Source organism: Aeromonas sp. FDAARGOS 1408, from assembly GCF_019048665.1.
GTDB lineage: Bacteria > Pseudomonadota > Gammaproteobacteria > Enterobacterales > Aeromonadaceae > Aeromonas > Aeromonas dhakensis.
In genome coordinates this window covers 3313200-3369350 of record NZ_CP077394.1, presented here as the reverse complement: position 1 = coordinate 3369350, position 56151 = coordinate 3313200, and the positions used below count along the sequence as shown (strand labels likewise).

General features: G+C 63.4%; 52 protein-coding genes (2 of these 52 running past the window's edge). 31 read left to right on the top strand and 21 right to left on the bottom strand.

Annotated elements, in window-relative coordinates; all coding sequences use genetic code 11:
• A protein-coding gene (locus I6L38_RS15435; protein WP_201885365.1) for an NUDIX domain-containing protein crosses the window boundary here: on the top strand, positions 1-253 show its 3' portion. It extends 248 nt beyond the left edge of the window; only the last 253 of its 501 coding nucleotides appear in the window; its start codon lies beyond the left edge, outside the window; its stop codon occupies positions 251-253.
• A gap of 29 nt (positions 254-282) precedes the next feature.
• On the opposite strand, the gene I6L38_RS15430 is transcribed toward I6L38_RS15435, so the two are convergent.
• Together I6L38_RS15430 and I6L38_RS15425 are read right to left on the bottom strand one after the other, a co-directional pair.
• Positions 283-1566, bottom strand: a complete 1284-nt coding sequence (locus I6L38_RS15430) for an ATP-binding protein (protein WP_201881442.1) — start codon at positions 1564-1566, stop codon at positions 283-285.
• Positions 1563-2243, bottom strand: a complete 681-nt coding sequence (locus I6L38_RS15425) for a response regulator transcription factor (RefSeq protein WP_042008917.1) — start codon at positions 2241-2243, stop codon at positions 1563-1565. Before I6L38_RS15425 ends, I6L38_RS15430 begins: the two co-directional genes overlap by 4 nt.
• 161 nt (positions 2244-2404) lie before the next feature.
• Between I6L38_RS15425 and I6L38_RS15420 the strand changes: the two genes are divergently transcribed.
• Both I6L38_RS15420 and I6L38_RS15415 read left to right on the top strand, forming a co-directional pair.
• A complete protein-coding gene (locus I6L38_RS15420; protein WP_216988685.1) occupies positions 2405-3565 on the top strand; it encodes an efflux RND transporter periplasmic adaptor subunit in 1161 nt (386 codons plus the stop codon).
• Between the two features lie 2 nt (positions 3566-3567).
• Positions 3568-5514 carry a MacB family efflux pump subunit gene (locus I6L38_RS15415; RefSeq protein ID WP_367273689.1) on the top strand — a complete coding sequence of 649 codons (1947 nt, stop codon included), beginning with the start codon at positions 3568-3570 and terminating at the stop codon, positions 5512-5514.
• A gap of 303 nt (positions 5515-5817) precedes the next feature.
• Here the strand turns inward: I6L38_RS15415 and I6L38_RS15410 are convergent, their stop codons facing one another.
• From I6L38_RS15410 to I6L38_RS15390, 5 genes are all read right to left on the bottom strand, one after another.
• Positions 5818-6654: a transporter substrate-binding domain-containing protein gene (locus tag I6L38_RS15410; RefSeq protein WP_139398077.1), complete on the bottom strand. Its 837-nt coding sequence runs from the start codon at positions 6652-6654 to the stop codon at positions 5818-5820.
• The gene (locus tag I6L38_RS15405) at positions 6651-7412 is read right to left on the bottom strand and encodes an amino acid ABC transporter ATP-binding protein (protein WP_216988684.1); all 762 of its coding nucleotides are present in this window, start codon (positions 7410-7412) and stop codon (positions 6651-6653) included. The genes I6L38_RS15410 and I6L38_RS15405 overlap by 4 nt, the downstream gene beginning before the upstream one ends.
• Complete coding sequence (locus I6L38_RS15400; RefSeq protein WP_043170473.1) at positions 7409-8071, bottom strand: amino acid ABC transporter permease; 663 nt, start codon at positions 8069-8071, stop codon at positions 7409-7411. Before I6L38_RS15400 ends, I6L38_RS15405 begins: the two co-directional genes overlap by 4 nt.
• A gap of 204 nt (positions 8072-8275) precedes the next feature.
• Positions 8276-8941 carry an amino acid ABC transporter permease gene (locus tag I6L38_RS15395; RefSeq protein ID WP_201881436.1) on the bottom strand — a complete coding sequence of 222 codons (666 nt, stop codon included), beginning with the start codon at positions 8939-8941 and terminating at the stop codon, positions 8276-8278.
• Positions 8938-10149 carry a threonine synthase gene (locus I6L38_RS15390; RefSeq protein ID WP_201881434.1) on the bottom strand — a complete coding sequence of 404 codons (1212 nt, stop codon included), beginning with the start codon at positions 10147-10149 and terminating at the stop codon, positions 8938-8940. The genes I6L38_RS15395 and I6L38_RS15390 overlap by 4 nt, the downstream gene beginning before the upstream one ends.
• Positions 10150-10383: 234 nt before the next feature.
• On the opposite strand from I6L38_RS15390, the gene I6L38_RS15385 reads away from it, so the two are divergent.
• From I6L38_RS15385 to I6L38_RS15375, 3 genes are all read left to right on the top strand, one after another.
• The gene (locus tag I6L38_RS15385) at positions 10384-12531 is read left to right on the top strand and encodes a prolyl oligopeptidase family protein (protein WP_201881432.1); all 2148 of its coding nucleotides are present in this window, start codon (positions 10384-10386) and stop codon (positions 12529-12531) included.
• A 196-nt stretch (positions 12532-12727) separates the two neighbouring features.
• Positions 12728-14884: an AsmA family protein gene (locus I6L38_RS15380; protein ID WP_201881431.1), complete on the top strand. Its 2157-nt coding sequence runs from the start codon at positions 12728-12730 to the stop codon at positions 14882-14884.
• Between the two features lie 152 nt (positions 14885-15036).
• Entirely contained in the window at positions 15037-15573 is a 537-nt protein-coding gene (locus I6L38_RS15375; protein ID WP_201881422.1) for a GNAT family N-acetyltransferase, read from the top strand.
• Between the two features lie 70 nt (positions 15574-15643).
• On the opposite strand, the gene I6L38_RS15370 is transcribed toward I6L38_RS15375, so the two are convergent.
• The 4 genes from I6L38_RS15370 to I6L38_RS15355 all read right to left on the bottom strand — a co-directional run bounded on the left by I6L38_RS15370 (position 15644) and on the right by I6L38_RS15355 (position 21848).
• Positions 15644-16735, bottom strand: coding sequence for a type I restriction endonuclease (locus I6L38_RS15370; RefSeq protein ID WP_201881459.1), 1092 nt, complete (start codon positions 16733-16735; stop codon positions 15644-15646).
• A gap of 246 nt (positions 16736-16981) precedes the next feature.
• Positions 16982-19855, bottom strand: coding sequence for a bifunctional [glutamate--ammonia ligase]-adenylyl-L-tyrosine phosphorylase/[glutamate--ammonia-ligase] adenylyltransferase (gene glnE / locus I6L38_RS15365; RefSeq protein ID WP_201881420.1), 2874 nt, complete (start codon positions 19853-19855; stop codon positions 16982-16984).
• A 130-nt stretch (positions 19856-19985) separates the two neighbouring features.
• Positions 19986-20426 carry a GNAT family N-acetyltransferase gene (locus I6L38_RS15360; protein ID WP_017779337.1) on the bottom strand — a complete coding sequence of 147 codons (441 nt, stop codon included), beginning with the start codon at positions 20424-20426 and terminating at the stop codon, positions 19986-19988.
• Positions 20427-20597: 171 nt separating this feature from the next.
• Positions 20598-21848 (bottom strand): methyl-accepting chemotaxis protein, encoded by a 1251-nt coding sequence (locus tag I6L38_RS15355; RefSeq protein WP_005309321.1) that lies wholly within the window; start codon positions 21846-21848, stop codon positions 20598-20600.
• Between the two features lie 31 nt (positions 21849-21879).
• On the opposite strand from I6L38_RS15355, the gene I6L38_RS15350 reads away from it, so the two are divergent.
• From I6L38_RS15350 to I6L38_RS15300, 11 genes are all read left to right on the top strand, one after another.
• A complete protein-coding gene (locus I6L38_RS15350; protein WP_017782385.1) occupies positions 21880-22701 on the top strand; it encodes a potassium channel family protein in 822 nt (273 codons plus the stop codon).
• Positions 22702-22853: 152 nt separating this feature from the next.
• Positions 22854-23459: a TIGR04211 family SH3 domain-containing protein gene (locus I6L38_RS15345; RefSeq protein ID WP_005309324.1), complete on the top strand. Its 606-nt coding sequence runs from the start codon at positions 22854-22856 to the stop codon at positions 23457-23459.
• Positions 23460-23727: 268 nt separating this feature from the next.
• Positions 23728-26892, top strand: a complete 3165-nt coding sequence (gene putA, locus I6L38_RS15340) for a bifunctional proline dehydrogenase/L-glutamate gamma-semialdehyde dehydrogenase PutA (protein ID WP_201885367.1) — start codon at positions 23728-23730, stop codon at positions 26890-26892.
• A gap of 200 nt (positions 26893-27092) precedes the next feature.
• A complete protein-coding gene (gene nudC / locus I6L38_RS15335) occupies positions 27093-27872 on the top strand; it encodes an NAD(+) diphosphatase (protein WP_043170453.1) in 780 nt (259 codons plus the stop codon).
• Positions 27873-28028: 156 nt separating this feature from the next.
• Positions 28029-29096 carry a uroporphyrinogen decarboxylase gene (hemE, locus tag I6L38_RS15330; RefSeq protein WP_010635049.1) on the top strand — a complete coding sequence of 356 codons (1068 nt, stop codon included), beginning with the start codon at positions 28029-28031 and terminating at the stop codon, positions 29094-29096.
• 181 nt (positions 29097-29277) lie between these two features.
• Complete coding sequence (locus tag I6L38_RS15325) at positions 29278-30207, top strand: ROK family protein (RefSeq protein WP_201881416.1); 930 nt, start codon at positions 29278-29280, stop codon at positions 30205-30207.
• Positions 30208-30256: 49 nt separating this feature from the next.
• On the top strand, positions 30257-31267 hold the full coding sequence (gene epd, locus I6L38_RS15320) for an erythrose-4-phosphate dehydrogenase (protein WP_010635047.1): 1011 nt from the start codon (positions 30257-30259) through the stop codon (positions 31265-31267).
• Between the two features lie 62 nt (positions 31268-31329).
• Positions 31330-32493: a phosphoglycerate kinase gene (locus I6L38_RS15315; protein ID WP_005309339.1), complete on the top strand. Its 1164-nt coding sequence runs from the start codon at positions 31330-31332 to the stop codon at positions 32491-32493.
• Between the two features lie 115 nt (positions 32494-32608).
• Entirely contained in the window at positions 32609-33688 is a 1080-nt protein-coding gene (gene fbaA, locus I6L38_RS15310; RefSeq protein ID WP_005309342.1) for a class II fructose-bisphosphate aldolase, read from the top strand.
• A 221-nt stretch (positions 33689-33909) separates the two neighbouring features.
• Positions 33910-35211: an FAD-binding oxidoreductase gene (locus I6L38_RS15305; protein WP_043170446.1), complete on the top strand. Its 1302-nt coding sequence runs from the start codon at positions 33910-33912 to the stop codon at positions 35209-35211.
• Between the two features lie 230 nt (positions 35212-35441).
• On the top strand, positions 35442-35981 hold the full coding sequence (locus tag I6L38_RS15300; RefSeq protein WP_226014100.1) for a hypothetical protein: 540 nt from the start codon (positions 35442-35444) through the stop codon (positions 35979-35981).
• 30 nt (positions 35982-36011) lie between these two features.
• On the opposite strand, the gene I6L38_RS15295 is transcribed toward I6L38_RS15300, so the two are convergent.
• The 4 genes from I6L38_RS15295 to cutA all read right to left on the bottom strand — a co-directional run bounded on the left by I6L38_RS15295 (position 36012) and on the right by cutA (position 39131).
• Complete coding sequence (locus I6L38_RS15295) at positions 36012-36425, bottom strand: hypothetical protein (protein WP_043170442.1); 414 nt, start codon at positions 36423-36425, stop codon at positions 36012-36014.
• Between the two features lie 78 nt (positions 36426-36503).
• Entirely contained in the window at positions 36504-37037 is a 534-nt protein-coding gene (locus I6L38_RS15290; RefSeq protein ID WP_216988683.1) for an N-acetyltransferase, read from the bottom strand.
• Complete coding sequence (locus I6L38_RS15285) at positions 37027-38817, bottom strand: protein-disulfide reductase DsbD (protein WP_201889464.1); 1791 nt, start codon at positions 38815-38817, stop codon at positions 37027-37029. Before I6L38_RS15285 ends, I6L38_RS15290 begins: the two co-directional genes overlap by 11 nt.
• Positions 38814-39131 carry a divalent-cation tolerance protein CutA gene (cutA, locus tag I6L38_RS15280; protein WP_201881409.1) on the bottom strand — a complete coding sequence of 106 codons (318 nt, stop codon included), beginning with the start codon at positions 39129-39131 and terminating at the stop codon, positions 38814-38816. Before cutA ends, I6L38_RS15285 begins: the two co-directional genes overlap by 4 nt.
• 193 nt (positions 39132-39324) lie before the next feature.
• Here cutA and I6L38_RS15275 point away from each other — a divergent pair, with 193 nt between their 5' ends.
• The gene (locus I6L38_RS15275; RefSeq protein ID WP_019839856.1) at positions 39325-39663 is read left to right on the top strand and encodes a hypothetical protein; all 339 of its coding nucleotides are present in this window, start codon (positions 39325-39327) and stop codon (positions 39661-39663) included.
• A 95-nt stretch (positions 39664-39758) separates the two neighbouring features.
• On the opposite strand, the gene I6L38_RS15270 is transcribed toward I6L38_RS15275, so the two are convergent.
• Positions 39759-40196, bottom strand: coding sequence for a PACE efflux transporter (locus I6L38_RS15270; RefSeq protein WP_005309357.1), 438 nt, complete (start codon positions 40194-40196; stop codon positions 39759-39761).
• Positions 40197-40320: 124 nt separating this feature from the next.
• On the opposite strand from I6L38_RS15270, the gene I6L38_RS15265 reads away from it, so the two are divergent.
• Positions 40321-41199: a LysR family transcriptional regulator gene (locus I6L38_RS15265; RefSeq protein ID WP_043170438.1), complete on the top strand. Its 879-nt coding sequence runs from the start codon at positions 40321-40323 to the stop codon at positions 41197-41199.
• An 18-nt stretch (positions 41200-41217) separates the two neighbouring features.
• On the opposite strand, the gene ygfZ is transcribed toward I6L38_RS15265, so the two are convergent.
• Entirely contained in the window at positions 41218-42123 is a 906-nt protein-coding gene (gene ygfZ / locus I6L38_RS15260) for a tRNA-modifying protein YgfZ (RefSeq protein WP_043170436.1), read from the bottom strand.
• 113 nt (positions 42124-42236) lie between these two features.
• On the opposite strand from ygfZ, the gene I6L38_RS15255 reads away from it, so the two are divergent.
• Together I6L38_RS15255 and I6L38_RS15250 are read left to right on the top strand one after the other, a co-directional pair.
• Complete coding sequence (locus I6L38_RS15255) at positions 42237-42506, top strand: succinate dehydrogenase assembly factor 2 (protein ID WP_005309363.1); 270 nt, start codon at positions 42237-42239, stop codon at positions 42504-42506.
• Positions 42507-42525: 19 nt separating this feature from the next.
• The gene (locus tag I6L38_RS15250) at positions 42526-42903 is read left to right on the top strand and encodes a protein YgfX (protein WP_017764759.1); all 378 of its coding nucleotides are present in this window, start codon (positions 42526-42528) and stop codon (positions 42901-42903) included.
• 423 nt (positions 42904-43326) lie between these two features.
• On the opposite strand, the gene nadB is transcribed toward I6L38_RS15250, so the two are convergent.
• Positions 43327-44934 carry an L-aspartate oxidase gene (gene nadB / locus I6L38_RS15245; protein ID WP_043170434.1) on the bottom strand — a complete coding sequence of 536 codons (1608 nt, stop codon included), beginning with the start codon at positions 44932-44934 and terminating at the stop codon, positions 43327-43329.
• A 182-nt stretch (positions 44935-45116) separates the two neighbouring features.
• Here nadB and rpoE point away from each other — a divergent pair, with 182 nt between their 5' ends.
• The 10 genes from rpoE (at position 45117) to pdxJ (ending at position 53859) form a co-directional block, all read left to right on the top strand.
• Positions 45117-45698, top strand: coding sequence for an RNA polymerase sigma factor RpoE (gene rpoE, locus I6L38_RS15240; protein ID WP_005309371.1), 582 nt, complete (start codon positions 45117-45119; stop codon positions 45696-45698).
• 23 nt (positions 45699-45721) lie between these two features.
• The gene (locus I6L38_RS15235; protein WP_043170433.1) at positions 45722-46321 is read left to right on the top strand and encodes an RseA family anti-sigma factor; all 600 of its coding nucleotides are present in this window, start codon (positions 45722-45724) and stop codon (positions 46319-46321) included.
• 18 nt (positions 46322-46339) lie between these two features.
• Positions 46340-47320, top strand: coding sequence for a MucB/RseB C-terminal domain-containing protein (locus I6L38_RS15230; protein WP_010635033.1), 981 nt, complete (start codon positions 46340-46342; stop codon positions 47318-47320).
• A 93-nt stretch (positions 47321-47413) separates the two neighbouring features.
• Entirely contained in the window at positions 47414-47875 is a 462-nt protein-coding gene (locus I6L38_RS15225; RefSeq protein ID WP_005309378.1) for a SoxR reducing system RseC family protein, read from the top strand.
• A 118-nt stretch (positions 47876-47993) separates the two neighbouring features.
• Positions 47994-49787, top strand: a complete 1794-nt coding sequence (lepA, locus tag I6L38_RS15220; protein WP_005309379.1) for a translation elongation factor 4 — start codon at positions 47994-47996, stop codon at positions 49785-49787.
• A gap of 3 nt (positions 49788-49790) precedes the next feature.
• Positions 49791-50714, top strand: coding sequence for a signal peptidase I (lepB, locus tag I6L38_RS15215; protein WP_005309381.1), 924 nt, complete (start codon positions 49791-49793; stop codon positions 50712-50714).
• Positions 50715-51386 carry a ribonuclease III gene (gene rnc, locus I6L38_RS15210; RefSeq protein ID WP_005309383.1) on the top strand — a complete coding sequence of 224 codons (672 nt, stop codon included), beginning with the start codon at positions 50715-50717 and terminating at the stop codon, positions 51384-51386.
• Positions 51383-52282: a GTPase Era gene (gene era / locus I6L38_RS15205; RefSeq protein WP_005309385.1), complete on the top strand. Its 900-nt coding sequence runs from the start codon at positions 51383-51385 to the stop codon at positions 52280-52282. Before rnc ends, era begins: the two co-directional genes overlap by 4 nt.
• Positions 52283-52993: a DNA repair protein RecO gene (gene recO, locus I6L38_RS15200; RefSeq protein ID WP_017779322.1), complete on the top strand. Its 711-nt coding sequence runs from the start codon at positions 52283-52285 to the stop codon at positions 52991-52993.
• A 128-nt stretch (positions 52994-53121) separates the two neighbouring features.
• Complete coding sequence (gene pdxJ, locus I6L38_RS15195) at positions 53122-53859, top strand: pyridoxine 5'-phosphate synthase (RefSeq protein WP_017786468.1); 738 nt, start codon at positions 53122-53124, stop codon at positions 53857-53859.
• Positions 53860-53978: 119 nt separating this feature from the next.
• Here the strand turns inward: pdxJ and I6L38_RS15190 are convergent, their stop codons facing one another.
• The 3 genes in view from I6L38_RS15190 to agaF are tightly spaced (each overlapping or abutting the next) and all read right to left on the bottom strand, a layout consistent with a single transcriptional unit that may run on beyond the window.
• Positions 53979-54833 (bottom strand): tagatose bisphosphate family class II aldolase, encoded by an 855-nt coding sequence (locus I6L38_RS15190; protein WP_005309394.1) that lies wholly within the window; start codon positions 54831-54833, stop codon positions 53979-53981.
• The gene (nagA, locus tag I6L38_RS15185; RefSeq protein WP_043170430.1) at positions 54824-56023 is read right to left on the bottom strand and encodes an N-acetylglucosamine-6-phosphate deacetylase; all 1200 of its coding nucleotides are present in this window, start codon (positions 56021-56023) and stop codon (positions 54824-54826) included. The genes I6L38_RS15190 and nagA overlap by 10 nt, the downstream gene beginning before the upstream one ends.
• Positions 56024-56151, bottom strand: the 3' end of a protein-coding gene (agaF, locus tag I6L38_RS15180; protein WP_043170428.1) for a PTS galactosamine/N-acetylgalactosamine transporter subunit IIA. The gene runs 307 nt beyond the window's last position; the window shows 128 of its 435 coding nt (coding positions 308-435); its start codon lies beyond the right edge, outside the window; its stop codon occupies positions 56024-56026. It abuts the gene before it with no gap.

The following is a 56151-nucleotide window of genomic DNA, read 5'->3' as shown; positions in this document are numbered from 1 at the left end:
GCTGGGACTGGATCTGGCAGGTGAGACGCCGCGCTACCTGGGCTCCTATGCCAACGTCTATCCCTATGACGATGTGATCTATCACACCAGCGATACCGTGTTCTTGCTGGAGTTGGCGCACAAGCCTTTGGTGGTGGCGGCCGATGATGTGGCCGCCTGCGAGTGGCGCAAGCTGGCCAGCATTGCCCCCGCAGAGTTTGCCTTTCGTTCTACCGGCAATGCCATCGGTCAATTGCAGCGGCTACGGGGCTAACCGATAGCTGTGATGACAGGGCGGAGCAGTTAGCCCGGCAAATGGAGGGTGACGATCAGGCCACCCTCTTCGCCGTTTCTGGCGTCGACCCGCCCGCCCTGGGCCTGGATGGCCTTGCGGGTGATGGCAAGGCCCAGCCCATAGCCCTTGCCTGCGGCGGGGGAGCCGATCCGCACGAAGGGATCGAAGATGCTGGAGAGCTTGCTCTCATCCACCCCCATCCCCTGATCCGCCACCTCGATGACGAACTCGCTGCCCTGGTGCATCAGGGTCAGGTGGATGCACTGGCCCGCCTGCGAGAAGCGCAGGGCATTGCGCAGCACGTTGTCGAGGGCCCGGCGGATCAGCTCCGCCTGTCCGCAGACCGTGTACTCCCGGGTTTCATCCACCCAGGTTTTTATCTCGACCCCCATGTGCTGCGCCTCGTAGCGGGCATCGCTCACCACGGCGTCGACCAGCCCCTGCAGATCGTAATACTCCTCGCCGTCCCGCTCGCCATGGCCGGCACGGGTGAGGGTCAGCAGTTCGCCGATCATCTTGTCCATGCGATGGGTCTCGAGCTGGATCCGCTCGAGGGAACCCTCGATCCTGGCCGGATCCTGCTGGGCAAGACCGATGGCCAGTTGCAACCTGGCAAGGGGGGAGCGAAGCTCATGGGAGACGTCGTGCAGCAGCTGCTCGCGGCTCTCCACCAGCAGTTGCAGCCGTTCGGCCATGGCATCGAAGTCGCGGGCCGCATCGCTGATCTCGTCGTGGCGCCGCCGCATGGCGGGGTAGAGGCGCACTGCCAGATCTCCCTGGGCGAGGCGTGCGAACCCCTGTCGGAAGCGGTTCATGGGACGGGTCAGGTGCCAGGCGAGCAGGGCACTGAAGAAGAGGCCGCCAAGCCCGCCGATCCACCACATGGGGGGCGGCATGTTGAGCCAGTTGCGATGGGGCTGGGGCGGGGCCAGCAACTGCTGCAGGCCGGCGCCGTCATAGTCAAGCCGATAGCGCTGGCCATCGGCCCCCAGCAGGATGCGGCCGCCCAGCGTCGTGGCTGGCTCTGTTGTGATCGGTTCAAGCTGCAGCAGCCTTCGCTCTCGGGCCGGCCAGCTGGCCTGCAGGGCTGCGACTGCAGCCGGTCCCTGTCGCTGCAGCAGGCTGGCGGCCGCCTCCAGCTGGCGTTCGGCCAGCTGGTTGGCCATGCGCTGCTCCGGCGGCCCTTCGTGGCGATAGAGGCTGAACGCCACCCACAGCAGCTGGCTCATCATGATGATGGTGAACCAGAAGCCGAACAGGATCTTCCAGAACAGGCGCCCCTTGAGGATCATGCCAGCCGGTATCCTATGCTGCGCACCGTCTCGATGCCGATGGCGTCCCCCGCCAGGGCCTGCAGCTTCTGGCGGATGTTGCAGATGTGCACGTCGACGCTGCGATCATAGGGCTCGCGTGGGCGGCCCAGCCCATGCAGGGAGAGCTCATCCTTGCTGACCACCCGCTCCGGCGATCGCAGCAGCAGCTCCAGCAGGTTGAACTCGGTGGCGGTCAGCTCCAGCGGCTGCGTTTGCCAGTGGCACTGACGGGTGGCGGGGGAGAGCACCAGCTCGCCAAGGCGCAGGCCCTGCTCTTTGCCCGGATTGGCGGGGGCAGGCTCGACCCGGCGCAGCACGGCCCTCAGCCTGGCCACCAGTTCCCTCGGGTAGCAGGGTTTGGGCACATAGTCATCGGCCCCCATCTCGAGCCCGATCACCCGATCGATATTGTCCCCCTTGGCGGTGAGCATGATGACGGGGATCCGGCTGTCGCGGCGGATCTGGCGGAGCACCTCGCTGCCGTTCAAGTCGGGCAGCATGATGTCGAGCACCACGGCGGCATAGTTGCCGGAGAGGGCGTGCTGCACGCCGCTCTTGCCGGTCAGCACATGGGTGGTGGCAAAGCCTTCGCCGCCCAGGTATTCGCTCAGCATGGTGCCAAGCTCCAGATCATCGTCCACCAGCAGGATCTTCATCGCTCTTCTCCGTCTCGGGTTGGCGCCATTTTCCCGTGTCCGTCTCCGCCTGACAGCTGCTTTTACGCAATCCTTACACTGCCCTGCAAGAGGCTTAACCGGACATTGGAGTAGATTGCCCGGGTCTGTTTCATCCTCTGTTTTAGCCAAGGATATCCGCGATGACCCCTGTCCGTCTTCTCGTTGTTCGCCTGCTGCTGCCCGCCCTGCTGCTGTTCGGCGCCGGCTGGCTGTGGCTGCCTTCCACGGCGGCGCCGGCAGCCGCCTATATCACGGCTTCGGTCGAGCGGCGGGATCTGGAGCAGAGCGTGCTGGCCGACGGCACCCTGCAGGCCCAGAAGCTGGTGAGTGTGGGGGCCCAGGTATCGGGGCAGATCAAGGCGCTGCATGTGGCACTGGGGGACGAGGTGAAGCAGGGCGATCTGCTGGTCGAGATCGACGATCTCACCCAGCAGAACGCCCTCAAAGATGCCGAAGCCGCCCTCGACAACGTGCAGGCCCAGCTGGCCTCGCGCCGGGCAACTCTGCGCAACAACCAGCTGGTCTTCGAGCGTCAGCGCAAGGTGCTGGCTCGGGGATTGGGCAGTCAGGCCGACTACGACAGCGCGGAGGCGACCCTGACGGCCACCCGTGCCGACATCCGGGCGTTGACGGCGCAGGCGGTGCAGGCCCGCATCGCGGTCGATATCGCCAAAGTGAATCTGGGCTACACCCGCATCGTCTCCCCCATGGCGGGCACCATAGTGGCGATCCCGGTGGAGCAGGGGCAGACGGTCAACGCGGTGCAGAGTACCCCGACCATGGTCAAGGTGGCGCGGCTCGACACCATGACGGTGGAGGCGCAGATCTCGGAGGCGGACGTGATCAGGGTGAAGACAGGACTGCCCAGCTATTTCACCGTGCTGGGAGCGCCCGAGCGGCGCTACCAGGCCAGCCTGCGCGCCATCGAGCCCGCCCCCGACACCATCAACGACGACACGACCAGCAGCAGTTCGACCAGCACGGCCGTCTACTACAACGGCCTGTTCGAGGTGGAAAATCCGCAGCGGGCCCTGCGCATCGGCATGACGGCCCAGGTGCACATTGTGCTGGCGACCGAACGCAACGCCCTGGTGATCCCGGCCATCGCCCTGAGCGAGGGGCGGGTACAGGTGGTGGATGAGGGCGGTCGCCCGCAATGGCGGCAGGTGAAGGTCGGCCTCAACAACAAGGTGGATGCCCAGATCCTGGACGGGCTGGCGGAGGGGGAGGCCGTGGTGGTGAGCCAGTTGACGGCCCAGCACCAGCAGAGCGGGCGGATGGGTCCGCCCATGGGGATGTGATGATGAGAGAACCACTGCTGCAACTGAGCGGTATCCGCCGCCATTTTGGCGACGGGGAGCGGCGCGTCGAGGTGCTCAAGGGCATCGACCTGACCATAGCGCGGGGCGAGATGGTGGCCATCGTCGGCGCCTCCGGCTCCGGCAAGTCAACCCTGCTCAATATTCTGGGCTGCCTCGATCAGCCGAGCGAGGGTGACTACCGGGTGGCCGGACGGGAGACGAGCCGGCTGGCGGCCGATGCGCTGGCGACCCTGCGCCGCGAGCACTTCGGCTTCATCTTTCAGCGCTACCACCTGCTGGGGGATCTCAGTGCCCGCGACAACGTGGCGCTGCCCGCCCTTTATGCCGGGTTGGCCGGCGATGCGCGCAAGGCGCGGGCCGAGAGCCTGCTGCAGCGGCTCGGGCTCGGCAGCCGGCTCGACTACAAGCCGAGCCAGCTCTCCGGCGGCCAGCAGCAGCGGGTCAGCATTGCCCGCGCCCTCATCAACGGCGGTCAGGTGATCCTGGCGGACGAGCCGACCGGCGCCCTCGACAGCCAGAGCGGGGCCGAGGTGCTCGGCATATTGAATGGGCTGCACCGCGAGGGGCATACGCTGGTGATCGTGACCCACGACATGGCGATCGCCGAGCAGGCCGAGCGGATCATCGAGCTGAAAGATGGCGAGGTGGTGGCCGATCGTCGTCATGAGCCGGCACAGCCGCTTCCCGCGCACATTGGGTCCCGGGTCGGCGAAGGGGCGCGTGGCGGTCTGGCCGGGCGGCTCGGCGCCGCCTTCAAGATGGCGCTGCTGGCCATGCAGGCCCAGCGCATGCGCACCTTCCTCACCATGCTCGGCATCATCATCGGCATCGCCGCCGTGGTGTCTGTGGTGGCGCTCGGGCGCGGATCCCAGCAGCAGGTACTGGCCAATATCAATGCCATGGGCACCAGCACCCTGGAGATCTTCCCCGGCAGCGGCTTCGGCGATCGGCGGGCCGAGGCGGTCCAGACCCTCAGGGTGGAGGATGCCGACGCCCTCGCCGGACTTGGTTATGTGCACAGCGTGACCCCCAGCCTGGCCACCAGCGTCACCCTGCGCCGGGGCAGTCAGGCGGTACTGGGTTCGGTGAACGGGGTGGGGGAGCAGTTCTTCCAGGTGCGCGGCTATCGACTGCTGCAAGGCATGCTGTTCGATGCCACCAGCGTGGCCGCTCTGGCGCAGGAGGTGGTGATCGACGAGAACAGCCTGGCGCGCCTGTTTGCCGCGGGGGAGTCGCCGCTCGGTCAGGTGATCCTGCTGGGTAGCCTGCCGTGCCGGGTGATCGGGGTGGTGGCCCGCAACCAGAGCGGCTTTGGCAGCGACGAGAACCTCAATGTCTGGATCCCCCACACCACGGCCATGACGCGGATGCTGGGCCAGAGCCACCTGCGCAGCATCAGCGTGCGGGTGCAGGACGAGGTGGCGCTGGCCGCCGCCGAGGATGGCATCAGCCGCCTGCTGCGCGAGCGTCACGGCGCTCAGGATTTCTTCGTGCTCAACACCGACAGCATTCGTCAGGCGATCACCAGCACCAATGCCACCCTGACTCTCTTGATCGCCATGATTGCGCTCATCTCCCTGGTGGTGGGAGGCATCGGGGTGATGAACATCATGCTGGTGTCGGTGAGCGAGCGCACCCGCGAGATCGGCGTGCGGATGGCGGTGGGGGCCAGAACCGGCGACATACTGCAGCAGTTCTTGATCGAGGCTGTGCTGGTCTGCCTGTTGGGCGGGGCGGCCGGGGTGCTGCTCTCCCTGCTGGTCGGCGTCTTGTTCGAGCACTTCAGCAGCCAGTTTACCCTGAGCTATTCCCTGGACGCCGTGCTGATGGCTTTCTTCTGCTCGAGCCTCATCGGCGTGCTGTTCGGCTTCTTCCCGGCGCGGCGGGCGGCGCGGATGGACCCCATCCACGCCCTGGAGCGGGAGTAGGCACTCTCTTCGGCGCCCGCTGCGCCAACCCATTCGCCGGCGTTGCCGAGGGCTCATCCCGCCCCCGGCGGCGCGGCGAATTGGCCGGACGGCATCCCGTGTCAGTCCGGCAGCCTGAACCGTGTCATCGACGTGACACAGCCTGCTCTGCGCGGGTTTTCAACCGGGCCCCTGGCCCGGTTCTTTTTCCCATGCGAAAAAAAGGCGCCACCCGAGGGGGACGCCTGAAAGGTCAAACCTTGCGGTTTGCGGACCAACGGAACCAAGATTTCACACACATCACACTCTCAGCACTTCGCAGGTTCAGCCCTGCCACTTGCCTCCTTCCACTATCACGTCGTTCGGATCGGTATCGGCGCTTAAGTGTTCGCGCACATACTGGTCGTAGAGTTTCAGCAGGTACTTCTCTTCCCCCAGCTTGGCGAGACGGTCGTTGACCCAGTCACGCAGCTCGATATTGCCCTTCTTCACCGCCGGCGCTATGGGGTCTTCCGAGCCCAACTTCTCGGGCAACACCCGATAGCCCGGGTTCTCCTTGGCCCAGCTGAAGAGCACCAGGTTGTCCTGGGCATAGGCGTCGCCACGGCCCTGGGCCAGCGCCTGCAGGGATTCGGTGTTCTTCTCGAACTTGAGCACCTTCCACTCCGGGTGGTTGCGGGTCAGCCAGATGTCGGCCGTGGTGCCCGTGGTGACGATCAGGGTCTTGTCCGCGAGATCGTTCAGCCCCTTGGCGGCGCTCTTCTCCGGCACCAGCACCTGCACCGCGACCTTGAGGTTGGGGTTGGTGAAGTCCACCACCTGCCGCCGCTCCGGGGTCACCGTCATGTTGGCGAGGATGAGATCCACCTTGTCGCTCTGCAGGAAGGGGATGCGACTGGCGGGCTCCACCGCCACGAACTCGACCTTGTTCTCGTCCCCCAGCAGATCCTTGGCGAAACGGCGACCGAGATCGGTATCAAAGCCGACGTAGTTGCCCTTCTCGTCCACATAGCCGAAGGGGGGCTTGTCGGTGAAGACGCCGACGATGAGTTTGTCCCGCGCCTTGATCTTGGCGAGGGAGCCGTCCGCCGCATGGGCGGCGCCGCTGGCGAGACCCAGTCCCAACAGGGCACTGAACAGAACCGAGGTGATCTTTTTCATGCTGACTCCTTTCGTTTGATGACATTTGTATAAGAAAACTTGGCGAGGAACTGGCGGGCACGCTGGCTGCGCGGGTGCTCGAAAAATTGATGGGGGGCGGCCTGCTCCAGAATGTGGCCGCCGTCCATGAAGACGATGCGATCCGCCACCGCCTGGGCGAAGGCCAGCTCGTGGGTGACGATGAGCAGGGTCATGCCACTGCCGGCGAGATCGCGGATCACCTCCAGCACCTCCTGCACCATCTCGGGATCCAGCGCAGCGGTCACCTCGTCAAACAGCATCACCTGCGGGTTCATGCACAGGGCCCGCACGATGGCGATGCGCTGCTGCTGGCCGCCGGAGAGCTGGCGCGGATAGTCGTGGCGCCGCTCCCACAGGCCGATGCGGGTCAGCAGCTGTTCCGCCTGCAGCAGGGCCTCCTGCCGCTCTCGTTTTTGCACTTGAAGGGGGCCGAGCAGCACGTTCTCCAGCACCGTCAGGTTGGGGAAGAGGTGATAGCTCTGGAACACCATGCCGATGCGTTGTCGCAGCCGCTGCCAGTCGGTATTGCCATCCAGCAACTCTCCGTCGAAGCGAATCTCGCCCCCCTGAATGGGTTCGAGCCCGTTGAGGGTGCGCAGCAATGTGCTCTTGCCGCAGCCGCTCGGCCCCAGGATGACGATCACTTCCCCGGCGTGCACAGTGAGGCTGACCTCATCCAGTACCCGGTGTTGGCCGAATTGTTTGCTGACAGCATTGAGCTCAAGCAGAGGTGTCATACCGCATTACCCCATTGTTGCTCCAGCCGGCGCGAGGCGAGCGAGAGCGGATAGCAGACCAGAAAAAAGAACAGGAACAGCAGACCGTAGATGAGCAGCGAGCCATAGGTGCGCTCGATGATCTGCTGGCCCACCTTGATCACCTCCACCACCCCGATCAGCACCGCCAGCGAGCTGGTCTTGATGATGCGGGTGTAGATGTTGATGGTCGGCGGCGTCAGCCGTTGCAGTGCCTGAGGCAGCAGCACGTGGCGATAGAGCTGCCAGCGGGAGAGCCCGAGCGCCAGGCCGGCCTCCTGCTGACCACGGGCGAGGGAGTTGAGGCCGCCGCGCACCACCTCTCCCACCTCGCTGGCGCCCCACAGGGCCAGCACCAGCACGGCGCACCAGAAGGCCGGGATATCCAGGCCAAAGAAGATCGGCAGCCCGAAGAAGAAGAGGTAGAGCCAGACCAGCACGGGCACCACCCGAAACAGCTCCAGATAGACTCGCAACACTACCCGCGTCAGCCTTCCCCCTTGCTGGGCCAGCACGCCGTAACCGACCCCGCCCAGGGTGGCTAACAGGATGGCCAGCAGCGAGATGGCGAGGGTCTGACCCGCGCCCACCGCCAGCAGTGGCAGCGCCTGCGTCAACTGTTCAGTGACCGGACTGGCCATAGCGATCCCTCCTTTCTTGTGCATGGATGGTGAATGACGGTGGTAGAGGGCAGATAAGTGCCCACATCAGGATCCTCGTCCGCATCCGCGATTCAGTGACCGAACTGACCATATTGATCCCTCCTTTCCTGCGCCTCGGTGACGAGTGACGGTGGCAGCAGGAAGGTAAGTGCCCACATCGGGATCCTCGCCTGCATCAGCGATTCAGTGACCGAACTGACCATGTTGCAGCCTCCTTTCAACGACGCGCAGGGCGAGCGACAGCGGCAGAAAGATCAGCACGCACATCAAGGTCAGTACCGCCAGCATCTCGTAGGTCTTGTAGTAGAGGGCGATGTAGTTCTTGGTGGTGTAGAGCAGTTCCGGCACCGCCACCGCCGAGGCCACCGTGGTCTCTTTCAAGAGGAAGATGAAATTGGCAAACAGCGCCGGCAGGCTGGCGAGCCAGGCCTGGGGCAGCTGCACGTGGCGTAGCAGTTGCCAGCGGGAGAGGCCGATGGCCCGCCCCGCCTCCAGTTGGCTGGGGGGGATTGCCTGAACGCCTGCCCGCAGCGCCTCGGTCAGGTAGCCGCCGCCGAGGAAGGTCATGGCGATCACCGCCGTGGCAAAGCCCGACAACGACAGACCGAGCGCCGGCAGCCCGAAGTAGAGAAAGAACAGCTGGATCAAGAGCGGCGTGTTGCGGGCCAGCTCCACATAGGCGCGGATCACCCTGTTCAGCCAGGGCCGATGCAGGCTTTGCAGCGTCACATTGAGCAGCGCCACGGCGAGCGAGGTGAGGATCACGATGGCGCCGAGCTGCAAGGTGACCCAGACCGATTGGCCGAACGCCGGCAGGGTGGTGAGGACAAAAGACCAGTCGAAGCTCATGCCGGGATCCTCCCGTCGCGGCGCAGCCGCTGGGGCACGACCGTGATGGCGTCCGGGTACTTGATGCCGGCACCAGTGTTGAGTACCACCACCCGCTCGCCCCCCTGGATCCAGCCCGCTTCCCGCAGCTGGCGGGCGGCGGCGAAGGCGGCCGCCCCTTCCGGGCAGACGAAGCAGCCCTCCTGGGAGGCGAGTTGACGCAGCTCGCGCTGGATGGCGCCATCTTCCACCGCGACGGCGCAGCCCTCGGTGCGATAGAGGGCGTCCAGCACCAGAAAATCCCCCAGCGCCTTGGGCACGTTGATGCCGAACGCCAAGGTCTGGGAGTCGGGCCAGAAGCGCGATTCGCGCTCCCCCTGCTGCCAGGCCTGGACGATGGGGGCGCAGCCGCTCGCCTGCACCGCCACCAGGCGCGGCAGCGGCCCCTGCACCCAGCCCAGCTCCTGCAGTTCCCGCAGCGCCTTGTAGATGCCGATGAGACCGACGCCGCCGCCGGTGGGGTAGAGGATCACGTCCGGCAGGGTCCAGCCGAGCTGCTCGGCGATTTCAAACCCCATGGTCTTCTTGCCCTCGATGCGATAGGGCTCCTTGAGGGTGGAGGCATCGAACAGCCCCTGCTCGGCCACCGCCTCGGCCACTTGGCGACCGGCGTCGCTGATGAGGCCGTCCACCAGATAGAGGCGGGCACCGGCCAGGGCGCTCTCCAGTCTTGTGATGGCGGGGGCCGCCTGCGGCTGGACTATGGTGCTGAGCAAGCCGGCGCGGGCGCCGTAAAGTGCCCAGGCCGCACCGGCGTTGCCGTTGGTGGGCATGGCGAAGTGGGTGACGCCGAGTTCACGGGCGCGGGAGACGCCGACCGCGGCGCCGCGGGCCTTGAAAGAGCCGGTGGGGGTGAGGCTCTCATCCTTCATCCAGAGATCCGGAATGCCGACCTGCTTGCCGAGGCGCGGCAGCGGCAACAGCGGGGTGAAGCCTTCCCCCAGGGTGACCACCTGGGCGGGGTCGCGCACCGGCAGCAGCTCGTGGTAGCGCCACAGGCTGGCGGGGCGACCCAGCAGGGCGGCCGGATGCCAGGCCTGCTTCAGGGCCTCGAGGTCGTAGCTGGCCAGCAAGGGGGCGCCGACCGGGCTCAGCTGCTGGGGCTGATCGGCATCCACAACCTCGCCGGTCTTGCTGCAACGCAGATGTGATAGGTAGCTGTACGGCATGCTTTATCCTGAATGAGTCGAGATGGTCAGTCGCTTATTCCATCCTGTGACCCAAGTGCCGGATAACAAACAAAATAAACTGGCAAACCTAAGCGAAAAAATTCATATGACTCCGATTTATCCGGGTTGTGGCGGTTTCCCGCTCATGTTGCCTGGTCACCCGCTGGGGGGTTGGGCCATCCGGCACTCTTTGCTAACCTGCCCGCTTCACCGAAATTGCAGGGAGCCGCATCGATGCGAGCGATTGTCAGCCTGCTGGCCCTGTCACTGCTCTGTGCGTGCAGCGGCCAGCCAACCAGAGAGGATGCCATGTCAGGGAAAGCGCGCCTTCACTACCCCGTCACCCGCCAGGGTGAGCAGGTGGATCACTACTTCGGTCAGGCCGTGGCCGACCCCTATCGCTGGCTGGAGGATGACCGCAGCCCCGAGACCGAAGCCTGGGTCAAGGCCCAGAATGCAGTGACCCAGGGTTATCTGGCACAGATCCCGTATCGCGCCGCTATCAAGGAGAAGCTGGCCGCTTCCTGGAACTACGCCAAGGAGGGGGCGCCGTTTCGCGAGGGGCGCTACCACTACTTCTTCAAGAACGACGGACTGCAGAACCAGAACGTGCTGTGGCGCCAGCAGGAGGGCAAGCCGGCCGAGGTGTTCCTCGATCCCAATACCCTCAGCCCCGACGGCACCACGGCACTGGATCAGCTGAGCTTCTCCCGCGATGGCCGCATCCTGGCCTACTCGCTGTCGCTGGCGGGTAGCGACTGGCGCGAGATCCACCTGATGGACGTACAGAGCAAGCAGCCGCTAGAGGCGCCCCTCAAGGATGTGAAGTTCAGCGGCATCAGCTGGCTTGGCAACGAGGGCTTCTTCTACTCGAGCTACGACAAGCCCGACGGCAGCGAGCTGTCGGCCAGGACCGATCAGCACAAGGTCTATTTCCACCGGCTCGGCACGGCGCAGCAGGATGACCGGCTGGTGTTCGGCGCCATCCCGGCCCAGCACCACCGCTACGTGGGGGCGACCGTCACCGAGGATGACCGCTTCCTGCTCATCTCGGCGGCGAACTCCACCTCCGGCAACCGCCTCTATGTGAAGGATCTGAGCCAGGAGAACGCGCCGCTGTTGACGGTGCAGGGGGATCTGGACGCGGATGTGAGCCTGGTGGACAACAAGGGCAGCACCCTTTACCTGCTGACCAACAGGGACGCCCCCAACCGCCGGCTGGTGACGGTTGATGCCGCCAACCCGGGGCCGGCCCACTGGCGCGACCTTATCCCCGAGCGTCAGCAGGTGCTGACGGTGCACAGCGGCAGCGGCTATCTGTTTGCCGAGTACATGGTGGATGCCACCGCCCGGGTCGAGCAGTTCGACTACGAGGGCAAGCGGGTGCGCGAGGTGGCGCTGCCCGGCCTTGGCAGCGTCAGCGGCTTCAACGGCAAGCACGATGATCCTGCCCTCTACTTCGGTTTCGAGAACTATGCCCAGCCGCCCACACTCTACCGGTTCGAGCCCAAGAGCGGCGCCATCAGCCTCTATCGCGCCTCGGCGGCGCCGTTCAAGCCAGAGGATTACGTCTCCGAGCAGCGCTTCTACCAGAGCAAGGACGGCACCCGGGTGCCGCTCATCATCAGCTACCGCAAGGGGCTGAAACTCGATGGCAGCAACCCGACCATCCTCTACGGCTATGGCGGCTTCGACGTGAGCCTGACTCCGAGCTTCAGCGTGTCGGTGGCCAACTGGCTGGATCTGGGGGGCGTCTATGCGGTGGCCAACCTGCGCGGGGGCGGTGAGTACGGCCAGGCCTGGCACCTGGCGGGCACCCAGCAGAACAAACAGAACGTGTTCGACGACTTCATCGCGGCGGCCGAGTACCTCAAGGCCGAGGGCTACACCCGCACCGACCGGCTGGCGATCCGCGGTGGCTCCAACGGCGGTCTGCTGGTGGGGGCCGTGATGACCCAGCGGCCGGATCTGATGCGGGTCGCCCTGCCGGCGGTGGGGGTGCTCGACATGCTGCGCTACCACACCTTCACCGCCGGGGCGGGCTGGGCCTATGACTACGGCACCAGCGCCGACAGCGAGGCCATGTTCGACTACCTGAAGGGCTACTCGCCGCTGCACAACGTCCGACCCGGGGTCAGCTACCCCTCGACTATGGTGACCACGGCGGACCACGACGATCGGGTGGTGCCGGCTCACTCCTTCAAGTTTGCCGCCACCCTGCAGGCCGACGATGCCGGCCCCCATCCCCAGCTCATCCGCATCGAGACCAATGCCGGGCACGGGGCGGGTACGCCGGTGGCCAAGCTGATTGAGCAGAGTGCGGACATCTATGCCTTCACCCTGTACGAGATGGGCTACCGGGAGCTGCCGCGTCAACCTTGATCCGGGCGAGAGGGGCGTCAGCCATCCACCATCCACTATCATCAGGGCCCTGCGGGGCCCTTTTCATTGCCGCGCGTTTGAACGCCGACCTGCGACCATCCCTGTCTCGCCGCTGGCCTGTTTTGGCAGACGGGCCCCATCTGTTATCCCCCCGGTGGTATAGTCAGTCACAAGATCCGCATTCAAGGAGTCCATCGTGAAGAAGATCATCTACATCCTGCTGGGGTTGGCGCTGGCGGCCGTGGTGGCCATCACCGCCCTGATGTCCCTCATCGACCCCAATCAGTTCAAGCCTCAGCTGGTGGAGCAGGTGCGCAAGAGTACCGGCCGCGAGCTGGTGATGGAGGGGGCGATCGGCTGGCGCTTCTGGCCAAGCCTCGGCCTCTCTCTCGAGAAGGTGGCGCTGCGCAACCCCGCCGGTTTCGCCGAGCCCGACCTCGTGCGCTTCGAGCGCGGGGAGGCCTCGGTGGGCCTGCTGCCGCTGCTCTCCCACCGGCTTGAGATAGGCAAGGTGACCCTGAGCGGCGCCCACCTGTTTATCCAGACCAAGGCTGACGGCAGCTCCAACCTGAGCGATCTCATCAAGACGACCAAACAGGGGGCGGATGCCTCGCCGACGGGCGAGAGTCAGCCGGCTGCCCCGGCCGCCAGTGACAAGCAGCCCTGGCAGATCAGCCTGCAAGGGGTGGAGCTGCAACAGGCCAGCGCCCTGCTGCAGGATGATCGCAACGGCACAGTCTCCCGCCTCGAACAGCTGGATCTGAACCTGGGCCAGCTGGTGGTGGATCAGTGGGTGCCGGTGACCCTGGCCGCCAAGGGGGCCCAGGGGGAGCTGGCATTTGATCTCAAGGGGCAGGCCCAGCTCAAGCTGGCCCAGGATGAGAGCCGCAGCGAGCTCAAGGATCTCAGCCTGGAGGGGAGCCTGAAGGATCCGGTGCAGCGGCTCGACGCCTTCTCCCTCAAGGCCGACCGGCTGGCGCTGGGGGAGTGGAGCAGCCTCACGCTCAACTTGCAGGGCGCCCAGGGAACGGCGGACAAGCCGACCCTGGCCGGCACCCTGGAGGGTACTCTCAAGGCGCGCCTCGACGAGAACCGGCAACTGCTGGAGGTGTCGGATGCCGTGCTGGCCGCCAAGCTCAGTGGTGACGCCCTGCCACGTCCGCAACTGCAGGTGAAGCTGGCGGGCTTTGCCCGTGCCGAGCTCGACAAGCAGAACGTGATCCTGACCAACCTGGTGATGGGGGTGGATGACGCCCTGCTGAGCGGCAACGGCAGCGTGCAGCTGGGCGCCGTGCCCAGGGTGGAATTCGACCTCAAGGGGGAGAAGCTCGACCTTGACGGCTGGCTCGGTCAGCCGGCCAAGACTGCACCCGCCGCGGCCAGTTCGGGCGCTGCAGCCCCGGCCGGGACGACGGCGCAGGCTGCCGCACCCGCCGCCAAGGCGCTCTCCACGGCCGAACCGGATCTGACCGCCCTCAAGTCGGTTGATCTGGCCGGCCGGTTGCAGCTGGGCAGTGTGCGACTGAAAGGGCTGGATCTGAACGCCGTCGACCTGCAGCTCGCCCTGGCCGGTGGCCAGCTCACCCTCAAGCAGTTCAGCGCCGGCGTGGCCGGTGGCAAGGTGACCGCCAGCGGCGTGCTCGATGCGCGGCAAAAGCCGGCTCGCTATCAGGCCCACAAGCGGGTACAGGGGGTCGATGTGCGGCCGCTGCTGCAGACCCTGGCCCAGACCGATCTGCTGGAGGGCAAGGGGGATCTCGAGGTCGAAGTGCAGGGAGCCGGCCTCTCCGAACTGGCGCTGCGCAGCCGGATGCAGGGCAAGGTGAACCTCAAGTTGAGCGATGGCGCCCTGCACGGCATCAACCTGGCGGAGATGATCCGCGAGGCGCGGGCCACCCTGACCGGCAAGGGGGCGGATCAGGTGAAGGAGGCGCGCAAGACCGACTTCAGCGCCCTCACCGCCAGCTTCCGGATTGCCGACGGGGTCGCCCAGAGCGACGACATCCAGCTGTTCGCCCCCGCTCTGCGGGTGAAGGGGCAGGGCCAGACCGCTCTGGTGCCGGAGACCCTCGATTTCCTGTTCCTCACCTCCGTGGTGGAGAGCAGCAAGGGGCAGGGGGGCAAGACGGTGGATGAGCTCAAGGACATCACCATACCTGTGCGTATCGGCGGCCACTGGCAGGCGCCGAGCTACCGGCTCGATGTGAAGGCACTGCTCAGCAACAACAAGCTGCTGGAGGAGAAGGCCCGCAAGGAGGCCGAGCGCGGTCTCAAGAAGCTGCTGGGTGACAAGGCCGACAACGAAGGGGTGAAGGGGGTGGCCGATCAGCTGCTCAAGGGCCTGTTCAAATAGCCTAGCCCTGTTGTTTTATCGCCATGCAGAGCCTGCCCCGTGCGGGCTCTGTGCGTTTTGGCCGGGAGGCGGGGACGCGCCGGTAGTGAAAGAGAGGGGTGTTTGGGCCGGATAAAGATGGTATCACTGTGGTTTTACCAAGGAGCAGATGAATGAGTCGAAGTGAAATCGCAAGAGAGATATCCCATCCGGACTGGCCACTGGTCTGGCAGATCTACGGCAGCAGCTTTCCCCGCTATGAACAGCGCCAGCCGCAGCATCAGCAACGCAAGATGGGAGACTCCCGCTTTCACTGTCAGCTCTTTTATCAGGGCGAGCAGCTGCTCGGCTTTATCTTCTGGTGGGACTGCGGTGAGCAGATCTACATCGAGCATCTGGCCATCAACCCCGCCCTGCGCGGCCAGAACCACGGCTCACGCCTGCTTGCCGCCTTCTGCGAGACGGCGGGGCGGCCCGTCATCCTGGAGATAGATCCGCCAGAGGACGAGGTTTCCCTTCGACGGCTGCGCTTCTATCAGGGGCTGGGTTTTTGTCTGAGCGATCATGACCACGTGCACCCGCCCTATCAGCCAGATTGCGAGGGACATGCGCTGCGGGTGCTGAGCTATCCGGCCCCGCTCGACAAGGAGGATTATCTGCGTTTCAACAAGGTGCTGGTGGAGACGGTGATGGATCACGGCCCGGCCTGAATCAGTGACAGGCACTCTATAGTGAAGTGAAGTGAAGTGAAGGGGGAGGTCTCTCCCCCTGATAGCAGGATTATTCGTAGACGGCTGTAGTATGAAGCAGTTGATCTGCAAAAGTGAAAATCTCATCTATTGAGCCAATCGGATGTCGAGTTTCTTTCTTTTCCGCATCAAACAGGCCTATATATTTTTGGCGAGAGTTAAAATGTAATCTGCAAAGTGGTTTCCGGTTATTGTCATCCAGCAGGATTCCAAAATAACTTTGGGTATCCCTGGGGGCAATCCTGGCGACATCAAATTGCTGCCTGAGTATTGCTTTAACCACATTGAACGCTTCCATTTCTTCAATAGTGGTGTCTACTCTGGATTTTTCTTTATTGTTATCATTTTCGCTGTTGTCACCAGGCAGATCGTTCTCTGAGATTGATGAGACAGTTGAAGTACTGACACTATTACCTATTGCAGACTTCAATCTTGCATTGATGCTATCGTTGAGGAATTGGTTCAGTGCTTTCTTGCTGATATCGGTGAACGACTGTTTAACCCTGGCTGTCAGTACGCCATCATAAATACGAGATGCAAAGAATTTGACGAAATCCTCTTCTGGAGAAGCAAATTGCTCGGCAAGTAGTTTTTTGATCTGGCTAAGATATTTAAGTTCTCCTGCAGCATCAACAACGGACTCAACATCGAAGGCGGTTTTAGTCAGTTTTAATACCTCAGGAACGACATGCTCATCTATGTCCTCAAGATCCAATGTAAGAAATGGCTTTTCATCCATTTTATTTGGTGCATCCAGGTCGGTATAAAATTCATACTGAGCACCATTGGTGAGAATGCCAATTCTGGCATTGGTGACCGAGAAATAACGAAAGAGTTGGCCTGAGTGTTTTGCAGACAGCTTTTCACTGTATTTTTTACATTCAACCAGAATTTGAATCTGGCCATCCTTCAGAATGGCATAGTCAACCTTTTCTCCCTTTTTGATACCGGTATCTGCGGTGAACTCGGGGATTACCTCGGTGGGGTCAAAGACATCATAACCGAGAACACGATTGAGAAATGGCATGACAAAGGCATTTTTGGTCGCTTCTTCAGTAGTGATCATCGATGCTTGTTGCGCAATTTTTTTGGATAGACTCTGTAGCTGTTCTGAAAAATCCATTTCTTCCTCTCTGTATGGCAGCAAGGTGGTACTTTTTAACGCTATATTCCCCTCCATCATTTTCGGGCTGAATAATGGAGACTGGATACCCATAACCTCTGCTTATATTCAGCAAAGTGCCATACGATTCCAAGGATTGTATGCCTGAAACAGGATCTAGCTCACCGCTATTGAGTTTTATGTGAAGAATATTTGGCTCATTGTCGCAAAGAGCAATTAAAAGGGGCGCCTCGGCGCCCCTTCTGTTTACTCCCCCAGCAGCTGTTGCCAGACCGCCAGCACATGGCCTCGTTCGGCCAGCAACTGGTCGTCCCCCACCTTGCGGGAGACCTCCGAGAGGTTGAGGCGATGGCCGAGGTTGCGGATCTCCAGATAGGCGTGCTTGAGCCCCTCCGCCTGCTCCAGGGTCAGCACTCCCGCCAGCACGCACTCGTCGAAGATGCGCACGTTATCGGACCAGCGAGTGAGGGCATCGGGTTCGCCGCAGGCATGGGCCAGCACCAGATACTGGGCGATAAACTCGATGTCCACCATGCCGCCGGGGGACTGCTTGAGATCGAACTCGCCGGCACCGGCTTTGAGCAGGTGATCCCGCATCTTGTGGCGCATCTCGCGCACCTCGCGGGCCAGGGTCGGCAGCTCGCGCTCCTTGGCCAGCACGGCGCGGCGGATGCGGGCAAACTCGGCGATCACCGCCTCATCGCCATAAATCGGACGGGCCCGCACCAGCGCCTGATGCTCCCAGGTCCAGGCCTCGTTTTGCTGATACAGCTCATAGGCCGACAGCGATGAGACCAGCAGGCCAGAGTCGCCGGAGGGGCGCAGCCGCATGTCGATCTCGTAGAGGATGCCGGAGGGGGTGCGGGTGCTGAACAGGTGCAGGATCCGCTGGGCCAGACGCAGGTAGAACTGGCGACTGTCGATGGGCTTGCGCCCGTCGGTGTAGCTGTTGGGGTCACCGCCGTGCAGGAACACCAGGTCGAGATCGGAGCCGTAGCCGAGCTCGATGCCGCCCAGCTTGCCGTAGGCCACCACCGCAAAGCCGCGCTGGCCGCTCACCGCCACCTCGGGCGGCACCCCGTAACGCTCGCTCATCTGGGCCCAGGCCTGATTGACCACCTCCTCGGTGATCGCCTCCGCCAGCCAGGTGAGGTGGTCGCTCACCTTCATCAGCGGCAGGGCGCCGGCGATGTCGGCCGCCACGATGCGCAGCAGCTGCACCTGCTTGAACTGGCGCAGCGCCTCCATCTGCTGCTCCACATCCTCTTCGGGGATGCGCAGCAGGAACTGGCGCAGCTGGGGTTTGTACTGATCGAGCGGAGTGGGGTGGTAGAGGTGCTGCGGGTCGAGCAGCTCGTCCAGCAAAATCGGGTAGCGGGCCAGTTGCTCGCTCACCAGGTGGCTGGCATCGCAGAGCCGCACCAGCTGGCGCAGGGCGCCCGGGTTCTCCGCCAGCAGCTGCAGATAGGCGCTACGGGTGAAGATGCGGGTCAGCAGCTCGCACACCCGCTCGAACAGGCGGGCAGGTTGCTCGCTGGCCACCACCAGTCGCAGTAGCTCCGGCATCAGCCAGTCCAGCGCGATGCGCCCCTGCGGGCCAACCTGACGGCGCTTGTACTCCTCCTTGAAACGCAGCAGCGCGGCGCAGAGCGGGGCGGGCTCGGCCACCCCCTGCGCGGTCAGCAGTTTTTCCAGCTCGGCGGCGTCGAGCTCGGTGCGCCACAGATCGAGCCAGAGCTGCTCCAGATGGGCGGGTGCCTCTTTTTCTTCCCCCACCACGGCGGCGAACTCCTGATGGACGGCCGCCATCTCCTCATCCAGATGAGCCATGAAGGCACCCCAGTCCGTAAAGCCGAGGGCGGCGACGAGTCGCTGGCGATCCCGCTCCTCGGTGGGCAGGGTCTGGGTCTGCTGATCGCCGATCTCCTGCAATATGTTCTCGACCCGGCGCAGGAAGCGATAGGCATCCAGCAAGCGGTCGCAATGGCCGGATTCGAGGGCGCCGCACCGGGCAATGGCGGCCAGCGCTTCCGGCAGATGGCGCACCCGCAGCGCAGGTTCACGACCGCCGCGAATAAGCTGCAACGCCTGGGCGATGAACTCCACCTCGCGAATGCCGCCAGCCCCCAGCTTGATGTTGCCCTCCAGCCCCTTGCGACGCACCTCGGCGGCGATCATCGCCTTCATCTGGCGCAGGCCGTCGATGACGCCAAAGTCGATATAGCGGCGAAACACGAAGGGGCGCAGCATCTCGGCCAGCTCCACCGCATGTTCGCACTGGGGCCCCAGCACCCGCGCCTTGACCATGGCGTAACGCTCCCAGTTGCGACCGTGATGCTGGTAGTAATCCTCCATGGCGGCAAACGAGATGGCGAGCGGCCCCGCGTCGCCAAAGGGGCGCAGCCGCATGTCGACTCGAAATACCTGGCCGTCGACCGTGCTCTGGTGCAGGGCGTTGATGATGCGCTGGCCCAGCTTGATGAAGAACTGCTGGTTGGCGAGCTCGCGCCGCCCGCCGACCGTGTAGCCGTTCTCGGGGAAGGTGAAGATAAGGTCGATGTCCGAGGAAAAGTTGAGCTCGCCACCGCCGAGCTTGCCCATGCCGAGGATCAGCAGCGGCTGCGGGTTGCCGTTGCCATCCATCGGGGTGCCCAGCTCGCCACACTGCTTGGCGTAGAGCCAGTCGCGGGCAGAGCAGATGAGCGCATCCGCCAGTTTGGTGAGGTGGATAAAGCTCTCTTCCACTTCGGCGTGGCCCAGCAGCTCGCGCCAGGCGATCACCAGCATGCGGCTGCGGCGGAACTGGCGCAGGATGCGCTTGAGCGCCTCCTCGTCGTCCACCTCGGCCAGCAGGGCGGCCAGATCGCGTTGGTAGGCGGGCCAGCGCTCGGCCTGATCCAGATCTCCTGAGGCGAGCAGCTCGGTCAGCAACTCCGGCTGTTTGAAGAGAGAGTCGGCGACAAAATCGGAGAGACCGAGCAGGGTCAGCAGAGTCTGGCGCACCGGCTCGGGTTGCGTGCCGTAGTCGGGGGCCAGTTCAGTCAGCCGTTGCCAGTGGCGCTGGGCCAGCTCCTGCAGCAGGGGGGAGAAGGCGGAGAAAGAGGGAGAGTGCTGGGCCACGGTTGCCGTCCTTGTGATTAACGAAACTGCCGGATAAAAAGCTGGCTGCCAATCTAGCACTGTCGGGCCCCCGCGTCACAGCGCAGGGGCGAGAAGCATGATCCGGCGGGAATTATCGGCAGCCGGCCATTCAGGTGCGCTGGTAGATATCGGGGTGGTAGATCTCCATCAGGCTGCCGGGGCTGGCGGGCGGCACGAAGCCGAAACCGGCGTAGAGGCCGTGGGCATCGGAGGTGGCGAGGGAGAGGCGACGCAGCCCCTGCAGCTCGGGATGGTCGAGTATGGCTGCCACCAGTGCCTTGCTGTAGCCGCGGCCGCGATACTCAGGCAGCACGAACACGTCGGCCAGATAGCCGAAGGTGGCGCGGTCTGTGATGACCCGGGCGAAGGCGACCTGCTGGCCGCCGAGGTAGCCGCCAAAGCAGAGCGAATGGTTGATGGCCCGCTGCAGGGTGGCAAGGGGAATGCCGCGACACCAGTAGGCCTCTTCAGACAAGAAGCGGTGGATCAGCGGCAGGTCGAGTCGTCCCTGGTCGGCGCTGATTTCAAGCGCAAGTTCTGTGGTCTGCATCCTGGCTCCTTGCCGCGATGAAAAAAGAAAGGCCCCTCGTGGGGGCCTTCCAGTCTAACCGGATTGCGGCGTTCAACAACAGCGGCCCTGTGTCAGGCCAGTTTGAGGGCCTGGATGATGAGTGCTGTCCAGGGGCTGGCTCATCTCTTCCTGTCTGTGAGATGACGCCCGTCAGGCCAGCTTGAAGGCCTGAATATGAGTATCCAGGGTCTGGCTGTGGCGCTCCACCAGTTCGGAGGCCTCCTGCAGCTCGCGCAGTACCACGACGGAACCCTCCACCACCTGCTTGACCTGCTCCAGGTTGCCGCTCATCTCCTCGGCCACCGAGCTCTGCTGCTCGGAGGCGGCGGCGATCTGGCGGTTCATGTCGGCCACCCCCTGTACCCGCTGCACTATGGTGGCGAGCTGGTCGCCGGCCTGGGTCACCTGCTCCACCCCCTTGTCGGCCTGCTGCACGCTCTGGGCCATCAGCTCGGCCGCCTGGCGGGCATTGCCCTGCAACTGTTCGATCATCTTCTGGATCTCGACGGTGGCGGCCTGGGCCCGGTTGGCCAACTCCCGTACCTCGGAGGCGACCACCGCGAAGCCACGGCCCGCCTCACCGGCGCGGGCGGCTTCGATGGCGGCGTTCAGCGCCAGCAGGTTGGTCTGCTCCGAGATGCCGCGAATGGTGTCGACCACTGAACCTATCTGATCGACCCCCTGTTCCACCTGGTTGACCACGGTGGAGGAGCGTTGAATGTTGCCGGAGAGGGTGTCGATGGTGTTGACGGTGGCAGCCACGCAGCGGCTCCCCTCTTCCGCCAGCTGGCTGGTTTCGGCGGTGGCGTGGGAGGCCTGCTCTGCATGGGCGGCCACCTCGCGGATGGCACCCACCATCTGGCTCATGGCGCTGGCCAGCTGCTCAATTTGGGTGAACTCCTCGCTGATGGCCTCGTTGGCCTCCTCCATGCAGAGGGTCACCTGGGAGGCGATGTCGTTGAGCTCCTTGCAGGCGACGCGTTGGGTGCCGAACACCTCCTTGAGGTTCTCCTGGGAGTGGGCCACCGCTTTGGCGATGTCGCCGAATTCGTCACGGGACTTGAGCAGCACCCGGTGGCTCAGATCCTTGCGGGCGAAGCGTTCCAGCAGGCCCACCAGATAGTGCACCTGCTTGACCATCAGGCGCGAGCCGGTCAGCAGCAGTACCACGAAGACCAGCCCCATGATGGCGGTCTCCATCAGCCCGGTCCAGAGCAGGCTGTTGGCGATGGTGTCTGCCTTGTCGGGGGCGATCCCTTCGCTGAGCAGGGTGGTTTCCAGATTGCTGGCGTCGAACCAGAGCTTGATCAGCAGCAACACAGTACTGAACACCATGAGCAGTACCACTTTGGGTACCAGCCGGATATTGCTCATTCGCCTCTCCAGCGGGTTTAACTGCATAATATTTCTCCTTTTAATGACCGGTTTTCCTTTGTCCTCAGGACTATCGGCATTATCTTCCTTTTTATTAATTCGCACCGTGCCTAAAGTGGGAAAATGTATGCGCCATCACTTAACTCATCTACGCGCCATGGATCTGTTGATGGCGTTTCTGTCGGTGATCTCGGTTGTGCTGGTCACGGCCCGCTGGTGGGGTCATCAAACCCTGGCCCCCCAGACCCTGCAGCTCTTCTATGACGTCGACAGCCTGATCTGCTACTTCTTCCTCGGTCACTTCGCCTATGGCTGGATCCGGGCCCCCGACCGGATGGCCTTCTTCAAGGCCAACTGGTTCTATCTGCCGGGCAGTCTGCCCATGGTGGAGCAGCTGCGCTGGGCCCGGCTCATCCAGTTGTGGCGGATCTACCAGCTGCTGCGGGATCAGCCGGATCTGCTGGCCATGTTTCGCCGCGAGCGCAACGAGACCACCCTCTCCGGCATCCTGTTCCTGTTCTTCCTGCTGCTGGGGGTGGGGTCAGGGGTGATGTACTGGGTCGAGTCGGGCCAGCCCGGCAGCCAGATCCAGACTCCCTACGATGCCTTCTGGTGGACGCTGGTGACCCTCTCCACCGTGGGGTATGGCGATCTGGTGCCCAAGACGGAGGAGGGACGCTTCGTCGCCAGCCTGCTGATCCTATTCGGGGTCGGTCTGTTTGGTGCCATCAGCGGTTTCATGGCCAGCCTGTTCCTGCAGCCGGGACGGGGGGATGCGGAGCTGGAGAAGTGGCGCCATCACCAGAGCGCACAGCAGGATCTGTTGTTGCAGGAGCTGCGAGCCCTGCGGGCCGAAGTGAAGGCACTGAAACAGAAATAGGCAGCGGCGTCCGGAATGGTCGCGTCGCGATAGAGACAAGTTGCGAGCCACCTCTCAGCTCGGGGGGGAGCCCTTTTCTTTGCTTGTCCTTTGACCCGCCGGCGGCTTAACATTCGCCAGTCACCTAACCAAACGAAGAGAACCGATCGACCATGCGCGCCCTTCTCGGGATCCTGATCTGCTTGTGTGCCCAACAGGCACTGGCCGATACCCGCTATGTTTCAGACAACATCTTTACCTTTATTCACAATGGTCCGGGCACCCAGTACCGGATCCTTGGCAGCGTCAAGGCGGGTGAGCCGCTGGACGTCAAGGCAGTGAACAACGAGGCCGGTTTTACCCAGGTGGTGGACGGTCGCGGCCGTGAGGGCTGGATCAAGAGCAGCGAGTTGCAGGGCGAGATCAGCCTGCGCGAGCGGCTGCCTCAGGTACAGAAAGAGCTGGAAGAGGCCAAGGCCCGCCTGCTGAACCTCAACGGTGACAACGAGAAACGCTTCGCCGAGAAGGATGGCAAGATCGCCGAGCAGAGCAAGGAGATCGCCACCCTCAAGGCCCAGCTGGCCAGCCAGGGCGAGGAGATGGGCAACCTCAAGGAACAGAACGACGCCCTGACCCAGAGCTACGACAACCAGGAGCACGACATGCAGATGGACTGGTTCATCCGCGGTGGTGCCATGGTGGGGGGCGGCATCCTGCTTGGCATCCTGCTGCCCATGCTGCCCCGTCGCCGCAGCCGCGGCGATCGCTGGATGAACTGACAACCGCTGTCGGCAGCAGCGTGAAGGGTCGCCATGGCGACCTTTCTTTTTTGTCTTGCGAAAATTGTATACAAAATAAGGCGATGAATTTTGCCTGGTAGGCATATGGCGCCGATATAGTGCGCCATATGAGCCAATCAGCGTTCTTTGTTAATAACAGGCAACAATTTCATTTCATCTATGGGTTGATATTGTATACATTATCGGCGTTTCGGCGGCACGACCGCCTTCGTCGATATCAGCCCTAGGGCGTACAGGAAGACCCCATATGTTCAAAGCTACCCAAGTGCTTGCCGCTGACTACATTCCCTCCGATCTGGCCGCCCTGCGCGAAGCCATCACCCAGAACTACGTGGTGGATGAAAATGCCTATCTGGCCGAACTGTCGGCCATGCTGCCGGGGGATGGCGCCTCGCTGGAACGGGTGACCCAGCGTGCCCGCACCCTGGTGACCAAGGTGCGCAAGGAGAGCGGATCCGGCGACGGCATCGATGCCTTCCTGCAGGAGTACAGCCTGGATACCCAGGAGGGGATCATCCTGATGTGCCTGGCGGAGGCGCTGCTGCGCATTCCCGATGCCGAGACCGCCGATGCCCTGATCAAGGACAAGCTCTCCGGCGCCAACTGGTCGTCCCATTTTCGCAAGAGCGACTCCACCCTGGTGAACGCCTCCACCTGGGGGCTGATGCTGACCGGCAAGATCATCAAGCTGGACAAGAAGCTGGACGGCAACCCGGCCAACCTGCTGGGCCGCATGGTCAACAAGCTGGGGGAGCCGGTGGTGCGATCCGCCATGTACGCCGCCATGAAGATCATGGGCAAGCAGTTCGTGCTGGGGCGCGACATGAAGGAAGCCCTCAAGGCGAGCCGCAAGTCCCGCGAGAAGGGCTACACCCACACCTACGACATGCTGGGGGAGTCCGCCCTGACCCTGGCCGATGCCGACAAGTATTTCGGTGACTACCAGCGCGCCATCGAGGCGGTGGGCGGCGAGCGCATCAGCGACGGCGGCCCGGCTCCTTCCATCTCCATCAAGCTGTCGGCGCTGCATCCACGCTATGACGTGGCCAACCGCGAGCGGGTGCTCGGCGAGATGTGCGAGCGGCTGGTGGGACTGGTGCGTCTGGCCCGCGACAAAGACGTGGCCATCAGTATCGACGCCGAAGAGATGGACCGCCTCGAGCTCTCCCTGGACTTGTTCGAGCAGCTCTATCGCTCCGACGCCAACCGTGGCTGGGGCAAGCTCGGCATGGTGGTGCAGGCCTATTCCAAGCGCGCCTTGCCGGTACTCTGCTGGCTCACCGCGCTGGCCCGCGAGCAGGGAGATATCATTCCGGTGCGGCTGGTGAAGGGGGCCTACTGGGACAGCGAGCTGAAATATGCCCAGCAGGCCGGTCTGCCCGGCTACCCGCTGTTTACCCGCAAGGCGGGCACCGACATCTCCTACCTCGCCTGCGCCCGCTACCTGCTGAGCGAGCCGACCCGCGGCTTCATCTCGCCCCAGTTCGCCACCCACAACGCCAACACCGTGGTCAGCATTCTGGAGATGGCCGGCGATCGCCAGTTCGAATTCCAGCGCCTGCACGGCATGGGGGAGGAGCTGCACAACGCGGTGCTGAACGAGCATCCCGGCCTGCACTGCCGCATCTATGCGCCGGTGGGGGCTCACAAGGATCTTCTGCCCTATCTGGTGCGCCGCCTGCTGGAGAACGGGGCCAACACCTCCTTCGTCCACAAGCTGGTGGACCCCAACACCCCGGTCGACTCCCTGGCCGAGCACCCGCTGCGCACCCTCAAGCGCTACTCCAGCCTGGCCAACGATCGCATTCCGCAGCCGGTGAACCTGTTCAGCGACCGCAAGAACTCCAGCGGCGTCAACATGAACATCGTCTCCATCCAGCGCCCCTTCTTCGCCAAGTTGAAGGAGCTGGAGAACAAGCAGTGGCTGGCGGGCCCCATCGTCGATGGCGAGACCCTCAAGCGCAACGAGGCCCGCGTGGTGCTGAGCCCGCAGGATGTGAGCCTCACCGTCGGCAAGATCCACTGGGCCGACGAGCAGGCGGTGGAGCAGGCGCTGGCCTCGGCCCATGCGGCCTTCCCGCGCTGGCGCGAGACCCCGGTGAGCGAGCGTGCCGCCGCCCTTGAGAAACTGGCGGATCTGCTGGAAGCGAACCGCGAGCAGTTCATCTCCCTCTGTACCCGCGAGGCGGGCAAGCTGCTGCAGGATGGCATCGACGAGGTGCGCGAGGCGGTGGACTTCTGCCGCTACTACGCGGTGCAGGCCCGTGGCCTGATGGGGCAGGCCACCCTGTTGCCGGGCTACACCGGCGAGATGAACGAGCTGTTCCTGCAGGGGCGCGGCGTGTTCGTCTGCATCAGCCCGTGGAACTTCCCGCTGGCGATTTTCCTGGGCCAGGTCGCCGCGGCGCTGGCCACCGGCAACACAGTCATCGCCAAGCCGGCCGAGCAGACCGGTATCATCGCCCACCTGGCGGTGACCCTGGCCCATCAGGCCGGCATTCCGGGCGACGTGCTGCAACTGCTGCCGGGTGACGGCGCCACCGTGGGTGCCAAGCTGACGGCGGATGCCCGCATCGGCGGCGTCTGCTTCACCGGCTCTACCGAGACCGCCAAGCTCATCAACATGACCCTGGCCCAGCGCGATGGCGCCATCCTGCCGCTCATCGCCGAGACCGGCGGCCAGAACGCCATGATCGTCGACTCCACCGCCCTGCCGGAGCAGGTGGTGCGCGACGTGGTGAGCGCCGCCTTCCAGAGCGCCGGCCAGCGCTGCTCCGCCCTGCGGGTGCTCTACCTGCAAGAAGAGATCGCGCCGCGGGTGCTGGAGATCCTCACCGGTGCCTTGCAGGAGCTCAAAGTGGGCAACCCGGCCGAGCACAACACCGACGTCGGCCCGGTCATCGACGCCGAGGCCAAGGCGGGGCTGGATGCGCACCTGGTGCACATGATCCCGCGTGCCCGCCTGATCGCCCAGGCGCCGATGCCGGCCGTGACCCTGGGGGGGCACTTCGTGCAGCCGACCGCGCTGGAGATCGGCTCCATCCGCGAGCTGACCCGCGAGCAGTTCGGCCCCATCCTGCACGTGGTGCGCTACGCCGCCCGGGATCTGGACAAGGTGATCGCGGATATCAACGGTACCGGCTACGGCCTGACGCTGGGGATCCACAGCCGCAACGAATCCCATGCCGAGGAGCTGGCGAGCCGCATCAACGTGGGCAACGTCTACATCAACCGCAACCAGATCGGCGCCATGGTCGGGGTACAGCCGTTCGGCGGGCAGGGGCTCTCCGGCACCGGTCCCAAGGCGGGCGGCCCTCACTATCTGAGCCGTTTCATTACCGAGAAGACCCGCACCATCAACACCACGGCGGTGGGCGGCAACGCCTCACTGCTGGCGATGGGCGATGCCTGATCGACCGTGACCGACATCAGGCCGCCTGCGGGCGGCCTTTTTCATGGGCATTCTCATGGGTATTGAAAAGCCGCCATCTTGGGGTCGCCACCCGGCTTGCCGCGTCTTAAGATGGTGGCCGGTTGTCGCTTTCATCCGTCACCGCCGCCCAGTCCCGGGCGCGCATCCCGACCGACGTCACAACAAAGAGTGCTGCATCTATGCCATTAACCGAACAGGCCCGCTGGTTCGTGCTGGGGGGCGATCACCTCGTCCTGCTGGATGACCAGGGGCGCATTCCACAAGGCCCCCGCGCCTGTCTGCCCAGCCACTTGCAGCATGCTGCCTTTGAGCGCTTTGACGAGTGGGACGGGCTGCCCTGCCTGCTGCTGGATCTGGGGGAAGAGGCAGATCTCGAGGCCCTTACCCCCCTGCGCCAGCTGATGGTGGCCGGGGATGAAGAGGGCTTTCGCCTGGCCGGCCGCGCCTGGCAGCTCGCCACCTTTCGCCGTACCCACCGCTTCTGCGGCGAGTGCGGCGCCCCCATGAGCTCGAAGGCGGGGGAGTGGGCGCAAGGGTGCCGCCATGGCCACGTCGTCTATCCGCGCATCTCCCCCTGCATCATCGTGGCGGTGCGCAAGGGGCCCGCCATCTTGCTGGCGGCCCACCGCCGTCACTATCAGGCCGAGGATCCCATGTATACCGTGCTGGCGGGTTTTGTGGAGGCGGGGGAGAACCTCGAGCAGTGCGTGGCGCGGGAGGTGTTCGAGGAGAGCGGCATCCGGGTGAGCAACGTGCGTTACGTGGCGAGCCAGCCCTGGCCATTCCCCCACAGCCTGATGATGGGCTTCACCGCCGATTATGAGAGCGGCGAGATCCGGGTGCAGGACGAGGAGCTGGTGGCGGCGGATTTCTTCGAGGCTAGTGTGCTGCCAAGGCTGCCGCCCCACGGCACCATAGCGCGGCGGCTTATCGAGCAGTGTCTCGCCGACGTGGGCTGACGGCCCCCGGCCCTGCAGGAAAAGCGGGGCGCTTGTTTGCGCCCCTTCACATCTTTGCACTCCAACGGCAGTGGCTGGCGTTTGAGCCGCCCCCCGCCGCGCACAAAGTGGTATCATATCCGCCATTTTATGCTGGATATGAACTCAGGAACTGGGATGAAAGAGCTGAAGAACGATCGTTACCTGCGTGCCCTGCTGCGCCAGGAAGTGGACATGACCCCGGTATGGATGATGCGCCAGGCTGGCCGCTATCTGCCGGAATACAAGGCCACCCGCGCCCAGGCGGGGGATTTCATGTCCCTGTGCCGCAACGCCGAGCTGGCTTGTGAGGTCACCCTGCAGCCGCTGCGCCGCTATCCGCTCGATGCCGCCATCCTCTTCTCCGACATCCTCACCGTGCCCGATGCCATGGGGCTCGGTCTCTACTTCGAACAGGGTGAAGGCCCGCGCTTCGAGCGTCCGATCACCTCCATGGCCGACGTGCAGGCGCTGCCGGTGCCGGATCCGGAAGACGAACTCGGCTACGTGATGAACGCGGTGCGTACCATCCGCCGCGAGCTGAAAGGCGAAGTGCCGCTCATCGGATTCTCCGGCAGCCCCTGGACCCTGGCCACCTACATGGTGGAGGGGGGCAGCTCCAAGGCGTTCACCAAGATCAAGCAGATGATGTACGCAGAGCCGCAGACTCTGCACCTGCTGCTCGACAAGCTGGCCGACAGCGTGATTGCCTATCTCAACGCCCAGATCAAGGCGGGTGCCCAGGCAGTCATGGTGTTTGACACCTGGGGCGGCGTGCTCACCCCACGCGATTACCGCGACTTCTCCCTGCAGTACATGCACAAGATCGTCGATGGCCTGATCCGCGAGCACGACGGTCGCCGCGTGCCGGTCACCCTGTTCACCAAGAACGGTGGCCAGTGGTTGGAGCAGATCGCCGCCACCGGTTGCGATGCGCTGGGTCTGGACTGGACCACCGACATCGCGGACGCCAAGCGCCGGGTCGGCGACAAGGTGGCGCTGCAGGGCAACATGGATCCCTCCATGCTCTACGCCAGCCCGGCCCGCATTCGTGAAGAGGTCGCCTCCATCCTGGCCGGTTTCGGTCACGGCAACGGCCACGTCTTCAACCTGGGTCACGGCATCCATCAGGATGTGAACCCGGAGCATGCCGGCGTGTTCGTCAACGCGGTCCACGAGCTGTCAGCCCAGTACCACGGCCGCTGAGCGCCGTCGACAACACAAGGAACAACGGGGCCTGCGGGCCCCGTTTTGCTGTCTGCGGCGGGGGCTGCATCCTGACCGCCGCTCGGGTTACACTGCAACCCGGTAGAGGGCGGTCGACTTCAGGCGGGCACGGCAGCGTGCACCCCGGAGCTGGCGCCCTGCGGTCATGGCTGGAGGCAGGATGAGCAACAGGTTGTTGGATTGGGGTATCGACCTTGGCGGTACCAAGTGCGAGTGCGTGGTGCTGGAAGGGGACGAGGTGCTGCTGCGCCATCGCATTCCCACCGAGCGTGCCGGCGGTTATGACCACATGATCGGCCAGATCGCCAAACTGGTAGCAGAGTGTGCCGACAAGATCGGTCAGCGGCCGACCCTCATTGGCATGGGGACGCCGGGGGCGCGGGATCCGCAAACCGGCCTGATGAAGAACTGCAACACCACCGAGCTCAACGGCAAGCCGTTCAAGGAGGATCTGGAGCGCCGGCTCGGCGTGCCCGTGCTGATCGCCAACGACGCCAACTGCTTCGCGCTGGCGGAAACCCATCTGGGGGCGGTGCGCCAGCACCACCCCTCTGCACGCGTGGTGTTCGGCATCATCATGGGCACCGGGGTTGGCTCCGGCATCGTCATCAACGGCCGCATCCTCAACGGCCACCACGGCATCGCCGGCGAGTGGGGCCACAACGTGCTTTCACCCGACGGCCCCGAGTGCTACTGCGGCAAGCGCGGCTGCGTCGAGACCTTCATCAGCGGCCCGGCGCTGGAGGCCTGGTACGAGGCCAAGGCCAAGCGCCGCCTCCCGCTGGCCAAGATCGCGGTGGCGACGGCTCACGATCACGTGGCCAAGCTCACCATCGACCGGTTGCATCTGCTGTTTGGCCAGGCGCTGGCCAACGTGGTCAACATCCTGGATCCGGATGTGATCGTCATCGGCGGCGGGGTGGGCAACGTGCAGAGTCTGTACCGCGCGGGACGGGAGACTATTTTGCCCTTCCTCTTTAATCCCCGCTTCGCCACCCCCATTATTGCTCCAGCCTTGGGGGACAGCGCCGGGGTATTCGGGGCGGCATTGTTGGCCCGCGGTGAATTTCAGGATGCCCTGCTGTCGTGAGTCAGCCATCCGCTTGTCCCTTTGTCCATGCTGAGGACCCGGAATTTTCATGATCAAGATTGCCATCAACGGGTACGGGCGGATCGGCCGCAACGTGCTGCGGGCCCTCTACGAGAGCGGCCGCGACAAGAACATCAAGATAGTGGCCATCAACGAGCTGGCCGCCCCCGAAGCCATGGTGCACCTGACCCGCTTCGACACCAGCCACGGTCGCTTCCACCATCCGGTGCAGCTGGCCGGCAACAGCATGCTGGTGGGGGAGGATCTCATCTCCCTGTTTGCCGAGCGGGATCCGTCGCGCTTGCCGTGGCGGGCGCTGGGGGTGGACGTGGTGCTGGATTGCACCGGGGTGTTCGGCTCGCGGGCCGATGCCGAGCTGCATCTGGCGGCGGGGGCGGGCAAGGTGTTGTTCTCCCATCCGGCCGAGGCGGACGTGGACGCCACCATCGTCTACGGGGTCAACCATCAGGTGCTGACCGGGCGCGAGCGGATCGTCTCGAACGCCTCCTGCACCACCAACTGCGTGGTCCCCGTCATCGAAACATTGCATCGAGAATTCGAGATAAATTGTGGTACTATTACGACAATTCATTCGGCCATGCATGATCAGCAAGTCATCGATGCCTACCACAGCGACTTGCGCCGAACCCGCGCCGCCAGCCAGTCCATCATCCCGGTGGATACCAAGCTGGCCAAGGGGTTGGAGCGGATCCTCCCCCACTTCGCCGGCAAGTTCGAGGCGATCGCGGTACGGGTACCGACCATCAATGTAACGGCAATGGATCTCAGTATTACTGTTCGTAAAAAAGTGACGGTTACTGACGTAAATCAAGCCCTGCAACGGGCATCCAGAGGTACATTAAGCGGTATTCTGGATTACACGGAAGAGCCACTGGTCTCCGTAGACTTTAATCATGATGCTCACTCCTGCATCATTGATGGTACCCAGACCCGGGTCAGCGATGCCAACCTCGTCAAGATGTTGATGTGGTGTGATAACGAATGGGGCTTCGCCAACCGCATGCTGGATACCACCCGGGCCATGATGGCCGCAGGCTGAGAGCCTGCACCGGGCGCAAGGTTACTGTTTTTAACATTACCTGAAAATATAGAGGACTGAATATGTCTGTTATCAAGATGACTGACCTGGATCTGGCGGGCAAACGCGTTCTGATCCGTGCTGACCTGAACGTGCCGGTAAAAGACGGCAAGGTCACCTCCGATGCACGTATCGTTGCGACTCTGCCGACCATCAAGCTGGCTCTGGAAAAGGGCGCCAAGCTGATGATCACCTCCCACCTGGGTCGTCCGACCGAGGGTGAATACAACGAAGAATTCTCCCTGGCTCCGGTTGTCAACTATCTGAAAGACGCACTGTCCTGCCCGGTTCGTCTGGCCAAAGATTACCTGGATGGCGTAGAAGTCGCCGCCGGTGAGTTGGTTGTGCTGGAAAACTGCCGCTTCAACAAAGGCGAGAAGAAGAACACCGAAGAGTTGGCCAAAAAATACGCCGCCCTGTGTGACGTCTTTGTAATGGATGCGTTCGGTACTGCTCACCGCGCCGAAGGCTCCACCTACGGTGTGGCACAGTTCGCACCGGTCGCCTGTGCCGGCCCACTGCTGGCTGGTGAACTGGAAGCCCTGGGCAAAGCCATGCTGAAGCCCGAGCGCCCGATGGTTGCCATCGTTGGCGGCTCCAAGGTCTCCACCAAGCTGACCGTACTGGAATCCCTCTCCAAGATCGCTGACCAGCTGGTGGTTGGTGGTGGCATCGCCAACACCTTCATCGCTGCTGCCGGTCACAACGTCGGCAAGTCCCTGTGTGAGCACGACCTGATCGACACCGCCAAGAAACTGGCTGCCGAAACCAACATCCCGGTGACCACCGACGTGGTTGTCGGTGCCGAGTTCTCCGAGTCCACCCCGGCCACCATCAAGTCCGTTGCTGACGTGACCGACGGCGACATGATCTTCGACATCGGCCCTGACTCTGCCAAGGCCCTGGCCGACATCATCATGAACGCCAAGACCATCCTGTGGAACGGCCCGGTCGGCGTGTTCGAGTTCGACCAGTTCGCCAAGGGTACCGAAGTGATCGCTCGCGCCATCGCTGAATCCCCGGCCTTCTCCATCGCTGGCGGTGGTGACACCCTGGCTGCCATCGACAAGTTCGGCATCGCCGACAAGGTCTCCTACATCTCCACCGGCGGCGGCGCCTTCCTGGAGTTCGTGGAAGGCAAGGTACTGCCGGCTGTTGCGATTCTGGAACAGCGCGCCAAAGCCTAATTGACCCGAGACGGGGGGCAAAAGCCTCCCGTTTCGTTTATCATGTGGCCGCTGTGCCGGTTCATGATGAACCCCCCATTTTTTATTAACGGCATACGAGACAGGACGATTAAACATGTCTAAGAAAATTTTCGACTTCGTAAAACCGGGCGTGATCACTGGTGATGACGTTCAGAAAGTGTTCGCCATCGCGAAAGAGAACGGCTTCGCTCTGCCGGCAGTCAACTGCGTCGGTACCGACTCCGTGAACGCCGTGCTGGAAGCTGCCGCCAAGGTGAAAGCGCCGGTTATCGTTCAGTTCTCCAACGGTGGTGCTGCATTCACCGCTGGTAAGGGTCTGAAGCTGGAAGGTCAGCAGGCTGCCATCATCGGTGCCATCTCCGGTGCCAAGCACGTGCACGCCGTTGCCGAAGCTTACGGTGTACCGGTCATCCTGCACACCGACCACGCTGCCAAAAAGCTGCTGCCGTGGATCGACGGTCTGCTGGAAGCGGGCGAGAAGCACTTCGCTGAAACCGGCAAGCCGCTGTTCTCCTCCCACATGCTGGATCTGTCCGAAGAGTCTCTGGAAGAGAACATCGACATCTGCTGCGAGTACCTGACCCGCATGGCCAAGATGAACATGACTCTGGAACTGGAACTGGGTTGCACCGGTGGCGAAGAAGACGGCGTCGACAACAGCCACATGGATCAGTCCGCTCTGTACACCCAGCCGGAAGACGTGGCCTACGCCTACGAGCGTCTGTCCAAGATCAGCCCGCGTTTCACCATCGCTGCCTCCTTCGGCAACGTGCACGGTGTCTACAAGCCGGGTAACGTCAAGCTGACCCCGTCCATCCTGGACGCTTCCCAGAAGTACGTGTCCGAGAAGTTCGGCATCCCGGCCAAGTCTCTGGACTTCGTATTCCACGGTGGTTCAGGTTCCACTCTGGAAGAGATCCGCGAGTCCATCTCCTACGGCGTAGTGAAGATGAACATCGACACCGACACCCAGTGGGCGACCTGGGAAGGCATCCTGGACTTCTACAAGACCAACGAAGCCTACCTGCAAGGTCAGCTGGGCAACCCGGAAGGCGCCGACAAGCCGAACAAGAAGTTCTACGATCCGCGCGTATGGCTGCGTGCCGGTCAGACTTCCATGATCAAGCGTCTGGAACAGGCTTTCTCCGACCTGAACGCCATCAACGTACTGTAATTCGTTACAGCATCTTGATTGCATGAAAAGGCGCCCTGTGGGGCGCCTTTTGCATGAGTGCGGATCGCGATGGGCGGTCGACTCGTGACAAGGCGTCCTTTGGGGCGCCTTTTGCATTTCTGTGATCCCGGCGGGCTGGATTGGCGGCGGGGGCCTGCGTATTATCGATGGCAGACCGTTTATTTTAGTAAACGCAACGGGACCAGGGCAGGATGCTGAACATGCAGGGAAAGCACAACACACATCAGGAACACGTGGCCTCCTATTACGCGGCCACCCGCAATGACAATCAGCAGTGGCCAGAGCTCAGCGGGGAGTGCAATGCCGAGGTCTGCATCATCGGCGGCGGCTTCACCGGTCTCAATACCGCCATCAATCTGGCCGAGGCTGGCTACAAGGTGGTGCTGCTGGAAGCCAACCGTATCGGCTGGGGCGCCTCCGGGCGCAACGGCGGTCAGCTCATCCGTGGTATCGGTCACGACACCAGCCAGTTCGCCCGCTGGATTGGTGAAGAGGGGGTGCGCGAGCTGGATCTGATGGGGCTGGCGGCGGTCGAGCTGGTGCGCGAGCGCGTCGAGCGCTTCAACATCGACTGCGACCTGCGCTGGGGTTACTGCGATCTGGCTACCCGCCAGCGCCATCTGGCCGGGTTTGCAGAGGAGGCGGCGCACCTGGCGAGCCTCGGCTACCGGCACGAGCTGAAACTGGTGGCGCGCGAAGATATGCATAGCGTGGTGGGGTCGGATCGCTACATCGGCGGCATGATCGACATGGGCTCCGGCCACTTGCACCCTCTCAATCTGGCGCTGGGTGAGGCGCGCGCGGCGGCCAGCCTGGGGGTGGCGCTGTTTGAACAATCCAGAGTGGTGCACATCGACTATGGTGAACGGCTGCATGTCACCACGGCTCATGGCCGGGTCAGCGCCGACTACCTGGTGATCGGCTGCAACGCTTATCTTAACGACCTCAACCCCGAGCTGGGGGGCAAGGTGCTGCCGGCGGGCTCCTACATTCTCGCCACCGAGGTGCTGGAGAAACGGCTGCGCCAGCGGTTGCTGCCGCAAAACATGGCGGTGTGCGATCAAAACGTGGCGCTCGACTACTACCGTCTCTCCGCCGACGGCCGGCTGCTGTTTGGCGGGGCCTGCAACTACTCGGGACGGGATCCTCGCGACATCAAGGCCTTCATGCTGCCCAAGCTGCTGCGGGTGTTTCCCGAGCTGGCGGAGACCGCCATCGAGTTCCAGTGGGGCGGCATGATAGGCATAGGGGCCAACCGGCTGCCCCAGATCGGCCGCCTGGCGGATCATCCCAACGTCTTCTATGCCCAGGCCTATTCCGGCCACGGCCTCAACGCTACCCATATGGCGGGCAAGCTGGTGGCGGAGGCGATCAGGGGGGAGAGCCGGGGGCTGGATCTGTTTGGCCGCGTGCCGCACATGACCTTCCCCGGCGGCCCGGCGCTGCGTTCGCCCTTGCTGGCGCTCGGCATGCTCTGGTATCGCTTCAAGGATCTGTTCTAAGCGAGCCAGGGCTTGCCACGGCTCGGCAAGCGGTTGCCGCCCCGTTTGCCGGCCAGCCGGATTTATCCTGCCGTTGCCTCGCTTTATAGCCGGAGTTGTCAAAAATCCATCATGCGCCAATTTCTTGTGCTGATCAGAGGAATACACCGGATTGGCGCGGGGTTTGCCATCTGTGAACGGGGTTCGAGCCGCTGAGGATCAGCGGCGGCCCCGCTCAGGAGATCAGGACAATGACAACAAACGTAACAGCCGCGGGAAGCGTCGGCTCGCTGGCGCAACTGCTGGCAACGCGCAGCGGCGAACGGCAGGAGAGACCAGAGATGCCGCCCCCGCCGCCCCCCGGTGTGAGCAACAAGATGGAGCAGGATCTCAAGTCGGTGCTGGCCGAGCTGGGCCTGTCGGGCAAGAGCGAGGAAGAGAGCGGTGAGAGTACCGAGAGTACCGCCGCCAGCGGTGGTTCACTCGATTCCTTCATGGCGAGCCTGATGGATGCCCTGCACGCTCAGCAGGAGGGGAGCAAGGCCATCGCCACTGGCAGCAATGACAATCCCATGAAGCTGGATCTGCAGAGCCTGCTGGGTCAGCTGGATGGGGAAGGGAAGCCTGGCAGCGAGGTGAGCGCCCTGCAGAGTCAATTCTCCAGCCTGCTGGAGAGCAGCGGCAACAGCGGTAGCGGGGTGACTCTGAAGGATCTGCTGTCGGCCTTTGCCAGCAAGATCCCGAGCGACGCGCCCGACCGGAAGGGTTATATGGTGGATACCCAGGCCTGAGTCGGCCCGGGTTGCCTGGCCGGGACCGCGTCAGTGAGCGGGCTCGGCCAGACGCCAGCCCTGTTCGGTTTTCATCATCCACACCTCGGCCTGCTGCGGCAGCACCTGGCCCGCCTCGAACTCGCCGTATTTGCGCTCCAGCTCCATCAGCCCCATCTCCTGCTGGAAGGGGCCGACCCTGTCATAGACCAGATCCTCGTCCTGCAGCACCTGCAACTGCTCCAGTCCCCGCTTGAAGTGGAGCTGATAGCTCACCTTGACCAGATAGACCCCCTCCATGCGCTCTTCCTTGTCCAGGATGGCGAAGTCGCTGATCTCGAACAGATTGGCGTCGGTGTCGGCCTGCAGTTTGGCGGTGACCTGGGTCCGGGTTGCCTCTTCACCTGGACCTGCGTAGCAGCCATAGAGCCAGAGGGCCAGCAGGGGGATGAACCACTTTTTCATCAAAACTCCGGACGAACGAGACGGGAAAGGGCAAATTTTGCCATGCTGCCGACCATATACAAGAGATTGCCAGAAAAATCAGTCAGTAAGGGGCGAGAGGGAGGGGGCGTGCCCGGAAGGGGCGGGGTCGATGGCGCGCTCCAGCACGATAGCCTCGGCCCGGTAGCCGGCCAGCTCACGGCGATAGCACTCGGTGAACCCTCGGCGCTGCCAGAAGGACAAGGCGACCTCATTGCTGGCAATGACCGACAGGCGCAGCCGGGTTGCGCCCCAGGCGCGAGCCAGCGTGCAGGCGTGCAGATAGAGCGCCTGGCCGCGGCCGGCCCCCTGCCAGGGCTCGCCCACCAGCAGCAGCCCCAGATAGGCGGTGGTGGGTTCGGGATAGCCGCGCAGCAGATCGAGCATGGCGGTGAGCTCCCCCGCCTCCCTGCACCCGATCACCTGTTTGGCAGAGAAGGGCTGCGTCGGCGGACAGGCCGTGAGCGCCTCCTCTGCCGCCTGGGCGCAGAGCGGCGCGTGACTTATCGCCGCCTGATAGGCTGGAGCCAGTTCGAACAGCCGCTGCAGGGCGGGCGCATCGCTTGCCTGCAGCTGACGCAGTTCAGTTGGCATCGCCAATCCTGTCCAGCTGACCGAGGAACTCGGCGGGCCCCATAAAGCCGGTCACCCGCTGGCCGCTCACTTCATTGCCGGTGCGGTCGAAGAAGATCAGGGTCGGCAGGCCCAGCACGTTGAGACCGTTGAGCAGTTCCACATCGGCATCGTCGTTGGCGGTGACGTCCGCCTGCAGCAGTACCATCTGGCCGAAGCGCTCGCGCACGGCGGGGTCGCTGAAGGTCTTGTGTTCGAACTCCTTGCAGGCCACGCACCAGTCGGCATAGAGATCGAGCAGCACCGGCTTGCCGCGGGCGGCGGCCAGCTGGGTCTTGAGATCGTCCAGCGTCTTGATGCGGATGAAGGCCGGCGTCTCGGCCTGGGCGGCGACGCTGGCGCCCGGGGAGGGCAGCAGCAGATCTTTGCCCACCACCACGGCACTGATCATCGCCAGCAGCAGCACGAAACCGCGCAGGCTGCGCCCCACCGAATGTTGCTGGTGCTGGTTGTGATGGTAGAGGTAGCCGCACAGCAGCAGCCCCCAGCCGAGCCAGGCCAGGGTGGCGACCTGATCGCTCCACAGCCTGGAGAGCAGCAGGATGGGCACCGCCAGCAGCGCAAACCCGAACAGCTGCTTGATCACGTCCATCCAGGCGCCCGCCTTGGGCAGCAGTTTGCCGCCCGAGGTGCCGAGCAGCAGCAGCGGCAGCCCCATCCCCAGCGACAGGGCGTAGAGGGCCGCGCCGCCGAGCCAGAGATCGCCGCTCTGGGCCACGTAGATGAGGGCGCCGGAGAGGGGGGCCGTGGTGCAGGGGGAGCAGACCAGGCCGGAGATCATCCCCATGATGCCGACCCCGAGCACGGAGCCGCCCTGCTGGCGGTTGGAGAGACCGGAGAGTCGGGTCTGCAGGCTGCTCGGCAGCTGCAGGGTATAGAGCCCGAACATGGAGAGGGCCAGCAGCACGAACATCACCGAGAGCCCGATCAGCACATAGGGGTGCTGCAGCGCGGCCTGGAATTTCAAGCCTGCCGACGCCACCACCAGCCCGAGCAGAGTGTAGGTGACCGCCATCCCCTGCACGTAGACGAAGGAGAGCAGGAAGGCGCGGCGGGTGGAGAGGCGATGGCCGGCCCCGGCGATGATCCCGGTCAGGATGGGATACATGGGGAAGACGCAGGGGGTGAAGGCGAGGCCGAGCCCCAGTGCGAAGAAGGCGGCGACGCTGAGCCAGAAACCCTGGTTGCCGAGGGCGGCCGCCAGCTGATCCTGCTGGCTGCTGGCCGGGGCCGGCGTGGGCGCATCGACCTGGTCATGCGGTGGTTCGGCGACGAGGGGCTCGACGGCGATCCGCTTGTCGGTCGGGGGATAGCAGAGGCCGTCGGTGCAGCCCTGATAGCTGATCTTGAGGCTGGCCTGCTGGCCCGCCTCGGTCAGGGTGACGGGGATCTGCACCTCCCGGTAATAGACCTGGGTCTTGCCGAAGAAGTCGTCTTCATGATCGGTGCCGGCGGGCAGCACCGGCTCCTCGAAGGTGAGGTTCTCGCCCTGGAAGCTGAAGCGGTGGCGGTAGAGGTAGTAGTCGTCGGCGATGCGCAGGCGCAGCAGCAGCCGGTTGCCCTGCTGTTCGCTCTCGAGGACGAATGCCTCGTCCACTTTCAGAAATTTGGGCTGGGCGCTGGCCTCTATGCCGAGGGCACTCAGCAGATCCGTGCTGCTGGCTCGGGCCGGCAGTGAGTCGAGCCCGGCCAGCAGGGCGCAGAGCAACAGCAGGGGAGATAGCAGGCGAAACGGCGTCATGAAGTTTCCTGTTTTATCCAGTCGAGATAGGGCTGGTGGCCCTGGCTTGTCGGCAGTGCCAGGATCTCCGGCACCTCATAGGGGTGATGAGCAAGAATGCACTGGCGCAGCGGCTCGAACAGGGCCGCTTGCGACTTGATGATGAGCTGGATCTCTGTGGCCCGCTCGATCTGGTTCTGCCAGCGATAGACGGAGGTGAGGCCGGGCAGCTGGTTGATGCAGGCCGCCAGCCGCCGGTCGAGCAGTTGTTCGCATATGAGGTCGGCACTGGCCTCATCCGGGCAGGTGCAAAGCACCAGAATGGCGTCAGTCATGGTGAAATTTCTCGTCCGTACCGGGCGGCCAGGCGCCCGCAAACCAGTGGCTACTATACCTAGCGACGGGTCAAATAGCATCTGGCGCACTTTGCGGCTGCGACATGAAAATAAGTGGGGGGCATGAGATAGACGCTGTCAGAGCGACAAGGCAGAATGAGCGGGCTTGTTCCCATTCGACGTAAGGAAATGTATGACCCAACAGAATGAGCAGCAGAGAAACCGCATGTTGAGCCTGTTGCGCGAAGGTGAGCGCCGTATGTTGGTGCAACTGGCCGGTCTGCTGCGTACCAGTGCCGATGAAATCAATGCCGAGCTGGAAAAAGAGGAGTTGCTGGAGACCCTGGAGCAACCGGTCACGGTGGAGTATCTCAACGGCGTGGTGCAACACCATCTGTTCGAGCGCCTGCACAAGGGTGACATGGTGGCGGCCCAGCGTCTGCTGACCCAGTACCAGAGCGACCTTGAGGCCATGCTGACCCAGGAGGCCGAGGCAGAGGCCCAGACCGAAGAGCTGAAGGCACAAGCCTGAAGGCTGCGGCAGGCCCGCCGGGCTTGTCCTCCCCCAGCACCATCATGCCTCTTGCATGATGGTGCCTCGTTTTTCCCACCGTTTTTTGCCGTCGTTCAACCCAGTGCGTTCTGCTGCCACTGACCCGGGATTGGGTACACCTTGTCGTAGCTCCAGTTGTAGACGAAGGCGTAGACCAGATAGAAGGTCACGAAGCCGATATTGAGCGCCAGCGCCGCCAGCAGGGCGAGATCCAGCCACCAGGCGATGACCGGCAGGGTGAGCGCCATGAAGCCCCCTTCAAAGCCGAACGCATGGACCACGCGCTGCCACAAGGTCTTGTGCGGGTGCCCCTGGTACTTGAGCAGCAGCTTGTCGAAGCCGATGTTGTAGACATAGTTCCAGACGGTGGCCAGTACCGAGAACAGGACGGCCAGCGGCCCCATGTGGCTGAGCTCGATGCCTGTGATCCAGCTGGCCAGGGGGGCTGCGATGAGCAGACCTATCACTTCAAAGCCGATAGCGTGGCGGATACGGTCATTGCGGGTACGCATAAATTCCTCTCTTTAAACAGCTATGTTGACTGACTGGTTGGCAATCTATCCCTATTTTTTGATAGTTTCACGTTAGTATCCATCGCTAAAATAGATGGATGACCGCATTTTCAGGAGCAGGACGATGAACCCATCGCTGGAACAACTCAGGGTATTGCTGGCCGCCGCGCAGGCAGGCTCCTTCTCGGCGGCCGCGCGCCAGCTGGGCAAGGCGCAGTCGGTAGTCAGCACCGCCATCGCCAATCTGGAGATAGATCTGGGGCTGGAGCTGTTCGATCGCAGCGGGCGCTATCCGGTGCTGACCGAGGCGGGCGTGCGCATCAGCCAGGAGGCCGGCATCTTGCTGGCCCAGAGCGCCCGCTTGCAGGCCATCGCCGGCGAGCTGGCCAGCGGCGTCGAGTCGCGCCTGACCCTGGCCATCGATGATGACTCCCACCTGCCCTGGCTCGGCGCCGTGCTGGAGGAGTTCGCCACCCACTACCCGACGGTTGAGCTGGAGCTGCTGTTTCCGCTGATGGAGGATCTCACCGAGATGCTGATTAGCGGCCGCGCCCAGCTCGGCATCAGTTATCAGAAGGAGAACCCGCAGCAGGAGATCGTGGCCCGCTCGCTGGGAGGCGTCGCCATGCCGCTGGTGGTCTCCCCCGAACATCCGCTGGCCCACAAGGCGCCGCTGCGGGAGAGCGATCTGCAGGGGGCTCGCCAGCTGCTGGTGACAGGGCGACGGGAAGGGACTGAGCGCCATCGCTTTCGCCTGTCGGCGCAAGTGTGGTGGGTGGAGGGGGATCTCGGGATCCTGGAGCTGGTGAAACTGGGGCTGGGGTGGGCGGCGGTGCCCGATTTTCTGCTGCACCGGCCGCTGGCTCGGGGCGAGGTGGTGGTGCTCAAGCCGGACTTTATCACCCAGCCGGAGCTGGCGCTGGAGCTGCAGTGGCATCGCGCCCGCCCGCTCGGGCAGGCGGGGCGCTGGCTGAAGGAGGCTCTGCTGGCGCGGGTGCGCTAGCAGGGTGCTTTGCTTCGCTTACTCGGTCAGCTGATAGGGGAGGGGCTGCAGGGTCAGGCTTGAGCCGTCTTCCTGCTTGAGCCGGAAGCGGGCGTCGGCCTCGGTGTCCTTGGGCAGCACGGCGGTGAGCCACAGCTCGCCATCCTGCTGCCAGGCGTTGAGCACCATGCCGCTGCGGCGCCAGTTGTCACCGAGCTGGATCTCCAGGGTGTCGCCGCTGGTAACCGGGGTAGTGGCGGTGCCGCTCAGCACGAACAGGGCGCGGTTGTTGGCGCCGCGATACTTGGCGCGGGCCACCGTCTCCTGCCCCATGTAGCAGCCCTTGGTGAAACTGATGCCATCCAGCGCCTGCAGGTTGAGCATCTGGGGAATGTACTCACCCTGATGAACCGCCTCCAGATGGGGGATGCCGGCCTTGATCTCCAGTCCCCACCAGAGCGACTCGGGGCCGCTGGGCAGGGCCAGCGCCAGCGGCTGTTCGCTGACCAGCAGCCAGCGATCGGCTTCGATCCGCACCGCCATGCCACCCTCGATGAGGCCGCTCTGCTGCAGGTCGTATTGCCCCGCGATCCAGCCATCGGCTCCCTGACCGGCCACGCCGACCGCCTGGCCGTGATTCTCGCTGATCTCGACCTTGGCAAAGATCGCGAACTTCTTGAGCTCGGGTAGCTGGCGGGCCAGCACCGACGGCTTGGTCAGCATCAGCAGGCGATCGCTCAGGCAGAGCAGGCGAAAATCGCTCCACAGCTTGCCCTTGGGATCGCAGTGGCCGCCCAGGGTGTGCTGGCCTGGCTGCAGGGCGTTGACGTCACAGGTGACCTGACCCTGCAGGTATTTGGCGCGATCCGGGCCGCTCAGGCTGGTGATGGCCAGATCGGTCAGAGGGAACAGGGTTGGCTCGGCAGGAAGGATTGGCAGGCTCACGATGGCATTCCAGAGACAGAAAGTATGTGACCTGCATGGTAAAGACGTAAGGAATGTTTGTCAGCCGGAAAATCCAGCTGGTACCATCGCCGGGTCTTTGTAAGGAGAGTTCCATGTTGAGCCCAATTGAAAAATCCCGCCTGAAGTGGGCCTGCCGCCGTGGCATGCTCGAGCTGGATGTGATCTTTATGCCCTTCTTCGAGCACGAGTTCGATGGCTTGAGTGAGGCCGATCAGCAGACCTTCATCCGCCTGCTGGAGTGTGAGGATCCGGAGCTGTTCCGCTGGAGCATGGGCCACGGCGTGCCGGAAGACCCTGCCTTCGCCGCCATGATCCCGCTGATCCTGGAACGCAATCAGGCCCGTCACGATCGCCAGCGCTGATCCATCCGTACGGGTGTCGATGCCCGTCACCGTCTCCAGACAGCAGCGTCTGCTGCTGTTGTCGCTGTTTCTGCTGATCCTGTGGCCACTGGCCGCCCTGATCCACGGCTGGCAGTGGGCCCTGTTGCTGCCCTGCTGGGGTCTGGGGTTGTGGCGCGCCTGGCTCGACACGAGCCGGATGACCGGCGTGCTGGAGTGGGACGGTCAGTGGCTCAGCTGGCAGGGCAACCGTTATCAGCTGGGGGCGGGCAGCCGCATCTGGCCCGGCGTGCTCTGGTTGCAGCTGGTAGCGGTGGAGCGTCCCGCCAGCCGGCTCTGGCTGTTCAGCGATGCGCTGGCACCGGCCCACTACCGCACGCTGGCTCGCGCCATCCACTTCTCCCAGCCGATCCGCTAGCCTCTCTTCCCCATAAAACAGATGACCCCGCCGGAGCGAGGTCATCTGGATATTGCTTCTTATTGCTTGTAGCAGAGGCTAGTCTCGCTCCGGCGTCAGCACGGTCGGCTTGGAGTCCGGCTGCATGTCCGGATAGTCCGGGTTGCAGCAGTGCAGGCCGTGGGACCTTCAGGCTCATTGCTGAGCGAAAAGATCAATCCCGTTCCGGCGTCAGCACGGTCGGCTTGGAGTCCGGCTGCATGTCCGGGTAGTCCGGATTGCAGCAGTGCAGGCCACGGGACCTTCAGGCTCATTGCTGAGCGAAAAGATCAATCCCGCTCCGGCGTCAGCACGGTCGGCTTGGAGTCCGGCTGCATGTCCGGATAGTCCGGGTTGCAGCAGTGCAGGCCGCGGGAACTTCAGGCTCATTACTGAGCGAAAATATCAATCCCGCTCCGGCGTCAGCACGGTTGGCTTGGAGTCCGGCTGCATGTCCGGGTAGTCCAGGTTGTAGTGCAGGCCGCGCGACTCCTTGCGCTGCAGGGCGCAGTTGACGATGAGCTCGGCCACCTGCAGCAGGTTGCGCAGCTCCAGCAGGTTGTTGGAGACCCGGAAGTTGGCGTAGTACTCCTGCACCTCCTGCTTGAGCAGGTCGATGCGGCGCTTGGCGCGGGCCAGACGTTTGTTGGTACGCACTATCCCCACGTAGTCCCACATCATCAGCCGCAGCTCGTGCCAGTTGTGTTGGATCACCACCAGCTCATCCGAATCTTCCACCTTGCTCTCGTCCCACACCGGCAGGTGGGGCGGCTCCACGCTCGTCGGCAGCTTGGCCAGGATGTCGGCCCCCGCCTGATGGGCATAGACCACGCATTCGAGCAGGGAGTTGGAGGCCATCCGGTTGGCACCGTGCAGCCCGGTATAGGTCACCTCGCCGATGGCGTAGAGGCCGGGAATGTCGGTCTGGCCGTTGTTGTCGATCATCACGCCACCGCAGGTGTAGTGGGCGGCGGGGACGATGGGCATCGCCTCCTTGGTGATATCGATGCCGACCGCGAGGCAGCGCTCATGGATGGTCGGGAAGTGCTTGATGATGAAATCGGCCGGCTTGTGACTGATGTCCAGATACATGCAGTCGGCACCGAGCCGCTTCATCTCGTGGTCGATGGCGCGGGCGACTATGTCCCGCGGTGCCAGCTCGGCCCGCTCGTCGAAGTCGGGCATGAAGCGACTGCCGTCGGGGCGGCGCAGATAGGCCCCCTCGCCGCGCAGGGCTTCTGTCAGCAGGAAGTTGGGGTCATCGGGGTGGAACAGGCTGGTGGGGTGGAACTGGTTGAACTCCAGGTTTGCTACCCGGCAGCCGGCGCGCCACGCCATGGCGATACCATCGCCAGAGCTGACGTCCGGGTTGGAGGTGTACTGGTACACCTTGGAGGCACCGCCGGTGGCCAGCGCCACGAAGCGGGCACGGATCACCTCGACCTGCTCGGCGTTGCGGTTCCAGACATAGGCGCCCAGCACCCGGTTGCCGGGCAGACCCAGCTTGCGGGTGGTGATGAGGTCGACCGCGTTGAAGCGCTCCATCAGCTGGATGTTGGGGTGGGCGCGCACCTGATCGATCAGGGTGAGCTGCACCGCCTTGCCGGTGGCATCCGCCGCGTGGAAGATGCGGCGATGGCTGTGGCCCCCTTCGCGGGTCAGGTGATAGTGGGATTCGCCCTCGGCGTCCTCCTCCTGATCGAAGGGGACCCCCTGCTGGATCAGCCACTGGATGGAGTCGCGGGCGTTGCGGGCGGTGAACTCCACCACGGCCGGGTCACACAACCCGGCCCCGGCGTTGAGCGTGTCGCTCACGTGGGATTCGATGCTGTCGGTCTCGTCGAACACGGCAGCGATGCCTCCTTGCGCATAGAAAGTGGCCCCTTCACTGATGGGCCCCTTGCTCAGAACCAGGACTTTGGCCTGGTCTGCCAATCGCAACGCGAGAGACAAACCGGCGGCACCGCTGCCAATGATCAGTACGTCGCAAAGGTATTCAACACTTGCTTTCATAAGTATCATTGGCCTGGATTAAGAACTGGCACCATGGTAGCCCAAGCGAGGGTGGTGATGCAGCCTGCGTCACATTTTTTTCAATGCAAGCGAACTTTCCCTGATTCCTCCTGTCTGAACTTGTGCGCTTAGGAAGGGCCGGAAAAGAAAAACGATAACCTGATGGGGGTTTTACGGCTCTGATGAGCGACCAGAATCTACTGGACGAACAGCTGGTTGAACGGGTCCAGCGTGGCGATAAAAATGCATTCAACCTGTTGGTAAAAAAATACCAGCACAAGGTGGTCAACCTGGTGGCCAGGTATGTCAACAATCCGGGCGATGTACCGGATGTGGCGCAGGAGGCTTTCATCAAGGCTTATCGCGCGCTGCCGACATTCCGTGGCGAGAGCGCCTTTTACACCTGGTTGTACCGGATTGCCGTGAACACGGCCAAGAATTATCTGACCTCTCAGGGGCGCAGGCCGCCCAGCAGTGACGTAGAGGCGGAAGAGGCAGAATACTATGGCGGTGGCGAAGCCTTGCAAGAGGTGGCTACCCCGGAAAACCTGACGCTGACCGACGAGATCAAGCGCACCGTGTTTTCTGCCATAGAAGCTTTGCCGGAAGACTTGAGGACAGCTATCACCCTTCGCGAACTGGAAGGGCTGAGCTACGAAGAGATTGCCGAAATCATGGATTGTCCGGTGGGTACGGTGAGATCCCGCATCTTCCGGGCGAGGGAAGCAATCGATAAAAAGCTGCAACCTCTGATCGAGAATTAAACTGGGGAAAGACAGGTTAACTTATGGCAAATAAAGAGCAACTCTCGGCCCTGATGGACGGTGACTTGAGCGATGTTGAGGTTCTGAACGAGCTGGGAACGGATCCGGCTCTGCAAGAGACCTGGTCTCGTTACCACCTGATTGGTGATGCCATGCGGGGGGACCTGCCGGTCAATCTGCAACTGGATCTCAGCGACAGCATCATGGCTGCGCTGGAAGATGAACCTACCATACTGGCGCCCAAGCCGGTGGAGAGCAAACCTGCCGTACCGCAGCCGGGTAGCGCCAAGACCGCCACGATAGTGCCGTTCCTGCGCCGTGCCGGCCAGCAGGTAGGGCAATACGCCATCGCCGCCTCGGTCGCTGCCGCCGTCATCTTCGGGGTGCAGCAGTATCAGGGGCAGGACGGTGTGCCGACCAACCCGGTACTCAACACTATCCCCGTTGGTGGCAGTGCCTCGCCGGTAAGCGTGCACTATCCGCAGGACGGCAATCGTGCAACCCAGCGTCAGCAGGGGTTGAGCGAACAGCAGATGCAGGAGCAGCGCGAACGCATCAACGCTTTCCTGCGCGACCACCAGTTGCAACAGCGTCTGCTGCAAGACAAGCAGATTCAGGAATAACGGATTAGGGATCAGAACGTGCGCCAGTCCAGCCGTATTTTGCTGGCCTCTCTCCTGTTGATCAGCGCCAAGGCCTCGGCCGACGACAAGTCGGCCGAGGCCTTGTTGCAGCAGATGCAGAGTGCCGTCTCGCAACAGAATTTCGAATTGTCCATGGTCAAGGCCCGGCAGGGGCGACTCGAGCCTATCCGCTTCAGCCACGGCGTGATCGATGGCAAGGAGGTGGCTCACCTCAGCTACCTCGATGGCAAGACCATCGAGTACCTGCAGCGCCAGGACGAGTACACCTTTTTTGAAAATACCCATGAACCCTACACCCTCAAGGGGGCACGTTTCCCCGGCGTGTGGGCCACCTTGGTGAGAATGCCGTTGCCGCGGGTGCTGGAGAGTTATGATCCTGTGCTGGCCGGCCGCAGCCGGGCGGCTGGGTTGGTGGCTCAGGTGGTGCGGCTGGTGCCCAAGGAGGCCGACAAGTACGGTTTCGTGCTCTGGATTGATGAGCAGAGCAGCTTGTTGCTGCGGGTGGACATGGTGGATCGGGAAGGCAACCTGGTCGAACAGGTGTTGGGGGTGGATCTGGACCGGCTCCCTGCGCCGGCCCCCTGGCTGGTGAAGCTGGCCAGCAGCAAGCTGCCCCAGGCGCTGGCGTTGGAAGATGCCTATCCGGCGCCGCAGCAGCAGCTGAACTGGCACCTCACCTGGCTGCCTGAAGGCTTCAAGGTGCTCTCCCGGGATCGTCACCAGCTGGTGACTACCAGTCTGCCGGTGGATTACATGATGCTCTCCGACGGGCTGGTGGATCTCTCGGTCTACGTGGCCCGGGTCGATCCCAAGCAGGCGGTGCGCCAGCAACTGATCCGTCAGGGCGCCACCTCGCTGGTGAGCTTCGTCAATGACGTGGGGGTCGAGATAACCGTGGTCGGGGAAGTGCCGGCCGACACCGCCAAGCGGATTGCCGAATCGGTGCAGCCGCTGGCCCGCAACGAGGCCGTACAGTAAGCCGTCAGACGCGGCTGCTTGCCCAAGGCCGGCAGTCGTGTTCAGATTGGGTCAATCTATCTTTCGTTATTGTGGAACCGTCTTGTGAGTGGAATGAGCGAAGAGCTGGCAACCGTGGTGGCCATTGATGGAGAACATGCCTGGGTGGAGTGCGAACGGCGCTCCGCCTGCAGCGGTTGTCATCAACAGTCCAACTGCGGTACCGGCACGGTGGCCAAGGCGTTTCCATTGAAAGCGCAGCGACTGCGGGTGGCGCTCACCGCCGAGGTGAGCGTCGGCCAGCAGGTGAGGCTCGGCATTCCCCAGGCGAGCATCCTGCAGGGGGCCGCGCTGGTCTATGTGCTGCCGCTGTTCTGCCTGCTGGCGGGGGCCCTGCTGGGGCAACTCTGGCTGGCACCCCTGCTCTCTGCAGGGGAGGGGGTCACCATCCTCTGCTGCCTGCTGGGGGGCCTCGTCGGTTTTTCACTGGTTCGTTACTTTTCCAACCGGCTCGATCAGGGGGCCTATGGTCCCCGCATGCTGGGTGTGGTCCTGCCCACCCGCCATCTCTCCTGACCGTGCAGGCCGCTATTTCTGGTGCTTCGTCGACTAAAGATTGGCCGTCGACCGGGTTATCCAGTAAAATCCTGCCTCCATATCCGGCCCTAACCTAATTTTGAGTGATTCTTGCTCGATGAAACACATTCGTAACTTTTCGATTATTGCGCACATCGACCACGGTAAATCGACCCTGTCGGACCGTCTGATCCAGACTTGTGGCGGCCTGTCCGACCGCGAGATGCAGGCTCAGGTGCTTGACTCCATGGAACTGGAGCGCGAGCGCGGCATTACCATCAAAGCACAGAGTGTGACCCTGAACTACCAGGCACAAGACGGTAACACCTACCAGCTGAACTTTATCGACACCCCGGGCCACGTGGACTTCTCCTACGAGGTCTCCCGCTCGTTGGCGGCCTGTGAAGGGGCACTGCTGGTGGTGGATGCCGGCCAGGGGGTTGAGGCACAGACTCTGGCCAACTGCTACACCGCCATGGAAATGGACCTGGAAGTGGTGCCGGTGCTGAACAAGATCGACCTGCCGGCCGCCGAGCCAGAGCGGGTTGCCGAAGAGATCGAGGACATTGTCGGCATCGACGCGGTCGACGCGGTGCGCTGCTCCGCAAAGACCGGCCTCGGTGTCGATCTGGTGCTGGAAGAGATCGTGGCCAAGATCCCGTCTCCGGAAGGGGATCCGGATGCCCCGCTGCAGGCGCTGATCATCGACTCCTGGTTCGACTCCTATCTGGGCGTCGTCTCTCTGGTGCGGATCAAGAACGGTTCGCTCAAGAAGAACGACAAGATCAAGGTAATGAGCACCGGCCAGACCTGGGGTGTCGATCGTATCGGTATCTTCACACCCAAGCAGGTGGATACCGACGGTCTGGGCTGCGGCGAGGTAGGTTGGGTCGTCTGCGGCATCAAGGACATCCACGGCGCGCCGGTGGGCGATACCCTGACCCTGGCCAAACACGGTGCCGAGAAGGCGCTGGCTGGCTTCAAGAAGGTGAAGCCGCAGGTTTATGCCGGTCTGTTCCCCATCTCCAGCGATGACTACGAGTCCTTCCGCGATGCACTGGAGAAGCTGTCGCTCAACGACGCCTCCCTGTTCTACGAGCCGGAGAGTTCCACCGCACTGGGCTTCGGTTTCCGTTGCGGCTTCCTCGGCATGCTGCACATGGAGATCATCCAGGAGCGGCTGGAGCGTGAGTACGATCTGGATCTGATCACCACGGCGCCGACCGTGGTCTACCAGATCGAGCAGACCGACGGCACCACCATCCACATCGACAGCCCGGCCCAGATGCCCGCCATCACCAGCATCAAGGAGATGCGTGAGCCGATCGCCGAGTGTCACATCCTGCTGCCGCAGGAGTACATGGGCAACGTGATCACCCTCTGTATCGAGAAGCGCGGCGTGCAGACCAACATGGTCTACCACGGCAAGCAGGTGGCACTGACCTATGAGATCCCGATGGCGGAAGTGGTGCTCGATTTCTTCGACCGCCTCAAGTCCACCAGCCGCGGTTACGCCTCGCTGGACTACGGCTTCAAGCGTTTCGAAACCTCCGACATGGTCCGTCTGGACATCATGATCAACGGCGAGCGGGTCGACGCCCTGGCCATCATCACCCACAAGGAGAACGCCCAGTACCGCGGTCGCCAGGTGGTGGAGAAGATGCGCGAGCTGATCCCGCGCCAGATGTTCGATATCGCCATCCAGGCTGCCATCGGCAACCAGATCATCGCTCGCAGCACCGTCAAGGCCCTGCGCAAGGACGTGACCGCCAAGTGCTACGGTGGTGACGTGAGTCGTAAGAAGAAGCTGCTGAACAAGCAGAAAGAAGGCAAGAAACGGATGAAGTCTCTGGGCCGTGTCGACGTGCCGCAGGAAGCCTTCCTCGCAATTCTCCACGTCGGAAAGGATTAATAGATGGCAAGCACGTTTTCCCTGATCCTGGTGGTGGTCTGCGCGATCACCGGTGTTATCTGGTGTCTGGACAAGATGATCTGGTCCAAGCAGCGGGCCGCCAAGATTGCCGTGGCCCGTGCCCACGGCGGCGCCCATCTGGACGAGAAAACCCTGGCCAAGGTGGCCCCCGTGCCGGTCTGGATCGAACAGACCGCCGGGGTCTTCCCGGTCATCACCCTCGTACTGATCCTGCGCTCCTTCATCTTCGAACCGTTCCAGATCCCGTCTGGTTCCATGATGCCCACCCTGCTGGTGGGCGATTTCATCCTGGTGGAGAAGTTTGCCTACGGCCTCAAGGATCCGGTGACCAACACCAAGTTCCTTGAGACCGGTGAACCCAAGCGCGGCGACGTGGTGGTGTTCAAGTATCCGCTGGATACCCGGGTGGACTACATCAAGCGCGTAGTCGGCATGCCGGGGGATCGGGTCATCTATCGCAACAAGGAGCTGATGATCCGGCCCAAGTGCGAGGAGCAGGAAGGGAAAACGTGCCCGGGCTTCCAGAAGCTCGACGTCAAGTTTGAACAAAGGGGTGAATTTACCCAGATGGGGATCCCGCTTGACCGCTATACCGAGCAGCTGGGCGAGGTGTCTCACGAGACCCTGCGCAACCCGCTGATGCCCGATATGGTCGGCCGTTACTACCGCCAGCCCGGCACCTACCCCGACGAGTGGGTCGTACCGGAAGGTCAGTACTTCGTCATGGGGGACAACCGTGACAACAGTACCGACAGCCGTTTCTGGGGCTTCGTGCCCGAGCAGAACCTGGTGGGCAAGGCGGTCGCTATCTGGATAAGTTTTGAATTCGAGCGCGAAGAAGGCTCCCTGCTGCCGAGCTGGGTACCGACAGGGGTGCGCTTCAACCGCATTGGCGGAATCAAGTAAATGAATATCAAGATGAACAGACTGCAGTCCCGTCTCGGGCATGTCTTTCAGGATCAAGAACTGCTGACCCGGGCGCTGACTCACCGCAGCGCCGGCTCCCGTCACAACGAGCGACTGGAATTTCTGGGTGACTCCATTTTGAGTCTGGTGATTGCCGACGATCTGTTCCACCGCTTCCCGCAGGCGGCGGAAGGGGATCTCAGCCGGATGCGCGCCACCCTGGTACGCGAGAAGACCCTGGCCGAACTGGGCCGGGAGTTCGACCTCGGGGATCACCTGATCCTGGGGCCGGGCGAGCTGAAAAGCGGCGGTTTTCGCCGTGAATCCATTCTGGCCGACACGGTCGAGGCGGTGATCGGCGCCGTCTATCTGGATACCAACCTTGAGACGGTACGGACGCTGCTGCTGGGCTGGTACGCCAGTCGCCTGGACGAGATCAAGCCGGGCATAGAGCAGAAGGATCCCAAGACCCGTCTGCAAGAAATTCTGCAGGGAAGCCGCAAATCCCTGCCGACCTACACAGTGACCAACGTCAAGGGCGAGGCCCACAACCAGGAGTTCACCGTCCAGTGTGAGGTGGAAGGTCTGGATGGTCCGCTGGTCGGGGTCGGCACCAGCCGTCGCAAGGCCGAACAGGCCGCGGCGCAGCAAGCATTGGAAAAACTGTCATGACAGATAGCACTTATTGCGGCTTTGTCGCCATCGTGGGCCGCCCCAACGTGGGCAAGTCCACCCTGCTCAACAAGCTGCTTGGCCAGAAGGTCAGCATCACTTCGAAGAAGCCCCAGACTACCCGTCACCGGATCCTGGGGATCGACACCGAGGAGAACTATCAGACCATCTACGTGGATACCCCGGGTCTGCACATTGAAGAGAAACGGGCCATCAACCGCCTGATGAACCGCGCCGCCACCAGTTCGCTGGGGGACGTGGCCATGGTGGTGTTCGTGGTCGACGGCACCCACTGGACCAAGGACGACGAGATGGTGCTGGGCAAACTGCGCAACCTCAAGTGTCCCGTGGTGCTGGCGGTCAACAAGATCGACAACGTCAAAGAGAAAGAGGATTTGCTGCCCCACCTGGAGTGGCTGGGCCAGCAGATGAACTTCTCCCATATCCTGCCCATCAGTGCCGAGAAGGGCACCAACGTGGAGAAGATCCGCGAGTGGGCCAAGGATCTGCTGCCGGAAAACGTCCACTTCTTCCCGGAAGATTACGTGACCGACCGCTCCTCCCGCTTCATGGCCTCCGAAATCATCCGCGAGAAGCTGATGCGCTTCACCGGTGAGGAGCTGCCCTACTCGGTGACGGTGGAGATCGAGCGCTTCAAGGTGGAAGAGAACGGTCTCTACCACATCCACGGCCTGATCCTGGTGGAGCGCGAAGGCCAGAAGAAGATGGTCATCGGCAACAAGGGCGAGAAGATCAAGACCATCGGCACCGAGGCCCGCATCGACATGGAACGGCTGTTCCAGAACAAGGTGCACCTGGAGCTGTGGGTCAAGGTCAAGTCCGGCTGGGCCGACGACGAGCGCGCCCTGCGCAGTCTCGGCTATGGCGACGACTGATTGCTGACCCCGGCTTTCGTCATCCACAGTCGGCCCTATCGGGAGACCAGCCAGCTGGTCGAGGTTTTCACCCAGGATAGTGGCCGTTTTACCCTGGTGGCTCGCGGTTCTCGCGGGCCACGCTCGCCTCTGAAGGGGCTGTTGCAACCCTTTACCCTGCTCACCATCGCCTGGCGTGGCAAGGGGGATCTCAAGAATCTCACCCAGGTCGAGTGCCCGGATCACTCCCTGCGCCTCGGTGGCGATCGCCTCTTCTACGGCCTCTATCTCAACGAGCTGGTCTACTACCTGCTGGAGGCGCACACCCCCTTCCCCGAGGTGTTCGATGCCTATGCCCGCGCCATCATGGCGCTGGCCGACGGCGAGACGCCGGAGCTGCCGCTGCGCCGCTTCGAGTTCCTGCTGTTGCAGGCGCTGGGTTATGCGGTGGACTTCGAGTACACGGCGGATGACGAGTCGCCAATTGAACCAACCCTGCTCTACGGCTTCGAGCGGGAGTTGGGCTTTGTCGCTTGCGAGCGGGCGCCGGATCCCCGTACCCTGTTTCTCGGCGCGCACCTGCTGGCCTTTGCCGAGGGGCGTTTCGATACTCCCCCCCTGTTGCAGGCGGCCAAGCGTTTCAGCCGGCTGGCGCTGCAACCCTATCTGGGACGGCGTCAGTTGAAGAGCCGGGAGCTGTTTTTAAAGCGCAGAGGTGCAGGCCAGGGCTGAACGCCTGCCGGCCTTGTGCCTCTGCCGCGGGTTGCAACCTGCAACCCCCCACGTGACATACGGATATCGGCGCTGGCGCCAAGGCGGCAGCTGCACAGTTAACAGTGAAGAGCTTCAAGGAGTCGTCAATGAGCGAAATCTATCTGGGTGTGAACATCGATCACATCGCCACCCTGCGCAATGCCCGGGGCACCCAGTATCCGGATCCGGTACAGGCCGCCTTCGTGGCCGAGCAGGCCGGTGCCGATGGCATCACGGTGCACCTGCGGGAAGATCGCCGCCACATCACCGACCGTGACGTGGAGATCCTGCGCCAGACCATCCAGACCAGGATGAACCTGGAGATGGCGGTGACCGAGGAGATGATCGGCATCGCCTGCCGTATCAAGCCTCACTTCGTCTGCCTGGTGCCGGAGAAGCGCACCGAGGTGACCACGGAGGGTGGCCTGGATGTGGCCGGCCAGCTGGACAAGGTGACCGATGCGGTGACCCGTCTGGCCGCCGTCGGTGCCCAGGTGTCGCTCTTCATCGATGCCGACCCCATCCAGATCGATGCGGCCGCCGCGAGCGGTGCTCCCTTCATCGAGATCCACACCGGTCGCTACGCCGATGCCACCACGGATGCCGAGCGTAACGCCGAGTTCAAGCGCATCGCCGCCGGTGCCTCCTATGCCGCCGGCAAGGGCTTGAAGGTCAATGCCGGCCACGGCCTGCACTACCACAACGTCAAGGCCATCGCCGCCATCCCCGAGCTCTATGAGCTCAACATTGGTCACGCCATCATCGGCCGCGCCGCCTTCGACGGCCTGGCCAAGGCGGTCAGCGACATGCGCCTGCTGATGCAGGAAGCCCGTCAGGGGATCTGATCTGTCGGCAGGGGTTGGGCCTCGCGACACGAAGAAAAAGGGACGCCACGGCGTCCCTTTTTGTTGCGGTATGATGGAAAGGTCGGTGGCGGTCAGACTTGCACTGCCTTCTGCGATGTTCAGAGTTTGCCGTCGCTCATACACATGCGGATCTTGGCGGCGACCACCTCCTCCATGGCGGCCATGGCGGGCACCAGATACTGGCGCGGGTCGCTGGCGTCGGGGTGGGAGGCCAGGAACGCCTTCATGGCGTCGGAGAAGGCGATCTTGAGTTCGGTGGCCACGTTGACCTTGCACACCCCGAGCTCGATGCAGCGGCGCACGTCCCGGTCGGGAATGCCGGAGGCGCCGTGCAGCACCAGCGGCACCGCTACCCTGGCCCGGATGGCGGCGAGGCGCTCGAAGTCGAGGCGCGGCTCCTCCTTGTAGAGGCCGTGGGCCGTACCGATGGCGACGGCCAGGGAGTCGATGCCGGTGCGCGCCACGAACTCGGCCGCCTTGTCCGGGTCGGTCAGATGGGCGTTGGCGGCGTCCACGATGAGGTCATCCTCCTGGCCGCCGAGCTGGCCCAGCTCGGCCTCCACGCTTGCCCCCATGCGGTGGCAGAAGGTGACGACCCGCTGCACCTTGGCGACGTTCTCCTCGAACGGCAGGTGGGAGGCGTCGATCATGGCGGAGTGGATGCCGGCTTCGACCTTGTAGTGGATATCCTGCTCGTCCTCGTGGTGGTCCAGATGCAGTACCAGCGGGATGCGGTACTGATGGGCAGCTGAGGCGCAGATGGAGACCAGGTACTCGACCCCGGCGTGGCGGTAGGTACCCGGCGTGGCGGCCAGGATCACCGGGGAGTTCAGTTTGGCGGCGGTGCGGGCCACCACCTCGACGGTCTCCAGGTTGTGGATGTTGAAGGCGGGCACCGCATAGCCGCGGCGCTGGGCATCTTTAAGCATTTCGTGGGACGAGATCAGATACATGAGGACTCCTTGGCACCCAGAGGGGCACCAGCTTCAGGGAAAGAGAGAGGGGCAGGGGCGGGGAGGATCTCCCGGCCGGCCACCCAGATATGTTGTTGATTGAGCTCCGCGGTCAGGGCGAGTAGGTTGGCCTGCTTGCCGACGGCCAGCGAGCCGAGGCGATGTTCCACCCCCTGCATCCTGGCCGGTGCCAACGAAGCCATGCGGATGGCCTCCTCCAGCGGCACGCCGGCCAGCTGCACCATGTTGCGCACGGCGCCGAGCAGCGTGAGGGTGCTGCCCGCCAGGCCGCCGGTGTCGGTGCGCACCACCCCGTCCTTCATCTCCACCCGGTAGTCGCCGAGCAGGTAGTGACCGTCCGGCATGCCGGCGGCGCGCATGGCATCCGTGATGAGCAGCAGGCGATCCCTGGCGCAGCAGTGACAGAGTCTGAGCACGCTCGGATGGACGTGGTGGCCGTCGGCGATGAGCTCCAGCCAGGCACCGGGATGCACCAGGCCTGCGCCGACCATGCCGGGTTCTCTGTGGTGCAGGCCGCGCATGCCGTTGAAGCAGTGCACCAGCCCGGAGGCCCCCGCCGCCAGCGCCGCCATGGTGGTGTCGTGGTCGGCGGCGGAGTGACCCAGCATCACCCGGATGCCGGCCTGCTTGAGATGACGGATGGCGGCCAGCGCCCCGCCCTTCTCGGGGGCGAGGGCGACCACCTTCAGGGTGCCTCGCGCCACCTGTTGCAGCTGGTCGAGCTCCGCCAGATCCAGCTCCCGGAACAGGGCCGGGTCATGGGCCCCTTTGTTATCCGGGGTGAAGTAGGGCCCCTCCAGATAGCTGCCGAGCAGTTGCGCGCCCGGCTGGGGGCTCGCCATGGCATCGGCGATGCGACCCAGGGTGCTGAGGATGGCGGGCAGCGGGGCTGTGACCGTGGTGGCGAGGAAGGCGCCCACCCCTTCTGCCGCCTTGGCAAGGGAGAGGCGGGCCAGGGCGTCGGCCGCCTCATCCATCACGTCGACGCCGGCCCCGCCGTGAACATGGCCATCGATGAGGGCGGGCACCAGCAGCTCGACCTCCCGCACCGGGTCGTTGGCCGGGATGGGGCCGATGGCGGTGATGATGCCCCCTTCATGGGTCAGTACCTGATGTTCCTGCCAGCCCTGCTCGGTCAGCAGGCGGCGGGCGCGGATCCGCTCTGCCATCTAGATCCCCTCCTCGGCCAGGGTCTCGGCCCGCTCGCGCGCCAGCTCGTCCACCAGGCTGGTGAGGCCGCGATGACCACAGCACAGCGCCTGTTCACGAAACTGGGACGGGGTCAGCTCGCCGCGCT

Excerpts from the sequence above, each read along its gene's own strand:
- I6L38_RS15345 (WP_005309324.1), top strand. The coding sequence starts at position 22,854 with ATGCGCGCCCTTCTCGGGATCCTGATCTGCTTGTGTGCCCAACAGGCA.
- putA (WP_201885367.1), top strand. The coding sequence starts at position 23,728 with ATGTTCAAAGCTACCCAAGTGCTTGCCGCTGACTACATTCCCTCCGAT.
- lepA (WP_005309379.1), top strand. The coding sequence starts at position 47,994 with ATGAAACACATTCGTAACTTTTCGATTATTGCGCACATCGACCACGGT.
- I6L38_RS15235 (WP_043170433.1), top strand. The coding sequence starts at position 45,722 with ATGGCAAATAAAGAGCAACTCTCGGCCCTGATGGACGGTGACTTGAGC.
- I6L38_RS15315 (WP_005309339.1), top strand. The coding sequence starts at position 31,330 with ATGTCTGTTATCAAGATGACTGACCTGGATCTGGCGGGCAAACGCGTT.
- hemE (WP_010635049.1), top strand. The coding sequence starts at position 28,029 with ATGAAAGAGCTGAAGAACGATCGTTACCTGCGTGCCCTGCTGCGCCAG.
- I6L38_RS15270 (WP_005309357.1), bottom strand. The coding sequence starts at position 40,196 with ATGCGTACCCGCAATGACCGTATCCGCCACGCTATCGGCTTTGAAGTG.
- I6L38_RS15390 (WP_201881434.1), bottom strand. The coding sequence starts at position 10,149 with ATGCCGTACAGCTACCTATCACATCTGCGTTGCAGCAAGACCGGCGAG.
- I6L38_RS15385 (WP_201881432.1), top strand. The coding sequence starts at position 10,384 with ATGCGAGCGATTGTCAGCCTGCTGGCCCTGTCACTGCTCTGTGCGTGC.
- nudC (WP_043170453.1), top strand. The coding sequence starts at position 27,093 with ATGCCATTAACCGAACAGGCCCGCTGGTTCGTGCTGGGGGGCGATCAC.
- I6L38_RS15265 (WP_043170438.1), top strand. The coding sequence starts at position 40,321 with ATGAACCCATCGCTGGAACAACTCAGGGTATTGCTGGCCGCCGCGCAG.
- cutA (WP_201881409.1), bottom strand. The coding sequence starts at position 39,131 with ATGACTGACGCCATTCTGGTGCTTTGCACCTGCCCGGATGAGGCCAGT.
- rpoE (WP_005309371.1), top strand. The coding sequence starts at position 45,117 with ATGAGCGACCAGAATCTACTGGACGAACAGCTGGTTGAACGGGTCCAG.
- I6L38_RS15355 (WP_005309321.1), bottom strand. The coding sequence starts at position 21,848 with ATGCAGTTAAACCCGCTGGAGAGGCGAATGAGCAATATCCGGCTGGTA.
- I6L38_RS15405 (WP_216988684.1), bottom strand. The coding sequence starts at position 7,412 with ATGACACCTCTGCTTGAGCTCAATGCTGTCAGCAAACAATTCGGCCAA.
- rnc (WP_005309383.1), top strand. The coding sequence starts at position 50,715 with ATGAATATCAAGATGAACAGACTGCAGTCCCGTCTCGGGCATGTCTTT.
- I6L38_RS15420 (WP_216988685.1), top strand. The coding sequence starts at position 2,405 with ATGACCCCTGTCCGTCTTCTCGTTGTTCGCCTGCTGCTGCCCGCCCTG.
- era (WP_005309385.1), top strand. The coding sequence starts at position 51,383 with ATGACAGATAGCACTTATTGCGGCTTTGTCGCCATCGTGGGCCGCCCC.
- I6L38_RS15290 (WP_216988683.1), bottom strand. The coding sequence starts at position 37,037 with ATGCCAACTGAACTGCGTCAGCTGCAGGCAAGCGATGCGCCCGCCCTG.
- lepB (WP_005309381.1), top strand. The coding sequence starts at position 49,791 with ATGGCAAGCACGTTTTCCCTGATCCTGGTGGTGGTCTGCGCGATCACC.
- I6L38_RS15255 (WP_005309363.1), top strand. The coding sequence starts at position 42,237 with ATGTTGAGCCCAATTGAAAAATCCCGCCTGAAGTGGGCCTGCCGCCGT.
- I6L38_RS15300 (WP_226014100.1), top strand. The coding sequence starts at position 35,442 with ATGACAACAAACGTAACAGCCGCGGGAAGCGTCGGCTCGCTGGCGCAA.
- I6L38_RS15305 (WP_043170446.1), top strand. The coding sequence starts at position 33,910 with ATGCAGGGAAAGCACAACACACATCAGGAACACGTGGCCTCCTATTAC.
- I6L38_RS15410 (WP_139398077.1), bottom strand. The coding sequence starts at position 6,654 with ATGAAAAAGATCACCTCGGTTCTGTTCAGTGCCCTGTTGGGACTGGGT.
- I6L38_RS15325 (WP_201881416.1), top strand. The coding sequence starts at position 29,278 with ATGAGCAACAGGTTGTTGGATTGGGGTATCGACCTTGGCGGTACCAAG.
- I6L38_RS15275 (WP_019839856.1), top strand. The coding sequence starts at position 39,325 with ATGACCCAACAGAATGAGCAGCAGAGAAACCGCATGTTGAGCCTGTTG.
- I6L38_RS15430 (WP_201881442.1), bottom strand. The coding sequence starts at position 1,566 with ATGATCCTCAAGGGGCGCCTGTTCTGGAAGATCCTGTTCGGCTTCTGG.
- I6L38_RS15375 (WP_201881422.1), top strand. The coding sequence starts at position 15,037 with ATGAGTCGAAGTGAAATCGCAAGAGAGATATCCCATCCGGACTGGCCA.
- I6L38_RS15415 (WP_367273689.1), top strand. The coding sequence starts at position 3,568 with ATGAGAGAACCACTGCTGCAACTGAGCGGTATCCGCCGCCATTTTGGC.
- nagA (WP_043170430.1), bottom strand. The coding sequence starts at position 56,023 with ATGGCAGAGCGGATCCGCGCCCGCCGCCTGCTGACCGAGCAGGGCTGG.
- epd (WP_010635047.1), top strand. The coding sequence starts at position 30,257 with ATGATCAAGATTGCCATCAACGGGTACGGGCGGATCGGCCGCAACGTG.
- I6L38_RS15295 (WP_043170442.1), bottom strand. The coding sequence starts at position 36,425 with ATGAAAAAGTGGTTCATCCCCCTGCTGGCCCTCTGGCTCTATGGCTGC.
- I6L38_RS15360 (WP_017779337.1), bottom strand. The coding sequence starts at position 20,426 with ATGCAGACCACAGAACTTGCGCTTGAAATCAGCGCCGACCAGGGACGA.
- I6L38_RS15370 (WP_201881459.1), bottom strand. The coding sequence starts at position 16,735 with ATGGATTTTTCAGAACAGCTACAGAGTCTATCCAAAAAAATTGCGCAA.
- nadB (WP_043170434.1), bottom strand. The coding sequence starts at position 44,934 with ATGAAAGCAAGTGTTGAATACCTTTGCGACGTACTGATCATTGGCAGC.
- I6L38_RS15395 (WP_201881436.1), bottom strand. The coding sequence starts at position 8,941 with ATGAGCTTCGACTGGTCTTTTGTCCTCACCACCCTGCCGGCGTTCGGC.
- fbaA (WP_005309342.1), top strand. The coding sequence starts at position 32,609 with ATGTCTAAGAAAATTTTCGACTTCGTAAAACCGGGCGTGATCACTGGT.
- I6L38_RS15285 (WP_201889464.1), bottom strand. The coding sequence starts at position 38,817 with ATGACGCCGTTTCGCCTGCTATCTCCCCTGCTGTTGCTCTGCGCCCTG.
- pdxJ (WP_017786468.1), top strand. The coding sequence starts at position 53,122 with ATGAGCGAAATCTATCTGGGTGTGAACATCGATCACATCGCCACCCTG.
- I6L38_RS15190 (WP_005309394.1), bottom strand. The coding sequence starts at position 54,833 with ATGTATCTGATCTCGTCCCACGAAATGCTTAAAGATGCCCAGCGCCGC.
- I6L38_RS15225 (WP_005309378.1), top strand. The coding sequence starts at position 47,414 with ATGAGCGAAGAGCTGGCAACCGTGGTGGCCATTGATGGAGAACATGCC.
- I6L38_RS15400 (WP_043170473.1), bottom strand. The coding sequence starts at position 8,071 with ATGGCCAGTCCGGTCACTGAACAGTTGACGCAGGCGCTGCCACTGCTG.
- I6L38_RS15425 (WP_042008917.1), bottom strand. The coding sequence starts at position 2,243 with ATGAAGATCCTGCTGGTGGACGATGATCTGGAGCTTGGCACCATGCTG.
- I6L38_RS15250 (WP_017764759.1), top strand. The coding sequence starts at position 42,526 with ATGCCCGTCACCGTCTCCAGACAGCAGCGTCTGCTGCTGTTGTCGCTG.